Consider the following 54,249-nt stretch of genomic DNA (forward strand, 5'->3'; position numbering starts at 1 on the left):
GCATTGGAATCGTCGATCGACTGGTTCTGGCAGACCATGCAGCGCAGTTCGGCGGAGATCGCCCGGGCGCGCGCCTCGAGCGCCGGATCGGCAAGAACCTCGTCCGGATTGACGGCAAAGGCCGGCGCGGCCGACAGAACTATCGCTATCACCAGGAGCAGACGCCTCATCATTCGGCCGGCTCCATGGCAGGACGCAGCGGCTTTGCCCTGCGGTTCGGCGCCCCGACACGCAGGCGCCGGTCGCTCAGCGACACGAAGCCGCCGATYGCCATGATCACCGCGCCRCCCCAGATGCAGAGAATGAAGGGCTTCCACCAGATSCGYACGACCATGCCCCCGTCGTTCGTCGGATCGCCGAGCGACACATAGAGCTGGCTCAGCCCGAACGTCACGATGCCGGCTTCCGTCGTCGGCATCTGCCGCGCCGTRTAGATCCGCTTGGACGACCAGACATCGGCAACCTCGACGCCGCCGCGGCCGATGGTGAAATGACCGCGCTCTTCGCTGTAGTTCGGTCCGGTCGCCGGCTTCATGCCGTCGAACCGCACGGCGTAGCCGCCGGCTTCGACCGTCTGGCCGGRCTTCATCTCGATGACATGCTCGGTTTCGAAGGTGGTCACCGCGACGATGCCAAGGACGGCAACRCCAAGCCCGGCATGCGCGAGCGCCGTGCCGAAGGCCGAGCGCGGCAGGCCGGCAAGGCGTCTCCAGGCGACGGAGGCAGCCACCTTGCCGACGCCGGCGCGATACCACAGATCGGCGATCGCGCCGAAGATCAGGAACAGCGCCGCAGCAAGGCCAAGCACGGCAAGCACGGGACCGCCGTGCTGGACATAGAAGAAGACCACCGCAACAACAAACGCCAGGATCGCGACCAGATAGAGCCGCTGCAGAACAGCGAGCAGATCGCCGCGCTTCCAGGCGAGCAGMGGGCCAAAGGGAACGATGACCAGCAGCGGCGCCATCAGCAGGCCGAAGGTCATGTTGAAGAAGGGCGGCCCGACCGAGATCTTGTCGCCGGTCAGCGTCTCCAAAAGCAGCGGATAGAGCGTGCCTGTCAGCACCGTGCCGCAGGCGACSGTGAGGATCAGGTTGTTGAGGACAAGCGCCCCTTCGCGCGAGATCGGCGCAAACAAGCCGCCGGCCGAGAGCTGCGGCGCRCGGAAGGCAAAGAGCGACAGCGACCCGCCGATGAAGATCAGSAGAATGAACAGGACGAAGACGCCGCGGGTCGGATCGCTGGCAAAGGCGTGCACCGAGGTCAGRACCCCCGAGCGCACGAGGAACGTGCCCATCARCGACAGCGAGAAGGTCAGGATGGCAAGCAGCACCGTCCAGATCTTCAGCGCCTCGCGCTTTTCCATGACGAGCGCCGAATGCAGCAGCGCGGTCCCGGCAAGCCAGGGCATRAAGGAGGCATTCTCGACCGGATCCCAGAACCACCAGCCGCCCCAGCCGAGCTCGTAATAGGCCCAGTAGGAGCCCATGGCGATGCCRAGCGTCAGGAACGTCCAGGCRGCCAGCGTCCAGGGCCGCACCCAGCGCGCCCAGGCGGCATCGATGCGGCCTTCGAGAAGGGCAGCCACGGCAAAGGAGAAACAGACGGAGAAGCCGACATAGCCGAGATAGAGCAGCGGCGGGTGGATCGCCAGACCGACGTCCTGCAGCACCGGGTTGAGGTCCTTCCCCTCGGCCGGRGCCGGATCCAGCCGCATGAAGGGATTGGAGGTCAGCAGGATGAACAGGATGAAGGCGACCGATATCCAGGCCTGCACGGCGAGCACGTTTGCCCGCAGCGTATCGGGCAAATTCCGTCCGAAGASCGCGACCAGGGCGCTGAACAGCACCAGGATCAGCAGCCAGAGCATCATCGAGCCYTCRTGATTGCCCCAGACGCCTGACAAYTTGAACAGCAGCGGCACAAGCGAATGGGAGTTCTCCCAGACGTTGGCGACMGAGAAGTCGGAGACGACRTGGGCGTAGGTCAGAACTCCGAAGGAGAACGCCACCAGCGCGAACATCGCCAGGGACCCTACAGAGGCCAGATCCATCATCGCACGGTCGAGGCGCCTTGCACCGATCACCGGAACAACCGAAACCACGAGCGCCGTCGCCAGCGCCAGGATCAGGGCATAGTGGCCGATCTCGATGATCATTGCACCGCCTCTCCTTCCTTCCAAAGCCCTTGGGCCTTCAGCTTGTCGGCGACTTCCTTCGGCATGTATTTCTCGTCGTGCTTGGCCAGCACCGTATCGGCGGTGAAGACGTCGCTGCCCGTTTCGAAACGCCCCTCGGTCACCACGCCCTGGCCCTCGCGAAAGAGGTCGGGAAGAATGCCGGTATATCGTACCCTGACCAGATCGCCGGTCGCATCGGTCACCGCAAACTGCACTGTCGATCCCCCCCCGCGCACGATGCTGCCCTCGCCCACCAGGCCACCGAGACGTATGCGCGTTCCAGGCGGCACCGGGTTCTTGGCGATATCCGCAGGCATATAGAAATAGGCCACCGACTGGCTGAAGGCGAACATGACGAGCAGCACCGCCGCAATGATGAAGCTCATGCCGCCACCGATCACCGCCAGGCGCTTCTGCTTGCGCGTCATTCCGTCATTCCTTCTGTCGCAATGTCGAGCTCTCGCGCCAGCGCCAACAGTTGCTTGCCTTGCTCGCCGGTTGCAGGGAATACCGCGAGTCCACGCTGCAACGCGTCGACCGCGTGCGCCTTTTCGTTCAATACGGCATAAGAACGCACAAGCCGCAGCCAGCCTTCCAGATTGTTCGGGTCCTGGGTAAGCTTGGCATCAAGGCTTTCCACCATGCCGCGGATCATCTGTTGCTGGTCACCGGCACTCATGCTCTCGGCTGCGGCAACCTCAGCCTGGGTGGGATTACCGGGCGCGCTCGCGGCGCCGCTCGGCGACACGCCGCCATCCATCGCAATGCCAAGTTCTTGCGCCAGCGCAAGGAGTTGCTTGCCTTGTCCGCTGCTGGCCGGAAACGTTGCCAGTCCGCGCTTCAGAGCCGCAACTGCGCGATCCGTGTCTTTCAATACGACATAAGAGCGGACAAGCCGTAGCCAGCCTTCCAGATTGTTCGGGTCCTGGGTCAGCTTGGCATCAAGGCTCTCCACCATGCCGCGGATCATCTGTTGCTGGTCGCCCGGACTCATGCTCTCCGCAGCGGCAACCTCAGCCTGCGTCGGATTACCCGGCACGCGCGCGGCACCGCTCGGCGGCGCGCCGCCATTCTTCGCAATGTGTTCGCCGACCAGCGGCAACCAGGGCGCGTCGGCCGGCGATTGCTTCGCGAGCGCCTCGAAGGCGACCTTGGCCTCTGCTGCCTGACCAGCCTGCTCCATGCTAAGCGCAATGTAGAACCGGGCCTTCGGATTGTCGGGATCTAGCTGAAGCGACTGCTCCAACACCTTGCGCGCATCTTCGGTGACCACACCGTCCGAGATCGCCATCAGCGTCTCGGCAAGGCCGTCCAGCCGCGCCGGGCTCGGCCCGAGCAGACGGATCGCGCGGCGATAGGCATTCTCGGCATCGGCGACACGCATAGTGTTGAAGTATATCGGTGCCAGGACGTCCCAGCCCTTGCCGTCATCGGGATTTTGCGCCAGGTGCCGCTCGGCCTTGGCGACCAGGATCGCCATATCGTTGCCGGGATTCTCAAGTCTGGCTTGCAGCGGCTGCGACGGCAAATCGGGTCGCCCAACAAAAATGTAAAGACAGAGCCCCACCATCGGCAGGAGCAACAGCACGAACGCCTCGGAAAGACGGTGATGTTTCGAGGCCTTGCGATCGATGACCGGCGCGGCCGAGACAGTGATCAGGCGCCGGCCAATTTCGGCTCGCGCGTAATCGGCCTCATCCTCTGAAATCAGCCCACCAGAGAGATCGCGATCGAGTTCCCGCAACTGATCGCGATAGACGGCAGCCTCCCCGGCATGCGCGTCATCGACCGCTCTCGTGTCACGCAGAAGCGGGTAAAGCAGAACGGCAGCGACGGCGGCCGTCAGAGCGGCCACAAGAATCCAGAAAAGCATAGATGCCAAATACTCGAAGCGAACATCTATTCCAACAAGCAAAGCCGCAATGACGATTATTTGAGGCGTTTGGCCGCAACATGGCCCGAGCAGTTATTCTGCCGTCGCTCAGCCGAGGGGCGACCAACTGCCATTATCGTTTCGGCAGGCGGAACCGCGCGCCACCGTTTCCTTGCCGCCGATCGTCACGCTATGGGTATACTGACGGCAGTTCTGCGAGCCGACCTGGTAGGGTGCAGACGCGACGACCCTGCCGCTGACATTGCGCCCGCTCCAGACAACAGGCTGTCCGACTGCAGCACTTTCCAGCGCGCGATACTCGGCTTCCAGGGCGCGCTGGAGGTCGCTGTCGCTGATATCCACGCCGCTGCGACCGATGATGCCGCCCTGCAACGCCGCGATATAGGTAGCCGAAGCAGGAGGTTTCCTCGAGAAAAGACCGCCGGAGCCACCGCTTTTTGTCGATTGGCACGCTGAAAGCGTGATGGCGACAAGAAGCGAGGAAACGATCATGCCTTGCGAACGTAGCATCATTCAGCCGAACCAGAATTAGGTGTCAATTACGCAGCCACACGCGCACCAAGCCGTGTCGGCAATAAGGCAAAGCATGCTATGCAATCGCCTATGTCTATGTGACATCAAGCAAATGCTCACGCAACATCCTTTGTGATGCCAGGCAAAATAAGCCGGGCCTTCAATCCCTGCCATTCGCCGCGGGACAATTCGAGCCGCCCCTGATACTCGTTGGAAATCTCCGTCACGATCGAAAGTCCAAGGCCGGTGCCCGGTTTGCTTTCGTCCAGCCGCTTGCCGCGCTTCAGCGCCTCGCGAACCTGATCCTGCTCAAGTCCTGGCCCATCGTCCTCGACAACGAGCTCGACCCAGTGGCGACGCCCGCTGCCTTCCGTGCCCTTGACCTCCTCCGGTGCTTCCGCGACGGAAACGCGAACCTTGGTCGCCGCGAAACGGGCAGCGTTCTCCAAAAGGTTACCGACGATCTCTTCTAGGTCCTGCTGTTCCATGGCGACCGCAACATGTGGCTGCGCCGCCGTGAGTTCAAACTGCTTGTCGGGGTTCAAGCGCCGCATCACGCGCACCAGGCGCTCAAGAGCGGGTTCGGCGTCGGTGCGGGCAAGCACGGATTCGCGTTGCGCCGCAATGCGGGCACGGTTCAGATACGACTGCACCTGGCCTTGCATCGCCTCCGCCTGGCCGCGCACGAGATCGCCGTGCGTGCGTTCCAGCACGCGCGCCTCGTTGAGCAGCACGGCAATCGGCGTCTTCAGGGAGTGGGCAAGGTTGCCGACCTGCATGCGCGCCCTCTCGACAATGCGGCGATTGCTGTCGATCAGCGCGTTGACCTCGTTGGCGAGCGGCAGGATTTCGCGCGGAAAATCGCCCTTCAACTGCTCGCTCTCGCCGGCGCGAATTCGCTCGAGCGCGGCGCGCGCCTTGTCGAGCGGCTTGAGGCCGTAGAGAATCGCCAGTGCGTTGACGATCAGGCTGCCGACACCGAAGCCGGCTAGCGCCAGGTAAAGGCTATGGGAGAAATTGCGAACGTCGTTCTCGACAACATCGACGTTGCCGGTCACGCGGAAGCGGGCGGCGCGACCGTCAGTATCCAGCACGACCTCGGTCTCGGCAACCTGGATCCGATTCCCCGCAGCATCCGTCACCTGATAGTAGCGCTCATAATTCTTGTCGAAGGGCGCTTCGAGAACAGAGGGTACAGGGATCGACGCGGAACCCAGCGAGGGCGACACGAGCGGCGGCGCCGTGTAGGTGCCGAGTGGTTCGACGACCCAATACCAGCCCGTCTTCGGCTGCGCAAAACGCAGGTCGCCAAGTTGCGGGCTGCCGCTGAGCGCCCCTTGGTCGCCGATCGTAACGGAATTGACGACGTTATAGAGCTGGGCGCGCAAAAGGTCCTGGAAGCCGCGCTCCGCGCTCTTTCGGTAGAGCGTCGAGATCAGCAACCCGATGACGACAAGCGCGACAGTCGACCAGATCGTGGTCAGCAGCAGGACGCGTGCAGTAAGCGATTTAATTCGCATTGTTCGGCGCTTGGATGCGGTAGCCGAGCCCGCGCACCGTTTCGATCAGATCGACGCCCATCTTCTTGCGAAGGCGCCCGACGAAAACCTCGATCGTATTGGAATCGCGGTCGAAATCCTGATCGTACATATGTTCGACCAGCTCGGTACGCGAAACCACTTCCCCCATGTGATGCATGAGATAGGACAGCAGCCGGTACTCATGCGAGGTCAGCTTCAGCGCCACACCATTGACTGTCGCCTTTGAGCTCTTGGTATCGAGCCGCACGGGGCCGCAGATGATCTCGGACGAGGAATGCCCCGCCGCGCGGCGGATCAGGGCGCGGATGCGTGCCAGCACTTCCTCGACATGGAACGGCTTGGTGACGTAGTCATCCGCGCCGGCGTCGATGCCCGCGACCTTGTCGCTCCAGCGGTCGCGCGCCGTCAGGATCAGCACGGGCATGCCGCGACCTGCGCCACGCCACTTTTCGAGCACCGTGACGCCATCCAGTTCCGGCAGTCCGATATCGAGAATGATCGCGTCATAAGGCTCGGTATCGCCGAGGAAGTGGCCCTCCTCGCCGTCAAAGGCCTGATCGACGACGTAACCGGCTTCCTTCAACGTGTCGCTGAGCTGCCGGTTCAGGTTGACATCGTCTTCGACTACCAGAATGCGCATCGGTCCGCTTTGCTCCGCTTGATCTCTTGGCGTCTAGATAGGGCGATTCTGCCTACATCGGAACCTTGACGGTCACTTTACGCGGGCGCTGTCCGTTGCCTTGGACGAGGACGGTGATGATGCAGCTGTCGCCAGCAGGCTGAACGGAAAGGAGCTGACCTCCCGTTTTTTCCACAACCTCACGCGCGGCCTCGCTGCAATCGCCTGCAACACGCACCGTCAAGGTACGCGGATTATCCGGTGAGGGCGACGTTATCGCCAGCCCGGCGGCTAGCGCTGCGACGCTCAAGGGAGAGGCCATGTGCAATGCTTTCAATGGATACTAACTTGGCCCAGACTATGTACTCAAGAGACCTGAATGGCAAATGAATGCCTTGTAATCCTTGATATTTAGAACAATTCCGAATTCACGCCAGGCGTGTTCAAAAGTCCGGTCGGCGAACGAAGCTTTCCGCTCGCCGCGCCGGATTCAAGAAACGGACTTGATGGTCGCCTTGGCGGTGACACGCCCGTAAGCAGCGAGCAGGCCGCCGAGTGCGCCAGCTATGTTGACGACTGTGTCGACCAACTGGCTCTTGTCCGTCGCACCAAGGTCGATACTGACAAAATGCAACACAGATGCGACGATTGAAATCAGCGCGCCCCAAATGGTCTTCGAACTGTACCAATTCTTCAGATCTATCATTTTCTCTCCTTCAAGATGAAATTCACACAACACATGTCGCGTGCGCCGGAATGCCGAGCGACACACGTTCCCCAAGTTGCCGGACACGCAGGCTGAGGCTGTTTTGCGGATGGCCGAAATCGGCGAGTTCGTCAGCGGTGGGATAAACCCACTCCGCCCTGTCGGATTCGCTTACTCTCAGAACCGCGTCACCGTCCATAATCTCGACGCGGTAGCGTTCAAACGGCTCATCCAGCGGAATTTCGGCGGCGAGCCAGTTGTCGGCGCTGTCGCGCCCGCGCCGGATCCAGGGACCTTCACGCCATCGTCGTTGCGCGCGCATCTGATGTGGACGGGGCAAGCGGCGTCAGTGCCCGCAGGCCTCCCTCGAAGGCAAAGGGGCCGGCCTTCCCAGCCGACGAGGCCGTTTCGGCGATCCAATTCAACCGCAGGTCCATTTCGTCGCTGCCGAGGCCGAGCGGCTTGACCGCTTCGTCGAGCAGCACGACGGCCGAGCCGACTGCTGCCCCGGAAAGCATCGCATCCTCGGTGCCGGCAAGCGCCCGTAACAAGCCATGCAGCGCCCAACGCCCACTCTCTACCTCCTCGGCCTCCCGGAACGCCAGGACTTCCCAGGCACCGTTGACCGACAAGAGCGCCATAAGGTTGGCGCCATTCAGAACTGAGGTCGCCGGTGCCGAAGCCAGGCCGCCATATGGCAGATCAAGTTCGAGCGGCAGTGACCAGTCAAAGCGGCCGACAACCCCTGCCGCGAGCGCGCATGTCAATGAGCCAATGCCGGCCGGCCGATCGAGTAGCACCCTGCCTTTGTAACCCTCGCTCATAGCAGACGACGATAGCCCGATTGTTGTCCACGGTTTTGCAAAGGCTGCGCCTCGGGCGAAGCTCGAAGGATCGCTGCCATCGAATCGCGGCAGGTCCATCAGCTGAACGACGGGAGAAAACAGGTTCGAGCCGCCCTCGCCGCTCGGCTTTGCACCAGTAACCGTCCCTGCACTCCTATCGACCGAGGCCGCAAATTCGCGCGCCTCGACCCGGCGGGCGTCCCCATCTTCGACGCGGGTGATCAGGAAGCGACCGTGGGGTCCGTCTGGGAGTGTAACGATATCGCCAGTCTGGATACGCATCTCATTCGGCGGCAGTGAGAACCGGATGGAGCGCCGGGCAATGCGATTGTCGCGCAACAACGCCTCGTTAGCGGCAAGCGCCGTCTCCTCAGGTACGACGGCTGTGAGATGCTGCTGAATGATCCGGTTCGTCGATGGCGCCACGCGATGGGAACGGGCGCTCGCCTGCTCATAATCGAGGTCGGGGTTGTAGAAGCTCAGCAAGGCTTCGGCGGCAAAATCGCTGTCATGACCACGCGTCTCCTGCCACAGCGGCTCGTCTTCGCGGTCCACAAGAATTTCGACTGGCAGCGCCGGCAGGCTTGTCCGCATGCGGGACCGGAAACGCAAAAGCCCCGCAACTTCGATCGCATCGATCCGAAACGCTTCCTGGAGTGGCTAGATCAGGCTGCGCGCGGAGTCCCCCTGCACATACCCCGACAGATCGCCGCTGACCTCCGATACGTCGAAATCGTCAAAGCCGTGTTCCCGCAGCACCGCGGCCACGACCTCCGCCGGAGTGCCACCACCGAGCCTGCCGTTCAGCCAATGCCCAATCCTCCAGTTGGCGCCGTCACTCCATGTCGATGTATTCAGCGCGGAAAGGCCGGAAAAGGCCGCGCGTCCCACGACCAGACGAAAAGGTGCGCCGGATCGACCATTCCGGCCGGAGGACCACCGCTGGTCCACGACGCGTGATGCGCCTCCAGGAAACGCCGCTGCATGGTGTCGGCTCGGCTTCGGTTGGAAAAATAGGGAGCTGCACTTTCCGACGCCGCCGCGAAGACCGGCGCCGATGATACGGATCATGTCGGCTGCCTTCAGCTGTCCGCGCGAGAAGCGCTCGGCCAGACCGACGAGATTGTCCGCGGAGAACGCTGTCTCCAGTTCCGCCAACGCGTCAAGCATGAGGCAGAGGATCCGCTGTTCACCATCGATGACAGCCTCGATCTCGCCGCGGCGCCGGTTCGCCCTTGCCCTCGCCGCCCGCATCAGAGCGCCTCGAAGCTGATGACGCCGGCCGATTCCAGCGCCAGCTCGAACATCACCTCGCCATTATACTGGCCGGAATATTCGAGCGCGCTCGCCTGGAACGGCCCCGCCACCGTTTTGTAAGCCGTACCGTTGAATATCTTCAGGAGCAGGTCCTTGCCCTTCTGCGCCACCGTTGTCCGATCCCTTCGAGGAAACAGGCGCAGCCGGCGCCCTTGGTGTCATCCACTTGTCACTTTCAACCAGCCGGCGAAGCTGCTACGACCTTGCCCGCCCCTACCCCGTTCGCGTCAAAGCCCTCCATGTCTCGATCCATCCCCCTGCGCTCGGTGCAGACGATTGCCGTGCTTGCCGTCACCCAGCTGATTGGCTGGGGCAGTACCTTCGACATGCTCGGTGTCATGGGGCGCGTCATCGCGCCGGATCTCGGCTTGCCGAATGAGGTGGTTTTCGGCGGGTTGAGCATCATGATGGTCGTCAGCGCCCTTGTCGGCCCTGCGACGGGCCGCCTGCTCGCCCGGCATGGAGCCGCCCGCGTGCTCGCCGCCGCGTCGATTACCTTCACGATCGGCCTGCTGCTGTTGTCAGCCGCGCACGGCCTCGTCCTCTATGGACTTGCCTGGATTGCGATCGGCGCCGGCGGCGCCTTCGGTCTTTCCGCTCCGGCCTATACCGCCGTCGTCGAGCGAGCCGGACCTGACAGCAAACGGGTGATTGCCATCCTCATGCTGTTCACCGGCCTTTCGAGCGCGATCTTCTGGCCGATCCTCAGTCAGCTGAACGCGAGCGTCGGCTGGCGCATGACGTTTCTCATCTGCGCGGCGCTGCAGTTTTTCGTCTGCCTGCCGCTGCATATTTTCGCCCTGCCGAAGCCGATCGCCTTTACTGCGGACAGCAGCGCCGCACAGGAAACGCCGGTGCCGCTTTCGCCTGCGGGACAGCGCAAGGCCTTCCTGCTGATTGCCGCCGCAACGACGATATCGACTTTCGTGACTTTCGGGGTGTCGCCATCGCTGCTCGAAATACTGCGTCAGTCAGGCGCCTCGCCTGCGCTGGCGCTGCAGCTCGGTTCGGCACGCGGCGTGATCGGCATTTCCGCCCGCATCCTGGATATGCTCCTCGGGCGTCGCGGCAATCCGATCCTCAGCGCCGCAATGGGCGTGAGCCTGATGGTCTCAAGCTTCGTGATGATGCTGCTGATCCCGCCCTCGACGCCACTGCTCGTCACCTTCATCCTGCTCTATGGCTTCGGCTGCGGTGTCATGACCGTTGCCCGCACCCTGCTGCCGCTCGCCCTGTTCTCGCCGCTCGAATTCGGGCTGCAATCAGCCCGCCTGTCGCTGCCGCAGAACCTCGCCAATGCCATCGCACCCGTCGTCTTCACGGCGATCCTCGATCGCGCCGGTGCCGGAACCGCAATCGCGACATGCGCCGCGCTCGCCGTCATCTCGCTCGGCTTCGTGCTGACGCTGGCTGCGCAGGTCAAGGCAGCGACCAGGGTATACGAACCGGCCTGAGAGATGCAGGCAGTTGCTGCGATGGGCGGGACATTTCAGGTCACCTTCCCATCTTCTTCATAAGCAGCCCACCGCTTGATCTTGGAGGAGAAACAACATGGACCGGTTCACTGGCGGTTGCCGCTGCGGCAATGTCCGCCTCGTGGCTATTGGACGCCCCTATCGGGTCGGCATTTGTCATTGTCTCGACTGCCGCAAGCATCATGGCGCACTCTTTCACGCATCCGCGATCTTTCCTCAGGATGCGGTGACGGTCGAAGGCGAGACAGGTGAGTACGACGGGCGGTTCTTCTGCCCCCGCTGCGGCTCCCCGGTTTTCGGGCGCTCCGGGGATGAGGTCGAAGTGAACCTCGGATCGCTCGATGCTCCCGACCAGTTACAGCCAACTTACGAACTCTGGACCATCCGCCGCGAGTCGTGGCTGCCGCCGTTTCCGCTGGCGAGACGATACGAAGGCGACCGCGACGCCACGAGCCGCTTCGAGGCCTAGGTTGCGTCGCTATGCAGCGGCGGCTCCGTCACAGCCCGAAAGCGCAACTCGGCGACATAGAGCTTCGTCTTCGGTTCGCGGCGGCTCTGCGTCCTGAGATGCAGCAGGCTGACGAGGTGATACGCTCCAAGATCGAGCGCCACATCCTGCAGCAGGGCGTGGAGACGCGAGGCCACCAGCTGCGCCTGCCTTCGCCCACCCACGTCGAAGCAGATTTCGAGCGACACCAAATGCTCCTCGCCTCTCTCGGTCGAAGTCGAATAGTCGTTGCTGACGAGTTCGCCGATCAGCACGCAAGGAAGCTTTCGCCCGGTCACCAGCCGATCGCGGATACCGTCGTCGCCGATCATGACGAGAAGCTCTGCGTCGCCGGTCAGGCGTGCATGGATAGCCGTCAGCAGTTCATTGGCTGCGCTCATGGCTCTCGCCTCCGTTTGCCGGCGAATTACCTGCGGTATCTCTAGCTAGTCGCGCCAGGATCGCCGCCAGATCGCGGAGCGTGATCGAAAGGGCAGTGCTCATCGTAACTCTTCCTCGCAGAGGCAGCAGAGGTAGCGGCCGGTCTCATCCGGATCGCGCCAGGTGCCGATGGCAAACAGCCGATCGCCCTTGCGCAGCCGCATCCCGGCCCTGATGTCGCTGCGGAACCGCAGCCAGATACGGTGGGTCAGCGTGAAAACATCCGCGCCCGCCCGCTCCTCGCGCACTTCGCTCACCGGCTCGATCCGCGCCCACATGGAAGCAATTGCGGCAAAGGTGACGGTCGCGCCACCCTGCCCGTCCGGCGCTTCTTCCGGCGCCTCCAGGTCGAGCGCGCGGTCATCTGGCCGGGATCGAAGAAGACGGATCGCATCAGAGCCTCCGCATCAGGAACGGCGCCACCAATCGGTCGTAACCAGCGGGTACGTCTGCTGGCTGGTCCTCGACGGCGACGGCGCCCCTGAAGGCGAACATCTGGGCGACATGCATCAGCATCGCCCGCTTCAGTGTGTCGGGCACCTCGGCACGGCTCTCGCCGAAGCCGGCGGAAAAATCGATCTCGATGCCGCTTGCGGCAATGGCAGGGTTCAAATTTCGAGCCAGCACAGACGCGCCGGCCGGGCAGTACCGTCAAGCACATGGCCGGCCGCGGGCAAGACCACTTCCTCGCCCACCTCATCGTAAATGCTCAGGCTTTCAACCGCTTGCACCGGTCCCTTGGCAATCTGAATCACGCGATCTTCAGGTAACGATTCAAGATGGAGGCGCCAGATCTGGGTGATCAGGCAGAGGCCCGTCGTGCGCTCCGGATGTTCGCGGGCGACGCTGATCAGCGAGGCCAGCAGCGCATCTTCGCTGCCGTCATCAAGCCGCAGATGGGCCTTCACTTCCGCAAGCGTCAGCGCTTCCGCCGAAGGTGGGGTAATCAGTGCAAAAGTCATGGACGATCTTGGATTGGTTTGATGCAGGCATATTCGGCAGGCGGATACGGATAGTGGCCGCACCCGCCTTGCCCCGATCAACTCACGGCGAACTTGATGAGCTTGATCGCCTCGAAATTCTGCACTCCGCCGCCGACTCGCTTGGTTGTGTAGAAGAGCACGTAAGGCCTGGCGGAATAGGGATCGCGCAGCACGCACGCCGGTGCGGTCGACGACGAGATAGCCGGCGCGGAAGTCCCCGAAGGCGATCGACAGCGCGTTGGCCGCGATATCGGGCATGTCCTCGGCCTCGACAACAGGGAAGCCGACGAGCGAAGCCGCCTTTGGTGCACCTCGCGCGCCCGGGCCACACCCTCGGCAAGCATGCCCTCGACAAAGAGACCGCGGCTATCCTCGCGGATGGTCTTCCAGGCGCCGATCGGCTCTGCCGGGTCATGCTGGAAGAGCATGCGCACGCCGCACGCCCCGCGTTCAGCCAGCGACTTGCGGAAGGCGCCGCGCTCGATGGCATCCTTGCCGAGATCGACTTCGCCAAAGACGCTGGCATAGCCGGAGAAGCTGCCGTCGCGCTTCAGCCCCCTCAGCTCCAGATTGGCGAACTTGCGCGTATCCGCGCCCATGGGTGATCGCACCAGCGCGCGGCTTGCGGTCATGATATTCTCCTCGTTGTAAACTGTTATTCCGGCTAGCGCCCGCGCGCCGTATCGTCCGGCGAGGCGCGACAGGATGCCGAGACCCCACCAGGCACAGATGCCTGCCGCCGCCGACCCGACAGCACGACCTCAGAGGCCGAGAGGCGATCCGCCAGCGCCAGCCTTTCGGCAATCCAGATACCCGTCGGGCCGCCGAAGATCGTCCCGCAGGCAAGGCCGGTGAAGAAACGGCTCGCAGCCTCCCGTCGGCTTTTCGGCAGGAGATAGACGAGCGACACCGCTGCCCCCGCCGACGCGCCGAGCGCCCTGGTCGCCCAGAGCCCGGCATCGTTGGAAAGGTCTGTCATCGCAGGGATCCTTGGTTGGCGAAGAACGGCAGCCGACCGGCGGTCACGACTTCGCGCCGCCGTATTCGGGGTGCCGTCCTCGCACTTCAGCGAATCTTTTGAATCGCTTGGGTGCGTTTGCTCGAACATTGAGTCCAGGCGCTCAGAGTTTGATTCATGCGCCGGCGCAGGCTTTCAATACCCCACCGCCTGGCGCTTCTCCTCGTCCGTGAAGAACGCCGCGCTTCCCAACCTTGTCCATAGTTGATCGCGTTCCGCCGCAAGCCCGGCCACCTTGTCGAAATCGGACTCAAGCCGCAGGCGGTCTTCGTAATGTCCGGAGAGCCAGGCGGAAAGCGAGGCCGCGGTGCGGGTCAGCATCGGCAGCACGGTCAGCCGATAGAAGGCGCGGTTCGCCTCCTGGTAATAGGCATAGGTGTTGTCGCCGGGAATGCCGAGCAGCATCGGCGGCACGCCGAAGGCAAGCGCGATGTCGCGGGCAGCGCGCCTCGACGAAATCCATGTCCTTCGGCGACAGCCCCATCGACTTCCAGTCGAGCCCGCCCTCGAGGAGTAGCGGGCGTCCGGCGCGCATCGGGCCGGAATAGCCTTCGTCGAGTTCCTGTTTCAGCCGCTCGTACTGGTCGGGCGAGAGATTGCCGCCCTCCTTCGGCTGGTAGACCAGCGCGCCTGACAGGCGGGCCGAATTGTCGAGCAGCGCCTTGTTAAAGGTCGCCGCCGCATTGGAGAGATCGAGCGCCACCTGGGCGGCCGCAAGCGGCGGGAAACCGAGATGATGTCGAGTGGATGGAAGAGCTTCAGATGCATTAGCCCCAGCCCCTCCGTCTCCGCCGGAAAGCGGCGCACGGAACCGCCGGCGCGATAGTCGTAAGCCTCGGGCTACCCATCCCTGCCCTCGACGATACCGATGCGATCAGGCCGCAGCAGGTGCAGCTCACGCACATTTCCGCCGACCATCAGCGGCTCGACATAGGCATTGCCCGACAGCAGCAGGTGCCCATAGAGCGCCTCGAAGAAATCGGCGACCCATGCGTCCGTTTGGCTGGCCGAGCAGCTAGAGGATGGCATGATCCGGCCGCTCATGATCGCCCTCGTAGAGCAGCCACGGCACCGAGACTGCGGCTTCCGCCACTAGCCTGACACTGCGGTGTGCGACCGGGTTCTTCATGAAGCCCTCGCGCGACAGTGCCGCATAGGAGCGCCCCGTCCAACTCGCCCGCCCCCCTGCGGCAAGCGACATGAAGCCACCTGCGGCCTTCTTCTCGGGCACGGTCCTGCGACCCGCCGCGGAGCTCCACGGCAGCAATGATCTCAATCTCATGGTTGGTATCCCGGAGTTAGGCGGACTCTCAAGCCTGCGGCGTGGCGACAGCCAATCGCAGGTGGAGCCCGATCAGGCCTTGAAGGCGACTTCTATGGTTTGCCGGTCCTGCGCCACGATCCGGCACTTGGTCTCGAAACCCTCGCCCTTGATGATCAGGACGAATTCCGCAGGTATGCCAGCGGAATTGGAGACGGAGAGCCCGGCGCTGTCGGTACCGAGCGAGCGTATGGTGCAGTCGATCGTCGAGCGGCGGTCGTTGAACATGATGGACCCCGCTTTCAGGACGCGACGGCGCGAACCAGTCGGACCATCAGCGCCGATAGAGTTCCACGACACGCATCGGTTTCGACCGTTGTGCTTGGCGTGGTACATTGCGGCATCGGCCTGAGCCAACAGCGTCTCGATATCCCTGGTGATGATCGAAAGCGCCGAAATGCCGAAACTTGCTGTCACGTTCAAGTCGCCGAAAGCTCCTCGGATCGGCCGGGACGCGATCGCCATCCTTACCTTTTCGGCGACCGCGAACGCCTCTTCGCGATTGATATGCGGAAGGAGAATGGCAAATTCCTCTCCCCCGAGCCGGCCGAACAGATCTCCCGCCCGCAGGCTCGCCTTGCAGGTTTCGGTGACCGCATGGAGCACCTGATCCCCCGCGGCGTGGCCATGGGTGTCGTTGACGCTCTTGAAGCGGTCGATGTCCAGAACAATGCAGGACAGGTCATGCTGATGTCTCAGGGCAAGCGACAGAAGTTGATCGGCCTCCTGCCGGAAGGCACGGCGGGTAAGCGTGCCCGTCAGGCTATCGGTCGCGGCCGACTGCAGCAGCTCGATCCGGTCCATCGCCACGCCCGCCAGTTCGTGGAGAACAGAAAGATCCCTGGACCCGAACGATCTGGGGCGGCGATCGATCGCACATACCGTTCCGATAACGTGGCCACTCTTGGTTTTCAAAGGCACCCCGGCGTAAAACCGCACGTGGCTTTCTCCCGTTACGGCCGGGTTGTGCGCGAACCGCGGATCGCGGGTCGCATCCTGTACGAAAATTGGTTCCTCATGGTCGACCACGTAACGGCAGAACGTATCTTCGAGCGGAACCTCGTCCGCCGCCAGCCCAGAACATGCCTTGTACCATTGCCGATGCGCGTCGATGAGGGACACAAGGCCGATCTCGACCGCGAAGATCTCCTTGATCAGCCGCACGATGCGCTCGAAACCTTCGTCCTTCGGGGTATCGAGGAGGTCAAGCTGCTCCAGCGCCGCGAGACGCTCGATTTCCCGCTTTTTCGGGTCCAAGCACGACGTCCCGAAAGCCCTCACAACCACCATGCAGCATCGCTCCTAGCCCAGCTGAGATAGCATGCGTCTCATACATTCGTGAAGAAATTCAATACCGCTTTCCCCATCACATTATCGATGGCTTGTCAGAGTGGGACGGGAGATGCAGGCCTCCCTGCTTGCCGTCTGGGGGCGCCATAGCCTAGCCAGATTTACGCGAGACGCCCGGGTCCTTTCACGCTATGAAGGGGACCCTAGATCCCGCCTGTCAGATACCGAGGTTTCCAGATGGCTTTGAAAGTCCTTTTCATTGGCGGCACCGGCCAAATCTCTTACCCATGCGTCGAGCGCGCCGTTGCTGAGGGTCATGATGTCAGCGTTTTCAACCGCCGCCTGAGACAAGACCCTTTGCCTGCAGGCGTGACCTCGATCGTGGGTGAACTTGGATCGACCGCCTACGCGGATCTCGCCAGGGCCAACTTTGACGTCGTATGCCAGTTCATCGCCTTCACGCCCGACCAGATTGCGCGCGACATCGAGGTGTTTACGGGGCAATGCGGTCAGTACATTTTCATCTCCTCGGCCTCGGTCTATGAGAAGCCGCCACGTCACTATGTGATTACCGAGAAGACACCGGCGATCAATCCGTACTGGCCCTACAGCCAGGCCAAGATTGCCTGCGAGGAACTGCTCAAGAAATCCGAGAACCTGGCCTGGACGATCGTCCGCCCCAGCCACACGGTACGCACCGGTGTGCCGATGATGTTGGGCGATAGCGACATCATGGCAAGGCGCATGCTGGACGGCGAGCCCACCATCGTGGCAGGCGACGGCCACACGCCCTGGACACTGACCCGCTCGGTCGATTTCGCAGTGCCTTTCGTCAGGCTTTTCGGCAAGAAGGCGGCGCTTCGCGATGTTTTCCACATCACCTCCGACCGCGCGCATATCTGGAACGATATCCAAAGGGCGATCGGCAGATTGCTCGGCGTCGAGGCCAAGATCGTTCACGTGCCGACCGACACCCTGATCAAGTATAATCCGGCCTGGGAAGGTCCCTTGATCGGCGACAAGGCCTGGACTGCGATCTTCGACAATTCGAAGGTCAAGCAGGTCGCAGGTGACTTCACCTGTGCTGAAAGCCTGGATGAGATCCTCGCCGAGCCCATCATGCACCTGAAGCAGCGCCTCGCCAAAAATCGTCCACCGAAGGGTGAACTCGATGCTCTGGTCGACAGGATCTGCGCCGCGCAGAGCGCTCTCGGCTAGGCCTGCCGTCCAACCGCATCCCTAACTGGCGCGCTGGAGGGCAGGCTGCAGCATCAGCGCAGCGGCCGCTTCACCGCCGTGTTGCTCTCGTAATCCGCCGCCATCCGCATTTCGCGGATCGGGCGCACGAGGTCGATGGAGCGCTGGTAGTCTGGATGCGCCTTGTAGGCGGCAAGAGCAGCTTCGTCCTCGAATTCACCGTAGACAACGAGGTCGACATCGGTGCCTAGCTGGTCGGTCTTGATGTTGGTGCCGATCTCCAGCAGGCGGGCGTGCGGGATCGCCGTCAGGATCGACAGGCCGGCGCGCACCTTTTCCAGTTGGTCCGCGGGCGCTGTGAAGAAGACGATGTGGCGGATCACGCGGAACTCCTGTGAGCGTCTAGCCGAAGACCCGCGCGATAGCACGCAGGAGCCAGGCCTTCAACCGCGCAAGCGCACCTGCCGGCCGTTCGCGACGGATGGCCGCAAGGAAGGTCTTGCCGTAGCCGGCGAGCTTTTCCGCCCGGTCCGTACCGTTGACGATGCGGCGCGCATTGACCCAGTCCTCCGTCGTCTCGTTCAGGTGGTCGGCGAGCTTATGAGTGGCGAAAGAGCCCTGGACCATACCTTCGATCAGGATCGAAACGGCGGCGTCCATCTCCATCGCCCGGTCGGGCTCGGCCACGAGATCAATGCCGGTCAGCAAGCTCATCGCCTCGTAATTGCGCTTGTGGGTGAGCTGCACCAGGCCGCGGCCGAGCCAGCACTTGCCGTCCTCGTCTGGCCGCCAGTAAGGCGTCTTCACCCAGGAGAGCTTGCCTGACGCATAGGCATTTTCCAGGATCTCAATCGCCCTTGCGTCGGTCGTCGCCAGCGTCTCGCGCACCGGCTGCATCGTATAGGCCGTCTCGTGGTAGGCGGTCGCCATGATGTAGGCGAGCCAGCGCGGATCGGCCTCAGCCATTCGCGCTTCCCAGAAATCGAGAATCGCGGTCATGCCCTCCACCTGCGGCTGATTAAGCGCTCCCTTAAAGAGCGCATGGCGCACAGTGTTGAAAAAGAAGGGCCTGTCGATGTGGATAACCATAATACCAGCCTCAAAAAGTGGTACGGCGTTCTACGTCTCAATCGATTAAAATTAATTCAATCGTTTAAAGTGTTTAAGCGCCTGATTTACACGTAGTTTAAGCCGTGCCAGTGATTAACTCACCGTTAAATCCAGCCTCGGAGGAGAGCATGCAGCAGCCGGCCAACAGCAATCAGCCGACCATTCCCCAGCATGTCGTCGACCAGCTCGAAAACGAGTGGCGTCAAGTTCGCCCGGAGCCGCAGTCGCCACGCCCAGCACAACAGCAACCTCAACGCTAGTCCTCAGACACCCCTCACCCGGGGTTCTCCGTATCCCTCCAGCATCGGTGCCGTCAGCGCCCAGACCAGCGCATCCAGCCGGTCGGGCGAACGGCCGGATGAAAGCCCGTCCGGGCCGAAGTCGCACATCTGGTCTTCCAGCGCGACGAAGCGCCCGGCATGGGCAACGCGCCCCTGTTCGTAGAGTGCGGCAACCGGTTCGGCCCTGAGGTACTTACCGCGCGTCGCGCGCACGGTCGAGACCGGCAGGCTCTCGTCGATGCTTTTCAGCATCGATGGCGGCCAGAAACACAAAAGCCGGGTCGAACGCCCGGCTTTCAGATCCGAAAAGCTTTGCCTCGGCACTCCGCCGCGCCCGCAACTTTCCGACTATGCCATGACCCTATCAAACGACCGTCACGCCGTCAAGGATTATTTTCCTATCAAGTGAAAATTTTCCAAAGCCACCGGACTGCTTGAGTTTTTCTGATTGGTCCACATCCATCAGCATGTGCTAATTTTATCGCCATGAACCAGGAAGAGCTCATTTCCTTTGCGCAAAGCCTGCCGGAGGCGGTCGAGAGCGCGCATCATGGCACGCGCGATTTTCGCGTGCGCAGCAAGATATTCCTGACGGTGCCGGAACAAGACTATTGCGTCGTCCGCCTGACGCCCGACCAGCAACACATGACGCTGGCGGTGGCGCCCGACGACACGGCCGCGGTGCCGGGCGGCTGGGGACTGCGCGGCTCGACCCGGCTTTTCTACGGCAAGGCGAGCGACGAACTCGTGCATGGCCTCGTGCGCAAGTCATGGCAGAACGCCGCGCCAAAAACCCTGCAAAGACAATTCGTTGTCATTCCATCCGGCTAGATCGAATCAACGATAGCCGGTAGCGTCGGCGGCTTTGCCTGCGTCCATGACCTCGTCCATATACCGCCAGCAGTCCGGCCGCGAGCCGTCCACATCGTCAAAGCCGTAGATCTTGGCGAGCCCGCCGCTCGACAGCGACTGGCCGCTCCAGCGGACGCGTTCTGGATCGGCGGCAACGGCTGCCACCGCCCGGCCCGTGAAGCGCGGTGTCTCGGAGATGATGAAATGCGGCTGCACGGACGTCGCGTCGCGCCAGTTCTCCTCTCGCACATTGAAGATATCGAGCATCATTTCCGAGCGCATCCAGCCGGGCGTCAGCGCCACAGCCGTCGCGTCATGCGGCGCAAGATCCTTGGCATGCGCCCAGGCCATGCGGATGGCGCCCGTCTTGACGAGGTCGTAATATGGGCAGAGGCGGTAATGCGTGGCGTTGTATTCGGCCGTGCCGTCGGTCAGTTCGACCAGCAGCCCGCCGGGGTGCTCGACCATCAGCGCCAGCGCGAAATGCGCGGTGATCAGATGGGTGTCGATCGCCAGCCGCAGCATGTGCAGCCCCTTGTCGAGCGAGTGCTCCCAGACCGGCTTGTTCCATTCCGTCAGATGTTCGCCGCCCCAGATATCGTTGACCAGGATATCGAGCCGGCCCTGTTCGCGGCGGATCCTTTCGACCAGCACCTCGACTTCCGAAGGCATGGTATGATCGACGCGAACCGCGATCCCCTCGCCGCCCGCAGCGGTTACCATCTCCGCGGTCTCCTCGATCGTCTCCGGGCGGCCATACTCCGATTGCTTCTCCCGCGTCGTGCGRCCGGTAACGTAGACCGTTGCCCCGGCGGCCCCGAGTTCCAAGGCGATCCCGCGACCTGCGCCGCGCGTGCCTCCGGCCACAAGGGCGATCTTTCCTGAAAGCGCTGCTGTCACGTGCTTGTCCTCCACGCTGGACCAGGCGCAATGGGTGTTCGCCATTGCACTTGAATATAAACGAACGTTCGTTCATATTCGTCGCGAACACAAGAGGAATTTTCATGCCGCGACCCCGTACGCTTTCCGACGAACAGCTTCTCGACATGGTGCTCGGCCTCGTCCATTCGGAAGGTCCTGACGCGGCAAGCTTCGGCGCGGTGGCGAAGATCAGCGGCCTTTCCGGCTCGACGCTGGTACAGCGCTTCGGCACCAAGGCTGCAATGCTGCGGGCCTGCCTGCTGCGCGCCTGGGACCGGCTGGACATGGAGACGACCCGGCAGATCCAGTCTCTTCCCGAGACACCCGAAGGCGCCATCAACTTGCTCGCCGGCCTTTCCAGGGATTACGGCGACGATGCCGCGTCCTACGCTGAAGGCCTGCTGGTACTGCGGGAAGATCTGCGCGACCCGGCCTTGCGTGCTCGTGGGGCTGCCTGGGGAAAGACACTGGCGGCAGCGCTCGACCGATCCCTCGGCGCCCAAGGCAAAACGCCGCTCGGACGGCTGATTCTGTCGCAGTGGCAGGGCTGCCTGCTCTGGTGGGGCTTCGAGCCGCAAGGCTCGATCGAAGACTATGTTCGCGCTGAGCTGAGAGAATTCCTTGAGACGGTCGCTCAGCCAGCGACTACTTAGCCGCCTCCGGCTGCTGGGCCTGCGCCTCGTCGCCCACTGTCAGCGGCCAATCCACCACATAATCCTCAAAGTCGTCGACCTTGACCTCGGTTTCGTCGATCGTCCGGCCGCGCGCCGAAATGCCGGCGGCATGCACAGTCTCGGGATCGCCAGAAACCAGGGGATGCCACCAGTAAAGATCGCGCCCCTCGTTGATCAGCCGGTAGCCGCAGGTCGGCGGCAGCCAAGCGATCTCGTCAACGTTTTCCTTGGAGAGCTGGACGCAATCGGGCACGAAATCCCAGCGGTTCTCGTAGGAGGAACAGCGACAGCTGTGGTCGTCGAGCAGCTTGCAGCGGATCGAGGTGAAGTAGATGTCGCCGCTATCCCACTCCTCGAGCTTGTTGAGACAACAGAGGCCGCAGCCGTCGCATACGCTCTCCCATTCGGTCGTCGTCATCTCGGCGAGCGTCTTCGTCTTCCAGAAGGGTACTTCTTCCATCATTCCGTTCTTGCAACAGCTCCGCGCAAAATCGCGTGAGAGCTTCCATTTCTCTTGTTCTTGTCAGCCAAATCAACCAATGATTCACCAAGCTCCGGTTACTCCGGGGCACTGTCGGCAGATTTGCCATAGTCCGGCGTCAGGTTCCTCCGACGTCGAAGTGACTGATCGGGCGGGAATATAAGACGTGACGGATCCGGACAATCCAGAAAAACGACCGCGCAAGCAACGCCACCTGCTTTTGAAGATCGACTCGTGGATCGATTCGACCATCTGGAATGCCGGTTTTCGCTCGGCCGAAATCTGGGAAGACATCACCATCTTCTTCCGCCGCTTCCGCGTTCGCGGCTGGAAGCGCATTGTCTTCGAACTGGCCGGCGAAGGCCTGACATGGGGTTCCGTCGGCGCCGTCCTGATGCTCGCCCTCGCCCAGCCTGCCTTTGAAGCTACCAAGGAAGATTGGCGCAATCGCGGCGACTACGCCGTCACCTTCCTGGATCGCTATGGCAACGTCATCGGCCATCGCGGCGTCATCCACCAGAACTCCGTGCCTATCGACGAACTGCCCGACGCGCTGATCAAATCAGTGCTTGCGACCGAGGACCGGCGCTTCTTCGATCACTTCGGCATCGACGTCATCGGTCTCTTCCGCGCGCTTGTTACCAACGCCCAGGCCGGCGAAGTTGTACAGGGCGGCTCGACATTGACGCAGCAGCTCGCCAAGAACCTGTTCCTATCCAACGAACGCTCGATCGACCGAAAAATTACGGAAGCCTTCCTGGCGCTGTGGCTCGAAGCCAACCTCTCCAAGAAGGAAATCCTCTCCACCTATCTCGACCGCGCCTACATGGGCGGTGGCACCTTCGGCGCTGCCGCAGCGGCGCAGTTCTACTTCGGCAAGAGCATCACCGACGTCAATCTGGCTGAATCCGCAATGCTCGCCGGCCTGTTCAAGGCGCCGGCGAAATATGCGCCGCACGTCAACCTGCCGGCGGCGCGCGGTCGCGCCAACGAGGTGCTGACCAACCTTGTGCAAAGCGGCCTGATGACCGAGGGCCAGGTGATCGCCGCCCGGCGTAATCCGGCGACGGTCGTCGACCGCAACCAGGTGGAATCACCCGATTTCTTCCTCGACTGGGCTTTTGACGAGGTCATGCGCCTGTCGCCGCGCTTCCCCCAGCATTCGCTCGTCGTCAGGACCACGATCGACATGGGGCTGCAGAGCGCGGCCGACGATTCAGTGGAAACGTCGCTGCGCGAATATGGCGAGCGCTATCACGCCAAACAGGGCGCGATGGTGGTGATCGAAAACGGCGGCGCGGTGCGGGCCATGGTCGGCGGCCGGGATTACGGCGAAAGCCAGTTCAACCGTGCCACCAAGGCGCTGCGGCAGCCGGGTTCATCCTTCAAGGTCTACACCTATTCGGTGGCGATGGAGAGCGGCATGACGCCCGATACCATCGTCGTCGACGCGCCGATCTACTGGGGCAACTGGGCCCCTCGCAACTACGCCAATAAGTACGCCGGCCGCGTCACCATTGCGACTGCCATCGCCCAGTCGATCAACACCATTCCAGTGCGCCTTGCCAAGGAAAAGCTCGGCATCCAGCCGATCCGGGCCATGGCGAAGAACCTCGGCGTCGAGTCGCCCGTGCGCGACGACGTGACGATCCCGATCGGCACCTCCGAGGTGACGGTGCTCGACCAGGCGACCGCCTATGCCGTCTTCCCGGCAGGTGGCTACCAGTCGCGCCGTCACGGCATCACGCAGGTCCTCGATTACGGCGGCGACGTCCTCTACGACTTCGACCGTGACGAGCCGCCCGCCAAGCGGGTGCTCTCCGAGAAGGCCGACACCTACATGAACCAGATGCTGTCCCGCGTCCCCTATGTCGGAACGGCGCGAAAGGCAGCGCTCGACAACGGCATTCTGACAGCCGGCAAGACGGGCACGACGCAGGCGTACCGCGACGCCTGGTTCATCGGCTACACCGGCAACTACACGTGCGCCGTCTGGTTTGGCAACGACGACTATACCTCGACCAACGAGATGACCGGCGGCTCGCTGCCGGCCATGACCTTCAAGCGTGCCATGGACTATGCGCACCAGGGCATCACGCTTCGACAGATCCCCGGCACGCAGCCGCTGCCGCCCGACAAGACGGCAAAAACGGTCGCCGCCGCCAAGCCGGCGGAGGGCAGCCCGCCGCCCCTCGTCCGCCCCCGGATGCTCTCGGTCGAGTCCACGCACATTCTCAAGGACCTTGGCCAGGCGCTGAAGGCGGCGCCCCCGCTTGCCGCGCAAAAGGTGGCGAGCGCCGACTAAGGGCATCAGCAGTAACTGCTTCGTAGAGCGAGGGAGGCCGATCATGTCACGCATCGTCATCATCGGAGGGAGTGGCCACGTCGGAAGCTATCTGGTGCCAGCGCTTGTCGAGCGAGGCCATCAGGTCGTCAATGTGAGCCGTGGCACAGCAAAACCCTATCGCCCCCACTACGCATGGGGTGAGATCGAGAACGTCGCGCTCGATCGCGCGGCCGAGGAGAAAGCCGGCCGGTTCGGCGCCAAGATCGCAGATCTAAGGCCTGATATCGTCGTCGATATGATATCGTTCGACCTATCCAGTACACGGCACGTGGTGGAGGCCCTCCGAGGAAAGGTTGGCCATTACCTGTTCTGTAGCTCGATCTGGGTCTATGGCCGCCTTTTTGCGATCCCCTCGACCGAGACCGATCCGCCCAATCCGATGGACGCCTACGGGAGGGGCAAGGCCGAGTGCGAAGCCTGGCTGACGCGGGAGGCGCACGTCACCGGCTTTCCCGCGACCTGTTTCCGTCCTGGCCATATCGTCGGCGAAGGCTGGAATCCGATCAACCCGATCGGAAACGCGGATCCGGAAGTCTTTTCGCTGATTGCCCGTGGCGATGAACTCGTTTTGCCGAACCTCGGACTTGAAATGGTCCATCACGTCCATGCTGATGACGTGGCTCGCTGGATCATGTGTGCGATCGAGAACCGGTCGGCTTCAATCGGCGAAGTCTTCAACACGGTATCGGAACAAGCGGTGACCCTGCGGGGCTACGCGGAAACGGCATATCGCTGGTTCGGAAAGGAGCCGCGCATCGCTTACAAGCCCTTTGAAGAATGGCTTGCCGATCTCGGCGAGTATGCCGAAAGCAGTCGTGGGCACGTGATCCGAAGCTCGTGCCACTCAATTGAAAAGAGCCGAAACCGCCTGGGCTACAAACCGCGGTACACGAGCTTGGAGGCAGTGCACGAATCTGTGCGGGCGCTGATAGCTTCCGGAAAAGTCGTCGCGGCGGGCGCCGATCTTTGAAAATCGCTTGATGCCAAAAGTCTGGACGCTGATCCAGCTATCGAAAATCGACAATTAGTCGGCCTTTCGAATGGTCCAGCGTTGATCCGTTTTGGCCGGGATATGCCGCCGATACCGCCCTGCACCATTCCGCCTAGCTAGAATCAGTGGTAACCCTTTCAACTGATTTGTTTCTCAAGGGCGCATAGTGTTTCGGTTTCCTCTCTTCATAGCGATGACTCTGATTATCGCCTTTGGTGGCGGGATCATGATTTCGCTCTACGCGCTGGATGCGACGGCCGGCTTCGGCGCGATCAAGCTCGGCGCCTGGGAAGCCTTCCCCGAGCTACAAACCGAAAGCGCCGACCCCTATGCGAAATCGCACCGGGCGCGTGCCGGACGCCTGCTTTACGGAAACGCCGAAGGCCTGATGTTTACCGCCAAGGTCGATGACGCCGGCGACCGGCTGAATGCCGGCTGCAGCTACCGTATCACGGGGCAGACGCCGCCCGCCCGCATCTGGACGCTGTTTACCGCAGACAATAGCGGCAATCCTGCCTCGCTGCGACCGGGGCTTCCCGGCGCGCTGAATTCCTGGACGGTGCTGCGGCAGCCCGACAGCAGCTTCACGATCGACATTTCCGCGCACGCCCGACCGGGAAACTGGCTAGCGCTGCCGGCGGCGGGTACCTTCCAACTCGTCCTGACCCTCTTCGATACCCCGACAGCCGGCAGCTCCGGCGTTATCGACCTTGCGATGCCGAAGCTTCAGAAAACCGGATGCGGCAATGCTTAGGATCCTGTTTGCCATCCTCGCGGGACTTTTCGGGGCGGCACTCTTGCACCTCGTCATCATTCTTTCGCTGCCGCACTTTACCGGCAAGGACGCCGCCACCCGCGTCGCCTCCGAGGGCGATCTCGACAAGTTCTACCTGCTTGGGTCGACGGACGATGCCGCGGGACTTTCCAACGATGACCCTTTTGTCCGCACTGCTGTCTGCTCGTTCGACATTGAGGAAAATCCAATCCGCCTGACGGCCAAGGGCAATGTGCCGTTCTGGTCTGTCGCGCTCTATGACGAGGCTTCGAACGAGGTCTTCAGCATGAACGACAGAACGTCTGTGGGGGGAGCGCTCGACATTCTGGTCGGAACGCCGATCCAGTTGACAGAGCTTCGCAAGGCTTTGCCGCCTGACCTGCAGAAAACCATTCTCGTGGAAAGTACGCGTTCGGAAGGCTATGTGGTGTTGAGGACATTGGCGCCCCAGGCGAGCTTCGACGCAGCCGCGCGGAACTTCCTCGCGGAGGCCGGCTGCGACGAATATGCCGGCCCCTCGGATTGAAGCAATAAGTCTATTTCTTTGCCCGCGAAATGCGAGGCGCCGGGGAACGCTTCGAGCTTTCCGTCAGGCGCTCGTAACGCACGCCCGTGAAAAGGAGGATCTGTGCCTCGACTGGTTTCCTGCCCTTGCGGCGTTGCGTCTGAGACAGACGGTCCGCCAATGCGACGACTATTGCCATTCTCGTCTCCATGCACGGCCCGAGACGGATGAACTGCGGAATCTCACCCTGCCCGCCTATGCGAGCCAGCGCGTCCTGTAGAACCCGAAACCGGGCTCCGAGGCATTCGCGCCTTTCTCACGGCACCTGTTTGAAATACCGTGATGTGAAACCGGACGACCGAAGCACTCGATCGCCGTTCATACCCGAATTGAGACATATGACAGTTAACAGATCGTTAATTTCATGCCTGGACGTTAGCTATTTGCACGACGTCTTATAAACGCGCTGAGTCCCCATTTGGTTTCAAACTTCTCATAAGAAGTTTCAATCGACAATGTCGCAACGATATTAGCATTAATTCATATACTTAACGGAGGTTGTGTCGGCGATGGCGGCCCCATCACAGCTCCGTGGTTTCTCGTCACAAAAATATCAATTGCGATCCTCACCAATACCGGTAAAGTTGTGTCATCGGCCACGGGTCCGTGGCCAGGCGGCGGGGCGCCGTCTTCCGCTTATTGCGGACAGGGAGGGGTTAAAATGTCTTTGTTTATCGGTTCGACATTCTCTCCCGAGGACCTTGACGTGCTGCGCGATGCCCTCGATGCGTGGTGTGCGGAAAAGCGGATCGACATCAAGAGCGCCGAAGCCCAGATGGCAGCGTCCGCTGCGCTTGACCTCTATCAGTCCGGGAACAATAGCGCCGAGAGGCTTTTGGCGGCGCTGCGCGGACACAAAGGGCTTTAGTCACTCCGTCCCGCGGTCGTCATACGGTGAAGCCTTTCGGTACAAATTGAATAAAGTCTTTAGCAAGCGTTAACCCTGCCCATGTAGGATTTGTTCATAACCTATGTGGGGTAAGGGGCGTCCCTTCGCGTCCAGTCCTGCGACATCCCTTTTTGCGTTTCCAGGGTGTGTTCTTGTGCGTGACCGGTTCCGAGACCTAGAGGCCCCATCCGCCAGCCGGAAGAAGGACGTGGTTCTCATGGCGACCGTCAGCAGCTTCGAGGGATTGCAGCCGCCAACCCGCTCCGAACTGCGCCAATTCGCCGAACTCTTCACGCCGCTGTTCCAGGCCTCCTCTCTCGAGGCAAAGCGTCAGGCCGTGGCAGCCCTTTCCCAATGCCCGCAGATTCCACCCGCCGTCGCGCTTTTCGTCGGCTGCCAGTCGATCGACATTGCAGCGCCGTTCCTCACATCCTCGCCGGCGATCGACGACGAGACCTTGATCACCATTGCGCGCACCCAGGGCAGCGCACACATGAAGGCGATCGTCAGCCGGGATGCGCTTTCCCCGCGGGTCATCGACGCGCTGGTCGGCCTGCGTCAGGCGGAACAGCGGCTGGCAGCTCCGGCTGCGGTCGAAACCGGCATCGTACCATCCGAACCGCCGGTTCCGGCTTCCCTCGAGGAAGCCGAGGCTGCAGCGCGCCTCGCGAGTGAAGAGGAGATACGCAATAGAATCAGGGAGTTGGCACGTCATGTCAGCCGCCCGGAAGGCGATCGCCTCGGGCTGCGTAACCTGTCGCCGATCCAGGCCGCACTCCTCGTCCGCTTTGCCCGCAATCGCGAAGCGGCGCTCTTTGCAAAGGCGCTTGCCAGCGGGCTTTCGGCAAGCCGCTGGCTTGCAGAGCGCATTATGCTCGATATCTCCGGTCAGCAACTGGCGACCACGCTCATCAGTCTCGGCCTGGACTTCCGCGACGCCGTCTTTGTGCTCGAAAAGCTCTACCCGCACCTCGCGGAACCGCAGCATGGCGTCACGCGCGCATGGATGGTGCTGGACAGTCTCGATCTGGAAGAGTGCAACGCCCGCGTCGACGCCTGGCGACGCGCCGACAGCTATACCTACCTGCCCGAAAAAACAGAAACGGCGCAAGCCGCCCATGAGGAACCGCCCGCCCAGGACAGGCGCATCATCCGTACACGCTGACTTTGACTAGAGCGGGTTCTCGCGCCCGTCGCCAAGCGGAACGATATCCCCGAGCTCATCGGCTTCAAGCTCGACGATCCAGAGGTCCGGGTCGAACTTCCGCTCACGCTCGAGCATTTCCCTGACCCGATCAGGCTCTTCGCGCGTCAGCCGTTGCTCGAATAGGCGCTCCCCGCTCGTCTCGTCGTCGAAGAGGCTTTGCGGCGCTGGGCCGTAGAGCGTCTCAAGACCATCGCGGAAGTGCTGGCGAATGAAGATGGCGCCCGCCTCGTCGGCACCCTTTGCCTCGACAGCGGCAAAGTCACCTTTGGCAAAAACCCGGCGCAGGAGGGCGGAGACGAAAATATCGGTGCGTAATCTCATCGGCGAGCTATAGCAGACAAACGGCAAGCGGCAATGCTTGGCATTGCCGGGCTTCAGAGCGCGCCGATCTCCTTGAGCTTCTTCAAGACCGCTTCGCTCGGCTCGCCATTCTCGGGAAGGTTGTAGTGCTTCTGGAAGTGGCGAATGGCGGTGCGGGTCTGTTCTCCCGGCACACCGTCAACGCCGACATTGGCGTAGGCCATGTTGCTGAGGCCCTTCTGGATCTTCAGGACGAGATCCACAGTCGACAACTCCGCGGATGGTGCGGCTTTCTTTGCAAGTGTCGGCGCGGTCTTCACACTCTTTTCGGCGCTGCGGATGGCGGCGGCGACAGGATCCTCGGCGGATGCCTTCGAGGTGATGTCTTCGCGCGGCTTTTCCAGCGGGATCGCCGAGGGGCCGACCGAGTCGGTTCTGAGCGCTACCAGCACATCTGGCGTTGCGTCGCCCGTCTGCGGCATGCCCACGGTTTCTTCGAAGAAGAGGATCGCCGCACTGGTGCGCGGGCCGATGACCCCATCCGGAGTGCCGTTGTAAAGGCCACGCCGGACCAGTTCGGTCTGGATGTCCATGACGATCTGGCTCGGCTGCTGCCCGCCGGGAGCGACTGGCGGCGTCGCATTGGTCTGCGTGACGTCGGCCTCGTCCTGCCGCTGGATCTTGAAGGTGGTGACATTCCCGCTTTGCTCCTCGATGACCGGGCGACCGCCGAGCACGTTCGGAAAGAGCGGATCGCGGGTGCGCAGGAACGGGTGCGGATGCGCCCCTGGCTGATACCAGAGCGCGTTTGCGGCGACGAAGCTGAAGATGACAAGGAAGGCTGCCGTACCGCCGGCAACCGACGGGTTGCGGCCGATCACGCCGCCGAGCACGCTTGCGCCCTGCAGCCCGATACCGCCGACCATGGTTGCCCCTGTGAGAAGGAGGCTCGGCCGTTTCTGTCGGCCTCTCCGTCCCTTAGGCGATTTTCGCTTGCTCGCGGCCATCGAAAAGCCCCTCTTCCAAAACGCCCGCTCGCGCCGGCACAGCCTTCAGTCGCGGCGGAAACTCGACAAGATCGTTGCGGGCAGTACCCACAGCCGGAATGCCAGAGCCATCCGCTGCAATGGAAATCGTAATGATCGTACCGGCGCCCGGCGTGCTGGCGATTGCGAAGTCGCCGCCATGCAGCGCCACCAAGCCCTTCACCAACGACAGGCCGAGTCCCGTTCCTTCGAATCGGCGGCTATAGTCGTTCTGGATCTGGACAAAAGGTTGGCCGAGCGTTTCCAGCTTGTCGCCGGGAATGCCGATGCCGGTGTCGCTCACGCAGAGGTTCAGAACGCCGTCGCGCATCGACGCGTCGATCGAGATCGCACCGCCCGCATCGGTGAATTTCACGGCATTGCCAACCAGATTGATCAGGATCTGCTGGATCGCGCGCTGATCGGCCACGACCTCGTCGAGACCGCGCTGCACTCGGCTTGTCAGCGATACACCCTTGGACTTCGCCTGCAGCGCCAGCATGGCCTCGCAGGAACGAACGACGGATGCAATGTCGAAGGGTTCGAGGCAAAGCTCGTAGCGCCCCGCTTCGATCTTGCTCATGTCGAGCATGGTGTTGACGACGGAGAGCAGGTGCGCGCCGGATTCCCTGACAAGGCCGACATATTCCCGCTGGCGGTCGTTTTCGAGCTTGCCGAAATACTCGCCGAGCAGGATGTCGGAGAAGCCGAGGATGGCGTTGAGCGGCGTGCGCAATTCGTGGCTGACGGCGGCAAGGAACCGCGATTTTGCATCGTTTGCCGAGCGGGCGTCGGCGGCGCGGTTCTGCGCCTCCTGCCGTAACTGCTGCTCCACCGAGACATCGCGTAGCTGGGCAATCACGCTGAAGAGCGTGCCGTCGCCGTCCTGCCGCGCGGTCATATCCATACGCAGGTAGGCGAACTGCCTGTTGTCACGCGAAACCGAAGGGCGCTCCAGCCGCAGATCGACCGCGGCAGTCGCCTCACCCTGGCGAAGCTGATCCAGCGCCTGCAGGAAAAGGATGCGGTCAGAGACATGTATCTGATCGACAAAGCCCTTGCCGATCGGATCACGCATCCAGGCGAGATATTCGCGCTTGTCACGACCGCCGACGGCAGTGACGTTGCCCTGCGGATCCAGGAAGAAGGCGAGACCGGCGGTTGCTTCCATGAAAAAGTCTTCGGCGACAGGCGCGGCAATCGGCGCTGTTGCCGTACCCTGACGCGACAGGGCAATGCTGCCCACCGCAGAAAACAGGAAGGCCGCGCAGACGGTTGCGACACCGACGGGTAGCGCAATGGCAGGACTGGTCACAGAAGAGAGCCCAACGGGGACCGCGACGAGAGCCGCCGACGAAAGCAGCGCCAAGCGGCGCAGGATCATCAATTCACGCTGGCGCACCGCTGTGCCCCCTCCTGTCCGGGAGAGCCAGCTTTCCACCGCCCGGTCCACGAGGGCTGCCGCCCGCTCTGCGATCTTACTCATTACACGCACGCAATACCCGCCCAAAAAAGGCTTTTTACCAGGGCCGACAATAGGCCTTGGGCGCTTAAGGAAAGGATAAGGGAAAAGCCGCCTCCACACCGCAGAAGAGCGAAATGTCCCGTTTTTGGACATATGGAAGCGGCTTTGTTTTTTACGGTTAACGGGCGGTAAGCGACGGATTTCGCTCACATTTCAGCTTGCTGTTAACCTTTGTGGCAGCTCTGCCGCAAGGTTTGCCTGCAATTACAGGAGGAGGCCGATGACATGCTTAACAGCGGTCGCTACAATTTGACCGAAATGCGGTGCAAATCCCGTTCATTAAAATTCGAACTAAATTTGAGGCAAATGCCGACGAGTTTTGAAAACTGGCATTCGCAACTCTGCTCTAAGGTCAAAGCACACCGGAAGACCGGACCGATTCGGCGGTAAGACCGAACGGGAAAACAGGATGGCAACGACGATGTGGTTTCTGATCAAAGGATCATTCTGGTTCGGGCTTGTGCTCGTGTTGCTGTCGTTCTTCAGCGGCGAGAGCTCGACCAGCTCGCAGCCGACATTGCAGTTTTCCGACGCCTTTGTCGCGGCGACAGGCGCCTATGACTACGTGACAGGCATGTGCGGCGAGAAGCCGGAGGTCTGCGTCAAGGGTGCGGAGACCATGGCCGCGCTCGGCCACCGGGCCCGCGAAGGCGCCCGTGTCGCCTATGAGCTGCTGGACAGCCGTTTCGGTGACGACAACGCCGCCAAGCCTGCTGTCGCACCCAATGCGCCGATCGCTCCCGTCGCGGCACTTGCGCCCTCCCATGCCGAGGCTCAGGCCGAGGCACAGGAGCGCACCGCAGCGCTGAACCAGCCGATGCCCTATCGCCCGCCGGTTGACGACGGCGATGAAAGCCTTTCCGACACCGTGACGACGGGCACCATTCCGCTGCCGACGCCGCGTCCGGCCACCTGAGAATTCCGCGGGATTTCCCGCAACCAAGCTTGCATCGGCGATCCGCAAGCCGCGGAATATCCCATGCCTGACGTGCCTGCCCTGTTTATTTCCAGCTTTTGCTGCGCCGCGAGGATGCCCATCCTCCGCGGCGTTTCTTTTTAATGGTTCAAATCTGGCCGCGTTTCACCTATATGAAACCTGATAACGAAAGGCCACAATACATGACGTCCCTCGAGCAGATCATTGACGACTTCTCCTTCCTCGACGACTGGGAAGATCGCTATCGCTATGTGATCGAGCTCGGAAAGGCGCTTCCGGACCTTCCCGACGACAAGAAGACATCGGCCAACAAGGTGATGGGCTGCGCCAGCCAGGTCTGGCTCGTAACGCACACCGCGGGGGATCCGGACAATCCCGTCATGACCTTCGAGGGCGACTCCGACGCGCATATCGTGCGCGGGCTCGTGGCCATCGTTCTTGCAACCTATTCCGGCAAGACGGCATCGGAGATCGCGGCCCTCGACGCCTTTGACGTATTCTCGAAGATCGGCCTCGTCGAGCATCTCTCCTCGCAGCGCGCCAACGGCCTGCGCTCGATGGTCAACCGCATCCGCGAGGAAGCCCGCGTACGCGCGGTGGCCTAAGCAACCACCCGCCTCATCACGAATAGAGTTCGGGCCTGTAGCCCTGCGCACCCCAATGCTCCACGCGCGATCGGCGCGCGGGCGCCGGCGGATTGTAATGCCGGGAGAGCGCCATCAGGGCCGCGCGCAGCATCAGTTTGGCCGCTTCCCCCTTTCTTCCCCGGCCAAAAACACAAAAGCCGGGCTTCCGCCCGGCTCTACAGGATCAAATCCTTGGCAACGATCAGCCGCGTCCGCGCTTGCGACGCTGGCCGAGCCCCATTTCCTTTGCGAGGCGCGAGCGCGCTTCGGCATAGGCCGGCGCTACCATCGGGTAGTCGACGGGGAGCTCCCATTTCTCGCGGTATTCTTCCGGCGAGAGATTGTGGTGGGTCATCAGGTGACGCTTGAGCGACTTGAAGTTGCCGCCGCACTCCAGGCATGTGATCTGTTCATCCTGAACGGATTTACGCACCGATACAGCCGGCTTCTGCTTCTCGACAACCGCCGTTGCAGCTTGCGGCGTCGACGTATTGCTAAGTGCCGAATGCACGTCAGAAATCAGGTTAGCGAGATCGCCAACCGGGACCACGTGGTTGCTGACATAGGCGGCAACAATATCTGCGGTGAGCTCGACCAGCAACTCCGGCCCGCTACCGGCTGCAGTATCCGTCATAATACGTTTCTCCTGTTTCAATGCTCCAAAGGTCTAAGCCTCGTCAGCCAAGACCGTCATCGTAGAGCCAACAGCAAAAAACCCAGGCTACGGCAACCTGTTTCGAAAAACTGAAATCCACCCCTAGATTCCTGAGGCCGAAACCCGTTCTTATACTGCCCGATTTCGAATTAGTACGCTACCACGCAGCTTACTTCCTCAATTAAACACTGAAATCCAAAGCCAACGAGGAAATAAGCAACGTGATTCTAATTCAATATCAGAACTCTACTTGATCACCAATTATCACCGTTTTACGAAAACGCCAATTATTATTTCATATATATCTACCGAAAAATGTCTATTTCGCAAGAATTGCCTGCCATAAACCCAAACATTAACCATTAAGAAATCTGCAAAAGGGTGCAAAAATCAACTTAAAATACTGAATCGGAAGCGCTCTCATCTTTTGGCGAGGTCATCGCGCACCGATTGGGGGCCGAGGCGATATCCAGACTGGTGCGCGGCCTTGGCAAGGAGGTGCGCCGCGACCGGCGCCGTCAGCAGGAAGAAGACGAAACCGGCGAGCGCCCGCGCAAAGACCGAAACCTCGCCCGCGGCGACACCGGCGGCAAAAAGCAGCATGCCGGAACCGACCGTTCCAGCCTTGGAAGCGGCGTGCATGCGCGTGTAGAGATCCGGCAACCGCACGACGCCGAGTGCGGCAACGAGCGCAAACAACGAACCGGCCAGCAAAAGGAAAGCGACGGCGAGCGCTGTCGCATAGTCCATCATTTCTTGCCCTTCCTGCCATTCTTGTCGCTGCGTTTGGCCGCGACTTTGGGCTTTTTCGGGGCACGCGCCTTTTTTTCGCTGTGCCGTTCCGCGACAGGAGCGCGCGACATCACGAAACGCGCGAAGGCGACCGTTGCCAGAAAGGCGACAAGTCCCAGCGAAATGGCGATGTCGATATAGAGGCTGAAGCCCGTCTTGACCGCCAATACGGCGATGAAGCCGATTGCCGTGCCTGACAGTGTATCGAGCGCCAGGATCCTGTCGGGCAGCGTCGGCCCGACGAGGACCCGCCATCCCGCCAGGAGAAAGGCAATCCCAAGGATGACCAGGGCAACCGCGGCGGCCGTGGACATGATGGCAAGCGGGGAGATCATCGAAATGCCTCCATGATCCGGCGCTCGAAACCGTTGGCGATATCGCGCTTGGTCGCCTCGGGATCGGCGCAATCCAGCGCATGCACGTAAAGCGTCTTGCGATCGTCGGAGACATCGACCGACAGTGTGCCCGGCGTCAGGGTGATCATGTTGGCTAGAAGCGTGATCTCGAAATCGCGGTCGACGGTCAGCGGAAAGGCGAAGATGCCGGGTTGCAGCCGCATGTTGGGCGTCAGCACCGTGACGGCGACCTTCCAGGCCGAGATCGCCAACTCCTTGAGAAACAGAAGGGCAAGCCGCACGATCGCGAAGGACCGGCGAAGATATCCCCGGCTGCCATAGGGTTCGCGGATGATGGACAAGCACAGGGCGCCGATCGCAAAGCCGAAGAGGAGGTTGTGCGGCGACGCGCTGCCGGTAACGGTCGCCCAGGCAATGGCGAGCAGCACGTTCAGCAGCAGGGCGATCATGGCATCCCTCCATCCGGGAAGACCGACTGCAGATAAGCTGTCGGATCGATGAGGCCGGTCGCCGCAGCTTGCGCCATGTCCAGCAGCTGTTCGGGCAGGATGCCGAAAGCAACGACAAGAGCTGTCAGGATGAAAAGCGGCAGCCCCGCCTGCCAGCTGATTGACACTGCCGCCTGCGGTGCCGTTGCCGGTCGCCAGTAGGCGAGCAGGAAGACGCGTCCGAATACGACCGTCAGCAGGAAGCCGCCGATCAGGATCGCGGCGGCCAGCCACCAGGCGCCGACGTCGATCGATGCTCTGACCAAAATCACCTTCGGCCAGAAGCCGGAAAAGGGCGGCAACCCACACGCGGCGACGAAGAGGATGAAAGAGAACGCGGCAAAACCGCCGCTCTTGCGATAGAGGCCGCCGAGCGCGGTCAGCGAGAAACCGCCGGCAAGGGCGGCAGCCTGCCCGGCGAGAAGATAGAGCGCCGTCATCAGCACCATCGAATGCAGCGCGTAGAAGATCGCGCCGGACAGGCCGCCGGGCGTGCCTAGCGCTATGCCGACCAGCATGTTGCCGATGCCCGAGATCACGACATAGCCGAGGAGCTTGCGGATATCGTCCTGCGCCAGCGCCCCAAGCGCGCCGACGACGATGGTCGCTGCCCCCACCGCCGCAATCAGAAGGCTCAATTGTTCGCGCTCGATCGGCAGCAGCATGACCATGACGCGAATGAGGGCGTAGACGCCGACCTTGGTCAGCAGACCGGCAAACAATGCCGACACGACGATGCGCGGCGTATGATAGGAGGCCGGCAGCCAGAAATTGACAGGAAAGGCAGCGGCCTTCATGGCAAAGGCCAGCAGCAAGAGGGCGGACAGGGTCATCAGCGGCGCGGTGTCGCGCACACTCTCCACCTTGCCAGCGATATCGGCCATGTTGAGCGTGCCGAAGACAGCGTAGACGATGCCGACCGAGATCAGGAACAGCGTCGTGCCGATCAGGTTCAGCACCGCATATTTCATGGCCCCGTCGATCTGCCCGCGCTCGGAGCCGAGGATCAACATCCCGAAGGACGAAATGAGAAGCACCTCGAACCAGACATAGAGGTTGAAGACGTCGCCTGTCAGGAACGCGCCGGAAACGCCTGCCATCAGAAGCAAAAGGAAGGGAAAGAAACCGTATCGGCGGCCGCTTTCGGTGACGTCCTTCAACGCATAAAGGCCGCCGGCGAGCGCTGCGATGGCAGCGGTCAGGGCCATCAGCGCGCCGAAGAGATCGACGGTGAAGGCGATGCCGAACGGCGGAAGCCAGCGCCCCATGACCATGGTCAGCGGGCCATGCGCCACCACCTTCGCCAACAGCGCGGCATCCAGCAGGACCAGACCGGCAAGGCCCGGAATGGCGACCTGCGCCTGCAGTCGCAGCGAGCCGCGCATCATCAAGAGCACGGCGCCGAGCGTGATGCAGAGCGCCACGGGTGCGATGACGAGCCAGTTGGCGAGCGGCACAGACGCCGTGACCATCGCAGCCGAGAGATCGGTGATCGTGCTTACCGGAGCCGCCATCTAGTACCCCATCGGCGGCAGCGGTGGATCGACGGGCTCGGCGACACGCATTTCGTCGGTGTTGTCGGTGCCGATGTCCTGATAGGCGCGATAGGTCAGCACCAGCAGGAAGGCGAGGAAGGAAAAGGAGATGACGATCGCCGTCAGGATCAGCGCCTGCGGCAGCGGATTGGCGGCGCCGTTAGGGAGCGTATCGAGGTTTGCCGCGATGATCGGCGGCACCTCGCGCGTCAAACGTCCTGCGGTAAACAGCAACAGGTTCACCGCGTTGCCGAGGACGGCGATCCCGAGCATGATCCGGATCGAGAATTTCGACAGCATCAGATAGATCGCGGCGGCGAAGAACAGGCCGACGAGGATCGCAAACAGCGGCTCCATCACTCGATCTCCCTTTCCTCAAGCGCCAGCGCGATCGAGGTGATGGCACCGACGACCACCAGGTAGACCCCGATATCGAAGAGCATGACGGTCGAGAGCGGCACCTCGACACTGGCTATCTCAGGATAGATCCACAGCCCGGTCATGAACGGCACGGCAAAGACGACCGACAGCAGACCGGCGGAGCAGGACATCAACAGTCCGGCCCCTGATATCGCCAGGGGATGGAAGACGATGGCGCGGCGCACGGCGCCGACGCCGCGGGCAATGCCGAAGATCGCCAGCGCCGAGGCGGCAATCAACCCGCCGATGAAGCCGCCGCCCGGCTCGTTGTGGCCGCGCAGGAGCACAAAGACGGAAAAGAGCAGCATCAGAGCCGTCAACACCGGCGTGATCGTGCGGAAGATCAGTGTGTTCATGGGCGCTCGATCCCCAGATCCTCAGGCGCGTCAGGATCGTTTTCGGCAAGCTTGCGCTCGGTCTGCGCGCGGATTCGAATGAGGGCGAGGATCGCAAGGCCGGTGATGGCGACGACCGCGATCTCACCCAGCGTGTCGGTGCCGCGGAAATCGACGATGATGACGTTCACGACGTTGGCGCCGTGCGCGATGGTCTTTGAGTAAGTGTTGAAGAACTCCGTCAGCGCATTGTTGAACGGCCCCTGCGTGGCCTTCATCAGAAGCAGCGCGAAGCCAGAGCCGCAGGCGATCGCGATGCAGCCGTCGAATATCTTCTGGCTGAGCGGCCGCCGATCGGTCGGCGACAATTGAAGGCGGGTCATGACAAGCGCCAGGATGACGACCGACAGGGTCTCCACCATGAACTGTGTGAAGGACAGGTCGGGCGCGCCGAACAGCAGGAATATGATGGCGACGGAGAAGCCCTGGATGCCGAGCGAGACGATCGCCGTCAGCCGGTCGCGCGCGATGACAACGCTCAACAGACCAAGAACGGCGAGCAGGAAGATCGCCCATTCGTGGACCTGGACCTGCCGTGGCCAGACAGGCAGCATCGGCATTTCGCCATAGAGCCAGAGGGGGACGAGCAGGATTGCGGCAAGGCAGAGGAAGGTGCAGGTGATGTAGAGTTCAAGTCGCCCCGGCTGGACGAACCGCGTTACGCGCATCGATAATCTAATCAGACCTACGATGAAGTAATCGAAGCCACGATCCGGTCCGGGTCCTAGCTTGCACAGTACCGTCGCCATGGCCAGACGCGCCTGGTCTATCCGCCAATAAACGAGCGTGCCGAGCGCGATCGTAAGACCAGACAGAAGCAGCGGCACGCCGACATGCGGGATAAGGGAAATCTCGATCACGCTCGCCGATCCACGGATGGCGGATGCCGTTGGAGACGAGATGTAATGGTGCGCCGTTGCGGAGAAAACCGCAGTCATCAGGCCCAATAGCGCCAGCAAGACAGGACCGACCCAAAGCAATGGCGGTGCCTCGTGTGGGTGCTTGGGCGTTGCACGGACCGGCCCGAGAAACGGCTTCAGCGCCACGGCGAAGCCAATCGCGAACATCAACGCGTTGCCCGCGACCGCAACCATTGTGAAGACGATCGATCGTGGGTCCGCATGTGCCAGCGCGGCGTAAATCTCTTCCTTGGCGAGGAATCCGAAGAACGGCGGCAGACCGCCCATGGAAATAGCCGCGGCGAGTGCTGCCGCAAAGGTCAGCGGCATCGCCGCTTTCAAGCCGCGCAGACTGGTGATGTCGCGCGTGCCGGTCTCATGGTCGATGATGCCCGCAACCATGAACAGCGCACCCTTGAAGAGCGAATGCGCCATGAGGTAGAGCGCCGCGGCCTCGGTGGCATAGGGCGCGCCGAAGCCGGTCAACAGCACGAGAAGGCCAAGCGAGGAAACGGTCGTATAGGCGAGTTGCAGCTTGAGATCGGTCTGGCGGATCGCAAGCAGCGTGCCGACGATCAGCGTCACGCTACCGAAGAGCGGCAGCAAGGTCTCCCAGGCCGGTGTCCCGCCCATGACGGGATTGAGGCGCATCAGGAGATAGACGCCCGCCTTCACCATCGTTGCCGAATGCAGGTAGGCCGAGACCGGCGTCGGCGCCTCCATCGCGTTCGGCAGCCAGAAGTGAAACGGAAACTGCGCCGATTTGGTAAAGGCGCCACAGAGGATGAGGATCAGGATCGCCAGATAATATGGATTGCCACGCAGCAGATCGCCGGATTGCAGCAGCGTCGACAAATCAGTCGCGTTTGTCGTGCTCCAGATCAGGAGCAGGCCCGCCAGCAGCAGCAGGCCGCCACCGCCGGTAACGACGAGCGCCTGCAGGGCGGCGCGACGCGCTGCCTCGCGCTCGTGGTCGAACCCGATCAAGAGGAAGGAGGTAATCGACGTCAGTTCCCAGAAGATGAAGAGCATCAGCAGGCTGTCCGAGACGACGAGGCCGAGCATGGCGCCCATGAACAGGAAAATAAAGGAGAAGAAGCGCCCCTGATCCAGATGCCCCTTCAGGTATCCGCCCGAATAGAGGACGATCAGCGTGCCGATCCCGGTAATCAGCAGCGCGAAGGTCAGCGAAAGACCGTCAAGCAGCCAGGAAAAGCGGAGGTCGAAGCTCGGCACCCAGGCATAGCCGCCTGTTATCACCTCGCCGCCCGCTATGACCGGCAGCAGGCTGGCGAAGTGCGCAAAGGCCAAAAGCGGCGCAAGCGCCAAGAGCCAAGCGGCGTTCGCCCCAAGGACGCGAACGAGAAAGGGAGCGAGAACTGCGCCGAGAAGTGGCAGACACAAGGCCGCAAATGTCAAAGCCGTGACACCGGCCATGTGCCCTCCTCTGCTGGCAGTGCTTCGTGGAGCCGGCGAAAAGCCGGAAGTCCGTCAGGTTTACGAGAACAGGAGCGCGGTCACAAGTCTTGTTCGACCGGGAGCAACCGGCAGCGGCAGGATACTCACAGGGAACGGATCTTCTCGGGTCGGTCAGCCCCTTGCAGTATCTTCGAAGCGTCTATTGAAGCGATAGTCACAGACTCTGTCCAGGGCGCCTCAAACCTCCGGGGCGATCGGTTTATCGACGAAATATCAACGGCATCGCCGTTTTCGCCGGAACGGGATGACGCTTTGACGAGCTCGGCATCCCTTGATCCATGCGACCTTTCGCACCACATTGCTGTCGAAAATCAAAGCCGCCCCCCGGCGCGAAAGGAACAAGCCATGGCCGATACGACAATCGCCAAAGTTCACAAGACCGACGCGGAGTGGAAGGAACAGCTGACTCCCGAGCAATACCGGATCACCCGCCAGCATGGCACCGAGCGTGCCTTTACCGGCCCCTATTGGGATTCGTTCGAAACCGGGCTCTATCGTTGCGTCGGCTGCAATGCACCGCTGTTCCGCTCAGACACGAAGTTTGATGCCGGTTGCGGATGGCCGAGCTATTTCGAAGCTGTCTCACCCGACGCGGTGACCGAACTCCGCGATACGACCTACGGCATGGTCCGCACGGAGATCCGCTGCGGCACTTGCGATGCCCATCTGGGGCATGTCTTCCCCGATGGTCCGCCGCCGACCGGCCTGCGCTACTGCATCAACGGCCACGCGATGGTGTTCGAGCCGGAGAAATAAAAGCTCGCGTCCGAGCTGCTTAGAAGCGTTCGACGACCGCCTGGACGCTTTCATCCAGCGACAAGCGGGACGTATCCAATATCGCGCATTTCTTTGCCACGGCCTCGCGGCGGAGGAAGGATGCCCAGATCATCATTTCGGTGTTGGCAAGCTCTGGCTGCCGGCGTTCGACCGCCAGGCGATGCGTTCGTGTTTCGTCATCGCAGTCGGCCAGCAGCGGCAAATAGGCAATGCCTGTTGCTGTTGCCGCTTCTTCTAGAAATGCAAGGCGCATCTGGCCTTCGAGCAACTGATTTCGGCCGGAGTGCTGTGCCTCCGCGAGGCTCTCAAACCACTTGAAGGTCATGGCCCGCTGCCATCCGGCTGGCGAGCCGTAGTCCGCCGCCATCCGCGAGAGCGGGGGAACGCCGATGTCATCGAAATGGTAGACGTCGATTTCACCAGCGAACCGAGCGGCGATCGCCTTGGAAATCGCCGTCTTGCCCGATCCGGAAGCGCCAGTGAGAACGATGAGGCTCACTTCGTGACCCTAAGCTCCATGCAAGTCAGATCGAGCCAGCGGCCGAACTTCGTGCCGACCTCCGAGAAGGTGCCGGCAACACGGAAACCCAGCTTTTCGTGCAGTTTGATGGACGCAGCGTTTGCCGCCTCGATGCCGGCGATCATCACGTGGATGTTGGCCTCGGCCGCACGCTCGATCAGCGCCCGCATCAGCAATTCGCCGATCCCCGCGCCGCGGCAATCCTTGTCGACATAGACTGAGTGTTCGACCGTGTGGCGGTAGCCGTCGAAGGCTCGCCAGTCACCATAGGAGGCATAGCCTGTGACCTTGCCATCCTTCTCCGCAACGATGACCGGGAAGCCCTTTGCCTTGCGGGCCTTGAACCACTCGATGCGGTTGTCGAGATCAACCAGCGTTTCGTTCCAGATGGCGGTCGTATGCTCGACAGCGTGATTATAAATATCGCGGATTGCCGGGAGGTCGGCTTCGGTGGCATCGCGCACGAGAACGGCGTGGTTCATATCAAGTCCAATTTCAGTTCGGTTCCGGCAAGCGGCATACGCCCGGCATTCAGCGTTGTAAACCAACGAAATGACGGGACGAAAGCGATCATTCGCGATAGCAGAGAATTGATCGAAATGGACACGCAGGCCGGCTGATCAGACCCCGGAGCCTGCCATGCTGAAGCAGGTGAGCACCGCCGAGTAGTGCACGGCCGCCGCGGCGACCACGAAGCCGTGCCAGATGGCGTTCTGGAAGCGCAGCTTCTCCCAGACGTGGAAGATGACACCGAGGGAATAGATGATCCCGCCGATGAGGATCAGGAGCATCGATACAAAGGGGATGCGCTCCGCCACCGGCCCGGCCACGAAGATGCCGCTCCACCCCATGCCGAGGTAGAGAAGGATGGCAACCTTGTCGAAGCGGCCTGGAAGGGCGCACTTCAGGAAGATGCCGAGCCCCGCGATCGCCCAGATGCCGATGAGCATCCCGAACAGCAGCGGACTGTCGGCGCCACGCTCCAGGAAGGGTGTGTAGGTGGCGGCGATCAGGATGAAAATCGAGGAATGATCGAGCCGGCGAAGGAACCACTTCGTCCGCGAAACCGGCCAGGCGTTATAGGAGAAGGAGATGCCGATCGTCAGCACGAGGCCTACGCTGTAGATCCATGCCGCCGCGAGTTCGCCATTGGAACTCCAGAGAGTGGCGTAAAAGATCAGAACGGTCGCGCCGATGAGCGCGAAAGCAAGCCCAATGCCATGGACGACCCCATCGGCGATCAGCTCATATTTGTCGTAAGCCCAGCGGATGCCGTTGAACTCTGTCATGCCGGGAAACCCCTCACCTTTCCAACCGATCGTCGCACCGAAACGGTGTGCAGGCAACACAACAGCGATGGCACGCCGTTACATCTTCGTGAGCCTTGGACGCTCTGGCTTCGGCGTGGAGATACACAGGTGGAAGGCAGAAGGGTAGCCTGAAAATGGGCCACCCTTGATGACATGCCACCTTAATGACTTAGAGCCTTTCAGCTCATGCAGTCTTCGCAGAGCGGGGCATAGGGTACGGCGCCGAGACGCTTCTTCGAAATCGGCTCGCCGCAGCGGACGCAGGTGCCATACGTGCCTTTCGTGATCCGATCGAGGGCTGCGTCGATGGCGCGCAGCTCTTCCTGGCCGGCCTGGCCAAGCCCCTCCAGCACTTCGTCGTTCTCGCTCTCGATCGCGCGGTCGTCGCTGTCCTGCTCCTTGGTGCGCCCGAGATCAACGTCGATGCGACTCAGCCGCGATAGAAGCTCGCGCTGGCGGTTGCGTAGGATCTGCTCGTAGGTCTGCGTGTCGGTCATGGATATTCCTCCATCGGTCTTTTGCCGTTGTTTTCTTCTCAGCGCTGCCTATCGACCAGCACCGAGCATTTGGCATGCCTGACGACGCGGTCGGCGGTGGCACCGATGAAGTAGTTGCTGAAGTCGGGAATGTGCGAGGCGACGATGATCAGATCCGCATCATGCGCTTCGGCGGCAGCGAGGATACTGTGGGCGGGGCGGCCGTGACCGATCTCGATCATTGCCGGTATGCCGCTCGTGCGGATCAGCATGCCGAGTTTCTGTTCGGCATCGTCGATCGCGTTTTGCCGCAGCTCGGGCGGCAGATCGATCGCGACATAGGTGGGAACGTCCTCGACAACATTGAGCAAAATGATCTCGCCACCTTTTTCAAGGAGCGTGGATGCCTTGCGGAGCGCCTTTTCGCCCCTGTCCAACCCGCCTATTTCTATCGGAACGATGATTCTCTTGTACATTCAGGCCCTCCAGCGCTGCCGTTTCTTACGGCCACATCCTCTCAAGAGATAAATAAGGCGCTTTGATCAAGATCAAGATCAGGATGGATTCTTGTCAACAAGCATCGAACGCTGAATCGTCAAAATCGGATCTTCTGTGAACAATCAGAATGCGCCATATAGGGATCAAGTACAGCGACCAAGGGAACCTCTGAGGCACATGAACCGGCGCAAATTCCTTGGTATTGCTACGGGCGGCGCTTTCGCCGCTACCGCCGGTATGCCTCCCCATCCAAGGCAGGAGATACACCCATGACCACTGAAACGTCCTACGCCCTGACGCGTCCTGCTTATGTCGATCAGTCGCATCTCGTCGTCACCGACCTGCCGCTGGTTTCCAATTTCTATCAATCGATGCTTGGCCTTAATGTCATCGAGAAAAGCGCGAGCGGCGAAATCCTCGGTGTCGACGGCACGCCGCTTCTGACGCTGACGACAGGCAAGGATGTGCGTGTCGCACCGCGCAACGCAGCCGGCCTTTTCCATACGGCCTTCCTGATGCCCAGCCGCACCGAGCTCGCCCGCTGGCTGCGCCACGCGGCGCACAACAATGTCGTCCTGGACGGCGCATCCGATCACCTTGTCAGCGAGGCCATCTATCTCTCCGATCCGGAAGGCAACGGCATCGAGATTTATGCCGACCGTTCCCACGACCAATGGAAATTCCAGCCGGACGGTCAGGTGGAAATGGCGACGCTTCGCCTTGATCTGCAACCGCTCTACAACAGCGCACCCAACGATGCCTGGAACGGAATGGCCGACGGAACGGCAATCGGCCACATCCACCTGCAGGTCGGCAACATTCCGGAAGCAGACACCTTCTACCGCGATATTCTTGGCCTGAAGCTGATGGCGCGCTATCCCGGCGCCAGCTTCTTTGCGACCGGCGACTACCATCACCATGTCGCCGCCAACATCTGGAACAGCCGCGGCGCCGGCACCCGCGCCGAGGGCATGACGGGCCTTTCCGACTACACGCTACGCTTCAACGACAAGGAAGCGCTCAAAAAAGCTGTCACCAAGCTCGACGAACTGGAGATCAAGAGTGAAACGCGAAATGGCGGTGTCTTCCTGCATGATCCCTGGGGCATCGGCCTGACCCTGTCTGCCTGACCTTAGGAACCTGAAGGGGTTCCGCGCGTTTCCGTCGCGAAGCAACTGGGCTTCCGGGGATCGTCTATCGATGGGAATTGCCAACGGCATCCGCAAGCAGGCCAGCAAAATGACAGTGGGCACGACTCCCGTCAGCGCCTGGGCAGAAAAACTGACCCAGGACACGGAGGAGATGCCACAAGCGCCGATGCGTCGCCTGGAGAAGGACGGGCTTGATGTCAGCATGGCCTGGGCCATCATCGGTATCTTTGGAGTGCTTGCACTATCGGCCATCTACATGATGTCGTTGATCCTCATTCCGGTGACGCTCGCCGTCGTCGTCGGCATGATCCTTGGGCTGCTGGCGGAAAAGCTCAGCAAGCTCGGCGTGCCGCGCATCACCAATGCGGTCATCCTGTCTACTGCGGTTGCGCTTGTGATCGCGCTTCTCGCCAATTCGCTTGCCGGACCGGTGACAAGGCTCGTCAACGAGGGCCCGGCCTTCGTCGAGAAGACCTTCAACCGCCTCATGCCCTATCTCGAGCGCATCAAGTGGCTGCACATTACGCCGGAGACTTTCCAGACCGGGCCAATGTCGAGTGAGAAGCTTCTGGAGAACACTGGCAACGTCGTGCATCTCGTCAGCACCAACCTCACCCCTGCCCTCGTGCAGGCGTTGATCTTCTTCGCCGCGTTGCTGCTTTTCCTTGCCGGACGGGTGACGTTGCGCAAATCCATCATTATGGTGTTCCGGTCGCGCTCGCAGCGGCTTGCCGCCATCCGCGTGATCAACGGCGTGGAACAGGTTCTCGGATTTTATTTTGCGACGGCGTCGCTGATCTACGTCTGCCTTGGCCTCGTGATGATGGTGATCGCCTATGTAGGGGGCCTGTCGGCGCCGGTGCTCTGGGGCTTCTTCGCGTTCCTGTCGAGCTTCATCCCCTATCTCGGCATTACGATGATGACGCTGGCGGTCGCCATCGCGGGGATCATCACGCATGACGGCATCGTGGTGGGCCTTATGCCAGCGGCGGCATTCTTCATCGTCCACCTCGTCATGGAAAACCTGATCTTCCCGGCGGTCATGGGAAAGCGCCTGGAAATCAATCCCTTCGTGGTGTTTCTGGCGATCTTGTTCTGGACTTGGATGTGGGGCGCAGTTGGTGCTATGCTGGCACTACCACTATCGCTGATTGTCATGACCATCGTCGATGAACTTTTCATCGAAGAGAGACTGCAACCGCAATTGCCGAAATAATTGAGGTAAGAAGCGTCAGATGGCAGAAATCGATCTTGCAGATTCCAGCCAGAACCGGCTGAAGAGCGGCACCTCCCCTTGGAGCCACGCAGGAACAAAGCCCAATTACCAGCCACTTCAGGACAATCTCAAAGTCGACGCCATGGTGATCGGCGGCGGGATTACCGGCGCGCTGATGGGCCAGCACCTCGCGGAACGAGGTCTTTCCGTGGTCATCGTCGATCGCGAGACGCCGGGTCTCGGCAGCACGGCAGTGAGCACCGCCATGCTGCAGTGGGAGATAGACCGAACGCTGAGCGAACTCGAGCGTTTCCATGGCTTCGAACGCGCCGCCGGCATCTACAGGCGGAGCGCAGCCTCGGTCGCCGGTCTCTCCAAGCTGATCGTCGCCCACCGGATCGCCTGCAACCTGCGTCCCCGGCAATCGCTGTTCCTCGCCAATAACCAGGAGGGCGCGGGCGATCTTCGCAGGGAGGTCGAGCTGCGTCGTCGTGCCGGACTGCCAAGCCGGTATCTGGAACATTGCGATCTCTTTACCGAGTTCGAAATCGACCGCGATGGGGGCATCCTGTCGCGCGGCTCGGCGGAGGCCGATCCGCTGCTCCTGACCTGGGCCCTGCTGGACATTGCCGTGAAGCAAGGCGCGCGCCTGGTCAGCGCCTCGGTCACCAAGCTACATAGCGAAGGCGGGCGGGTCAGCTCCGAAACAGACGGTGCGTTCGTCATCGAGGCGAAAACGGCGGTGCTCGCCACCGGCTACGCCATGCCGGGCATCGATATGCCGAAACAGCACCGGATGACATCGAGCTGGGCGCTGGCGACGATACCGCAGGATCCGGCAGCGCTCTGGCGCGATCAGGTGCTGATCTGGGAAGACAGCCACCCCTATCTCTACATGCGCACGACGCCTGATGGGCGGATCATCGCTGGCGGCGAGGATGACGACACCGTCGACCCCGCGGCCCGCGACGCCAAGCTGGCCGAAAAGATCATGACGATCCGGGAGAAGATGAAGCGGCTCTGGTCCAGCGCCGACACCCGCGTCGCGACGGCATGGTGCGGCACGTTCGGGGCGACGTCGGACGGGCTACCGCTGATCGGTCCGGTTCCCTCGATGCCACAAGTCTATGCCGCCTATGGCTATGGCGGCAACGGCATCACCTTCTCCTATCTTGCGACACAGGTTATCGGCGCACTGATCGGCGGAGGGTACCGCGACTGGTTTGATGATTTCGCACTGGATCGCGACGCGCCCGACGTGCCCCGACCCTCGAACGTGAGTGAGGAAACGCTACAGAGCGCCCTTGGCTAGCTCACTGCGTCGTCCGGTCGTCGCCGGTGTCCTCGACATCCTGCAGCCGGACGAATTCGACACCCTTGGCCATGAGATCGACGATCGCCTTGGCGACGCCCTCGCCGGCGGCGTGGGTCGGCTGGTTGATGTGGGAGATCACGACGTCGCCGTCTTTGGCCGATGCAATGCGCTTTTCCGTGACAACGGCGCCGAGCAGCGAGCCGCCGTCTCCATTCACCGAGTAACCGGCGATGCGGTACCCCATGTCGCGAATCTGGGCGATGGCGGAGAGGTCGTATTTGGCGGTCGAGCCGCGGAACCAGTGCGGCGGGGCAATACCGGCTGCGAGCATCGCATCGGCACCGCCCTGCACTTCCTGCCGCACGGCCTCGGGCGAGCCCGCGGACGCGATGCCATAGATCGAGACCGGCTTGTCGACGGCTGGAACGTGATTCTTACCGTGGTTCTCGAGTTCGAACAGATCGGGATTCTCAAGGAAGACCTGCAGCGCCTGCGGATTATGCTTCAGCCAGCGCGCAGTGACAAAAATGGTCGCGGGAATGCGCTCCTGGACCAGCACCGAGAGGATGCGGTCGTCGGCCTGACCCATGCAAGCGTCAAAGGTCAGCGCCACCCGCGCGTGACCCTTGATGCCCGACCGGGCAATGCGCAGATGCGGCTCAACCAGCTTGGGCCCTGCTGCCATCTTGGGGGCCTGCACGACCTTCGAGGGCGCGGTGACGACCGGCGCTTCCTCCGGCGGAGGAGCGGCAGCGGACACAATCGAGGCGGATGCGATCAGCAACGCCGAAACGAGAAGAATGCGATTCATGCCAAAGAGAAGCCGTTCGTGGTTCAAGCGCTGCATAATGCACATCGCGGTCAGGCGCCATGTGGTTTGATGCCGCCTGCGGTCGCTGCTGCGATTCGCCGCCGGCTTCAGCGGCAATTCTGATGCCTGAGGACTAAGGCTTCAGAAAGGCAACTCACGGCGCGCGCCGCGATCAATCATAGAGGTAATATTTTTCCCACTTCTCGCGCGGGACCTTTTCGCCAATCTTGTATTGCAGATCGCGGACATTGATGTGCTGCGGGCCGGTGATGCAGGTGTAGGAGAGATGATACCAGTCGCCCTTGCTGCGGAAGACCGCGCCTGGCGCCTCCAGCCTGTCGTCGCTCGGAACGGGATCCTTGAACGTGTAGGCGATGACCTTGTCGGGCTTGTAGCCGGTCTCGTCCTTGTTGATTCGGCTCATCGCCTCCGTGTCACAGCTCTGTTCGAGGCGGGTCGCGGGATCGAGCTTTTCGAGTTGCTTCTTGATGGCGGGATCGACTGCGAAGGCTGGAAAAGCAAGGCTAAATGCGGACAGAAGCAACACGAGACGTTTTGGCATTACGGTGGGATTCCTTTGCATTCTCATTCCGGAATCGCCTGTGGAGAACCGTGGTTTTGACGGTCGTACGAGGGGCGAATTCCGGGTGGCATAGCGGACTTTCTTAAACAATGTGGTGACATCAAGGCAACGTGAGCATTCCTTCGGTTTTGCCACAGGTCCGTCTTGGGCGCTTGATCCCAGGCATCCGCCTCTCTATCTCTTGCCCACCTGACATCACGTTTCCGGAGCTTTCCTTGACCGTCTTCAAGAACCTGCCGAACCCACCCGTCGCCGCCAAGAAACCGATCTCCGATACGCGCCACGGCATCACCCGCACCGACGACTATGCCTGGCTGCGCGCCGACAACTGGCAGGCGATGTTCAAGGATCCCGCGATCCTCGATCCCGCGATCCGCCAACATCTGGAAGCCGAAAACGTCTACATGAACGCGGCCATGGAAGACACAAAGGTGCTGCAGAAGACGCTGTTTTCGGAGATGCGCGGCCGCATCAAGGAAGACGACAGCTCCGTGCCGATGAAGGACGGCGACTACGCCTACGGTACCTTCTTTGTGACCGGCGGCGAACAGCCTCGCTATTTCCGGATTCCGCGTAACGGCGCCGTCAAGGACGAGGCTATCCGCACCGTTCTGCTCGACGGCGACAAGGAGGCCGCGGGCAAGGCCTATTTCAGGCTCGCCGGCCTCGATCACTCGACCGACCACAGCCGCGGCATCTGGGGTTACGACGACAAGGGTTCTGAGTTCTATACGCTGCGCGTGCGTGACCTTGCGACTGGCGAGGACCTGGCCGACGTGATCGGGAACACCGGCGGCGGCGGCGTCTGGGTGCCCGATGGCAAGAGCTTCTTCTATTCTGCGCTCGATGAGAACCACCGCCCGTCGAAGGTGTTTCACCACATTCTTGGCACGCCTCAATCTGAAGACCGGCTGGTTTATGAGGAAAAGGATGCGGGTTTTTTCATGGGCGTCGGCGGTTCGCTGCTCGACGACTTCATCTACATCGACATCCACGATCACGAGACCTCGGAATACCGCCTGCTGTCCACCAAGGACCTGACGGCCGAGCCGAAGCTGGTCGCCGAGCGCGAGGAAGGCATCGAATATTCGATGACGGAAGGCGGCGACGTCTTCTACATCCTGACCAATGACGGCGACGCCAAGGATTTCAAGATCATGGAAGCGCCGGTTGAAAACCCGGGCAAGGCGAACTGGCGCGAGGTCGTGCCGCACAAGCCGGGAACCTTGATCATCAGCCACATGGCCTATGCCCGCCACCTGCTCTGGCTGGAGCGCAAGGATGGCCTGCCGCAGATAATCATCCGTGACCGTCGCACCGGCGAGGAACACGCGATCGCCTTTGCCGAAGAGGCCTATTCGCTCGGGCTGCAGGGGGCCGCGGAATACGACACAGACGTCATCCGCTTCTCCTATTCCTCGATGACGACGCCGTCGCAGCTATACGACTACAACATGGTGACGCGCGAGCGCACGCTGTTGAAGACCCAGGAGGTGCCCTCGGGCCACAATCCGGACGATTACGTCACCCGCCGCGTGTTCGCGCCCGCCTGGGATGGCGAACAGGTGCCCGTCACCCTGCTCTATCGCAAGGACACGCCGCTCGACGGTTCGGCACCCTGCCTGCTCTACGGCTACGGCGCCTACGGCATCACCATTCCGGCCGGCTTCAACACCAACTGCCTGTCGCTCGCCGATCGCGGCTTCGTCTATGCCATCGCCCATATCCGCGGCGGCAAGGACAAGGGCTTTGCCTGGTACGAAGACGGCAAGATGGAAAAGAAGACCAACACCTTCAAGGACTTCATTGCCGCCGCAGACTATCTGAATCAGGAGAAGTTCACCTCCTATGCCAACATCATCGCCGAGGGCGGCTCGGCCGGTGGCATGCTGATGGGCGCCGTTGCCAACATGGCGCCGGAAAAGTTCGCCGGCCTGATCGCCGCCGTTCCCTTCGTCGACGTGCTGAACACCATGCTCGACGACACGCTACCGCTGACCCCGCCGGAATGGCCGGAATGGGGCAACCCGATCGAGAGCAAGGAAGACTACGAGCAGATCGCCGCCTATTCGCCCTACGACAATGTCGGCGCCAAGGCCTATCCGCCGATCCTGGCGCTCGGCGGCCTCACCGATCCGCGCGTCACCTATTGGGAGCCGGCAAAGTGGGCGGCGCGGCTGCGCGAAAAGACCACCGGCTCGGCACCGATCCTGTTGAAGACCAACATGGATGCCGGCCATGGCGGCGCTTCGGGACGCTTCCAGCGCCTCGAGGAGATCGCCTTCGAATATGCTTTCGCGATCAAGGTCGCGGGCAAGATATAATCGGCTGGAGGAGCCCGTGACGGTCTATGTGGCGCTCCTGAGGGCGATCAATGTCGGCGGCACGGGCAAGCTGCCCATGGCGGAGCTGAAGGCGGTCTGCGAAGAGCTCGGCTTCAGCGACGTGAAGACCTACATCCAGAGCGGCAACGTGCTGTTTCGCGCCGATGCAGCAGAGGTCGAGGTCGAGCAGAAGTTGGACGACGCGCTGGGAAAGCTGCTCGGCAAGAAGCCCGGCGTGATGCTGCGCAGCCGCAAGGAGTTGGAAGCGATTGCCGCCAACGCGCCCTTCCCAGATGCCAAGCCCAACTATCTCCTGGTAAGCTTCCTACCGGAAGCGGCGCCTGATGATGCGCTGGACAAGATGGTGGCCCCCGATGGCGAAGAGGCCGTTCTCGCCGGGCGCGAAATCTATGTCCACTTCCCTGTTGGCTCCGGCAAATCGAAGCTCAAGCTGCCGGCCTTGAAACCAGGAACGGCGCGCAATCTCAATACCGTGCGCAAGCTCGCCGAGATGGCGGCTGCCATGGAAGACGACCGCTAGGCCGGATCACTGGCGAACGATCTGCGGCTGAAACAGCAGCTTCACGAAGCTGCGCAGCACGAGAACCTGGTCGGCGAGCCCCTGCGGTTCCTTCAAGGCCTTCGACAGGACGATGCCGCCCTCGAGCACCGTCGAAACCATGTCGGCCAGTTGGTCGATCTCGATCGGTTCGCGCGGCGTGTAGACTACCATGATCTCCTCGAACATGCCGCGGAACCGCCGTCGCCAGGCGAGCACCGCCTGCTTGTTGGTTTCCTGGATGTCGCGGTCGAACAGGCGTTCATAGTAGCAGACCGTGGCCACGAGGCAGCCCGGATGGCCGTTCGGCAGGTCGGACAGCAGTTCGGCAAGCAGCTTCAGACCGAGCATGAAGGATTGCAGCGGATCTTCGGTCAGCTCGCGGGCGCGGGTGAATATCTCGTCGTAGATTCGTTCGTCGTTTTCGATGTACCGCTCGAGCAGCGCCTTGGCGAGCGCGTTCTTGTCCCGGAAGTGGTAGAAGAAGCCGCTCTTGGTGATGCCGGTCTCGGCGATCAGCTCTTCGATCGAGGTGCCGCCGAAGCCCTTCTGCAGGACGGCAGTTTCGGCCACATCCAGGATGCGGGTTCTGGTCTCCTCGCCCTTGCGCATCAAATTCCCTGTACCGCCGGTACGGTTTTTGCCCGCCAGCTCTGGTCTATATGGAGGCCTTTTGTCATCCGCCCCGCGGAAGCGGCTGAAATCAAAGGCAAACATCATGCGATGCCCAACTATACCGCAAGTCGTCTAGTTTCGCAGCCCGGAAGCGGAGAACTTGTTCGTGAGAATTGCTTGCACATAGAGGGATTGTCATGGCCAAGTACAGACACAGCCTGCCGCAACTCAAGGGCGGCGCATTCGTCACCGACGGCGGCATGGAAACGACCTTCATCTTTCATGACGGGCTGCAGCTGCCGCACTTCGCATCCTTCGTGATGATGGCTTCAGAAGAAGGCCGCGACCGGCTGCGCGCCTACTACCGCCGTTACCTCGACATCGCCCGCAAGCATGGCGCCGGCTTCATTCTCGACAGCCCGACATGGAGGGCGAGCCCCGATTGGGCGGAAAAGCTGGGTTACACGTCGGAGGCGCTGCATGACGCAAACGTTCAAAGCATTGCCCTGCTTGCGGGATTGCGCGAGCGGCGCGAGGAGCCGGGGCGGCCGATCGTGCTCAGCGGCGCGATGGGGCCACGCGGCGATGGGTACAAGGCCGGCCGGATGAACGCGGCCGAGGCCGAGGATTATCACAGCGTCCAGATCGGCAGCTTTGCCGAGAGCGATGCGGACATGATCTCTGCCGTCACGCTGAACAACATCGACGAGGCAATCGGTATCGCCCGGGCGGCCTCGGCCCGGGATATGCCCTGCGTTATCTCCTTCACGGTCGAGACCGACGGCAAGCTGGTGACCGGGCGCAGCATGCAGGAGGTAATCGAGACGACGGATGCGGCGACGGGCGGTTCGGTGGCCTATTACATGATCAATTGCGCGCATCCGACGCATTTTGCCGAGGCGCTGGATCATCGCGCGGGATGGACAAAACGCATTCATGGGCTGCGGGCAAATGCCTCGCGCATGAGCCATGCCGAACTGGACGACAGCGAAACGCTGGATGCCGGCGATCCGGTCGATCTCGGGCAGCGGTACAGGGAGCTGATGCAGAGAATGCCGCAAATCAGGATCGTCGGCGGCTGCTGCGGCACCGATCACCGGCATGTTGCCGCGATCTGCGAGGCTTGCCTGCCGGCGCTTCCGAGTGCCGCGTGACGGTCAGTTCTCTGCCGCGTCGCGGTCAGTGTTCTGCGGTGTGCGCAGCCTTGCCCGCGTTATGACCGCTGATGTCGGCGCCGGCGCTGCGCGAAAAGCGCAGGTTCCAGAAGGTCGCCGTGATCGAGATCGCGGTGACGAAAAGGAAGGCGGCGGAGAAATCGTGGAGCTCCGGCGTCTCGCTGCCGTTGACCGTCATCGACGTGTGGAGCGCCAGCGCGCCGACGCAGATGCCGAGCGACAGCATCAGCTGCTGGAACGTCGTGTAGAAGCTGGTGGCCGAGCTCATGCGATCGCGGTCGATCTCATCGTAGGCCACCGTGTTGTAGGCCGTGAACTGGAACGACATGAAGAAGCCGCACATGACGAGGATCGCGAAGATCAGCCCCAGCGGCCAGTCGGGCCGGAAGGCGGCGCAGAGGGCATAGCCGCAGGTGGCAATGATGCCGTTCGCGACCAGGCTGTTGCGGAAGCCGAAACGGCGCAGTACGCTGGGTGCGACGGCCTTCATCGCCATCGAGCCGAGGGCCGCTGCGGTGACGAGCTGGCCGGCCTTGGCCGCCGACAGTCCGAAACCGAGCTGGAAATA

Annotated in this window: 57 protein-coding genes and 10 pseudogenes (1 of these 67 only partly in view); 20 read left to right on the top strand and 47 right to left on the bottom strand. The window is 61.8% G+C overall.

From position 1 onward, the window contains the following. The 13 genes and pseudogenes from AC1DE4_RS16550 to AC1DE4_RS16610 all read right to left on the bottom strand — a co-directional run. The coding region (locus tag AC1DE4_RS16550) for a cytochrome c-type biogenesis protein (RefSeq protein WP_477882160.1) at positions 1–173 on the bottom strand (173 nt) is incomplete at its 3' end. Then, positions 170–2,158, bottom strand: a complete 1,989-nt coding sequence (locus AC1DE4_RS16555; RefSeq protein WP_477882050.1) for a heme lyase CcmF/NrfE family subunit — start codon at positions 2,156–2,158, stop codon at positions 170–172. The genes AC1DE4_RS16555 and AC1DE4_RS16550, both read right to left, overlap by 4 nt. After that, positions 2,155–2,607: a cytochrome c maturation protein CcmE gene (gene ccmE / locus AC1DE4_RS16560; RefSeq protein ID WP_025661001.1), complete on the bottom strand. Its 453-nt coding sequence runs from the start codon at positions 2,605–2,607 to the stop codon at positions 2,155–2,157. Before ccmE ends, AC1DE4_RS16555 begins: the two co-directional genes overlap by 4 nt. Before the next feature lie 323 nt (positions 2,608–2,930). Beyond that, positions 2,931–4,052: pseudogene (gene ccmI, locus AC1DE4_RS16565) on the bottom strand (c-type cytochrome biogenesis protein CcmI); the annotation flags it as partial. A gap of 108 nt (positions 4,053–4,160) precedes the next feature. Continuing rightward, positions 4,161–4,586: a membrane protein gene (locus tag AC1DE4_RS16570; RefSeq protein WP_025661003.1), complete on the bottom strand. Its 426-nt coding sequence runs from the start codon at positions 4,584–4,586 to the stop codon at positions 4,161–4,163. A 116-nt stretch (positions 4,587–4,702) separates the two neighbouring features. Further along, on the bottom strand, positions 4,703–6,106 hold the full coding sequence (locus tag AC1DE4_RS16575) for a sensor histidine kinase (protein WP_018860061.1): 1,404 nt from the start codon (positions 6,104–6,106) through the stop codon (positions 4,703–4,705). Continuing rightward, complete coding sequence (locus AC1DE4_RS16580; RefSeq protein WP_018860060.1) at positions 6,096–6,767, bottom strand: response regulator transcription factor; 672 nt, start codon at positions 6,765–6,767, stop codon at positions 6,096–6,098. Before AC1DE4_RS16580 ends, AC1DE4_RS16575 begins: the two co-directional genes overlap by 11 nt. Before the next feature lie 52 nt (positions 6,768–6,819). Further along, positions 6,820–7,068 carry a hypothetical protein gene (locus tag AC1DE4_RS16585; protein ID WP_018860059.1) on the bottom strand — a complete coding sequence of 83 codons (249 nt, stop codon included), beginning with the start codon at positions 7,066–7,068 and terminating at the stop codon, positions 6,820–6,822. 168 nt (positions 7,069–7,236) lie between these two features. Further along, positions 7,237–7,452, bottom strand: a complete 216-nt coding sequence (locus AC1DE4_RS16590; protein WP_018860058.1) for a hypothetical protein — start codon at positions 7,450–7,452, stop codon at positions 7,237–7,239. Positions 7,453–7,474: 22 nt separating this feature from the next. Next, positions 7,475–7,774: a hypothetical protein gene (locus tag AC1DE4_RS16595; protein WP_477882052.1), complete on the bottom strand. Its 300-nt coding sequence runs from the start codon at positions 7,772–7,774 to the stop codon at positions 7,475–7,477. Further along, positions 7,749–8,909 carry a phage tail protein gene (locus tag AC1DE4_RS16600; protein ID WP_477882054.1) on the bottom strand — a complete coding sequence of 387 codons (1,161 nt, stop codon included), beginning with the start codon at positions 8,907–8,909 and terminating at the stop codon, positions 7,749–7,751. The genes AC1DE4_RS16595 and AC1DE4_RS16600 overlap by 26 nt, the downstream gene beginning before the upstream one ends. A gap of 426 nt (positions 8,910–9,335) precedes the next feature. Further along, positions 9,336–9,551 (bottom strand): annotated as a pseudogene (locus tag AC1DE4_RS16605) (gene transfer agent family protein); the annotation flags it as partial. Further along, a pseudogene (locus AC1DE4_RS16610) lies at positions 9,551–9,673 on the bottom strand (phage tail tube protein); the annotation flags it as partial. The pseudogenes AC1DE4_RS16610 and AC1DE4_RS16605, both read right to left, overlap by 1 nt. A 180-nt stretch (positions 9,674–9,853) precedes the next feature. Between AC1DE4_RS16610 and AC1DE4_RS16615 the strand changes: the two are divergent. Both AC1DE4_RS16615 and AC1DE4_RS16620 read left to right on the top strand, forming a co-directional pair. After that, positions 9,854–11,068, top strand: coding sequence for an MFS transporter (locus AC1DE4_RS16615; RefSeq protein ID WP_477882056.1), 1,215 nt, complete (start codon positions 9,854–9,856; stop codon positions 11,066–11,068). A gap of 97 nt (positions 11,069–11,165) precedes the next feature. After that, positions 11,166–11,558 (top strand): GFA family protein, encoded by a 393-nt coding sequence (locus AC1DE4_RS16620; RefSeq protein ID WP_018860054.1) that lies wholly within the window; start codon positions 11,166–11,168, stop codon positions 11,556–11,558. Here the strand turns inward: AC1DE4_RS16620 and AC1DE4_RS16625 are convergent. From AC1DE4_RS16625 to AC1DE4_RS16660, 8 genes and pseudogenes are all read right to left on the bottom strand, one after another. Next, positions 11,555–11,977: a DUF3168 domain-containing protein gene (locus AC1DE4_RS16625; RefSeq protein WP_477882058.1), complete on the bottom strand. Its 423-nt coding sequence runs from the start codon at positions 11,975–11,977 to the stop codon at positions 11,555–11,557. The two genes, AC1DE4_RS16620 and AC1DE4_RS16625, sit on opposite strands and share 4 nt — an antisense overlap. A 99-nt stretch (positions 11,978–12,076) precedes the next feature. Beyond that, positions 12,077–12,411: pseudogene (locus AC1DE4_RS16630) on the bottom strand (phage head closure protein). Next, positions 12,411–12,979: pseudogene (locus AC1DE4_RS16635) on the bottom strand (head-tail connector protein). Before AC1DE4_RS16635 ends, AC1DE4_RS16630 begins: the two co-directional pseudogenes overlap by 1 nt. 77 nt (positions 12,980–13,056) lie before the next feature. Further along, a pseudogene (locus AC1DE4_RS16640) lies at positions 13,057–13,324 on the bottom strand (phage major capsid protein); the annotation flags it as partial. Continuing rightward, positions 13,306–13,632, bottom strand: a pseudogene (locus tag AC1DE4_RS16645) (HK97 family phage prohead protease); the annotation flags it as partial. The pseudogenes AC1DE4_RS16640 and AC1DE4_RS16645, both read right to left, overlap by 19 nt. A 30-nt stretch (positions 13,633–13,662) precedes the next feature. Further along, a pseudogene (locus AC1DE4_RS16650) lies at positions 13,663–13,979 on the bottom strand (DUF6107 family protein); the annotation flags it as partial. Positions 13,980–14,153: 174 nt separating this feature from the next. Next, positions 14,154–15,300, bottom strand: a pseudogene (locus AC1DE4_RS16655) (phage portal protein). Positions 15,301–15,372: 72 nt separating this feature from the next. Beyond that, positions 15,373–16,629, bottom strand: coding sequence for a sensor domain-containing diguanylate cyclase (locus tag AC1DE4_RS16660; protein WP_113471196.1), 1,257 nt, complete (start codon positions 16,627–16,629; stop codon positions 15,373–15,375). A gap of 237 nt (positions 16,630–16,866) precedes the next feature. Between AC1DE4_RS16660 and AC1DE4_RS16665 the strand changes: the two genes are divergently transcribed. Then, positions 16,867–17,847, top strand: coding sequence for an SDR family oxidoreductase (locus AC1DE4_RS16665; protein ID WP_477882060.1), 981 nt, complete (start codon positions 16,867–16,869; stop codon positions 17,845–17,847). A 53-nt stretch (positions 17,848–17,900) separates the two neighbouring features. Here AC1DE4_RS16665 and AC1DE4_RS16670 read toward each other — a convergent pair whose 3' ends face one another. From AC1DE4_RS16670 to AC1DE4_RS16680, 3 genes and pseudogenes are all read right to left on the bottom strand, one after another. Further along, positions 17,901–18,209, bottom strand: coding sequence for a Dabb family protein (locus AC1DE4_RS16670; protein WP_018860049.1), 309 nt, complete (start codon positions 18,207–18,209; stop codon positions 17,901–17,903). 19 nt (positions 18,210–18,228) lie between these two features. Then, positions 18,229–18,915 carry a hypothetical protein gene (locus AC1DE4_RS16675; protein WP_192241193.1) on the bottom strand — a complete coding sequence of 229 codons (687 nt, stop codon included), beginning with the start codon at positions 18,913–18,915 and terminating at the stop codon, positions 18,229–18,231. 284 nt (positions 18,916–19,199) lie between these two features. Then, positions 19,200–19,472 (bottom strand): annotated as a pseudogene (locus AC1DE4_RS16680) (phage terminase large subunit family protein); the annotation flags it as partial. A gap of 231 nt (positions 19,473–19,703) precedes the next feature. Between AC1DE4_RS16680 and AC1DE4_RS16685 the strand changes: the two are divergent. Next, a complete protein-coding gene (locus AC1DE4_RS16685) occupies positions 19,704–20,048 on the top strand; it encodes an MmcQ/YjbR family DNA-binding protein (RefSeq protein ID WP_477882062.1) in 345 nt (114 codons plus the stop codon). Positions 20,049–20,054: 6 nt separating this feature from the next. Here AC1DE4_RS16685 and AC1DE4_RS16690 read toward each other — a convergent pair whose 3' ends face one another. After that, positions 20,055–20,969, bottom strand: coding sequence for an SDR family oxidoreductase (locus tag AC1DE4_RS16690; protein WP_113471203.1), 915 nt, complete (start codon positions 20,967–20,969; stop codon positions 20,055–20,057). A 104-nt stretch (positions 20,970–21,073) separates the two neighbouring features. Between AC1DE4_RS16690 and AC1DE4_RS16695 the strand changes: the two genes are divergently transcribed. Next, positions 21,074–21,643 carry a TetR/AcrR family transcriptional regulator gene (locus tag AC1DE4_RS16695; RefSeq protein ID WP_113471199.1) on the top strand — a complete coding sequence of 190 codons (570 nt, stop codon included), beginning with the start codon at positions 21,074–21,076 and terminating at the stop codon, positions 21,641–21,643. On the opposite strand, the gene AC1DE4_RS16700 is transcribed toward AC1DE4_RS16695, so the two are convergent. Continuing rightward, on the bottom strand, positions 21,636–22,124 hold the full coding sequence (locus AC1DE4_RS16700; protein ID WP_169682928.1) for a YcgN family cysteine cluster protein: 489 nt from the start codon (positions 22,122–22,124) through the stop codon (positions 21,636–21,638). The genes AC1DE4_RS16695 and AC1DE4_RS16700 overlap by 8 nt on opposite strands. Positions 22,125–22,311: 187 nt before the next feature. Here AC1DE4_RS16700 and AC1DE4_RS16705 point away from each other — a divergent pair, with 187 nt between their 5' ends. From AC1DE4_RS16705 to AC1DE4_RS16720, 4 genes are all read left to right on the top strand, one after another. Continuing rightward, positions 22,312–24,450 carry a transglycosylase domain-containing protein gene (locus tag AC1DE4_RS16705; RefSeq protein ID WP_018860040.1) on the top strand — a complete coding sequence of 713 codons (2,139 nt, stop codon included), beginning with the start codon at positions 22,312–22,314 and terminating at the stop codon, positions 24,448–24,450. 43 nt (positions 24,451–24,493) lie between these two features. Then, positions 24,494–25,462: an NAD-dependent epimerase/dehydratase family protein gene (locus AC1DE4_RS16710; RefSeq protein ID WP_477882065.1), complete on the top strand. Its 969-nt coding sequence runs from the start codon at positions 24,494–24,496 to the stop codon at positions 25,460–25,462. A gap of 187 nt (positions 25,463–25,649) precedes the next feature. After that, positions 25,650–26,237 carry a DUF1214 domain-containing protein gene (locus tag AC1DE4_RS16715; RefSeq protein ID WP_025661024.1) on the top strand — a complete coding sequence of 196 codons (588 nt, stop codon included), beginning with the start codon at positions 25,650–25,652 and terminating at the stop codon, positions 26,235–26,237. Beyond that, positions 26,230–26,784, top strand: coding sequence for a DUF1254 domain-containing protein (locus tag AC1DE4_RS16720; protein ID WP_018860036.1), 555 nt, complete (start codon positions 26,230–26,232; stop codon positions 26,782–26,784). The genes AC1DE4_RS16715 and AC1DE4_RS16720 overlap by 8 nt, the downstream gene beginning before the upstream one ends. A gap of 10 nt (positions 26,785–26,794) precedes the next feature. Here the strand turns inward: AC1DE4_RS16720 and AC1DE4_RS16725 are convergent, their stop codons facing one another. Further along, positions 26,795–26,962, bottom strand: a complete 168-nt coding sequence (locus tag AC1DE4_RS16725) for a hypothetical protein (protein ID WP_018860035.1) — start codon at positions 26,960–26,962, stop codon at positions 26,795–26,797. A gap of 522 nt (positions 26,963–27,484) precedes the next feature. Between AC1DE4_RS16725 and AC1DE4_RS16730 the strand changes: the two genes are divergently transcribed. Both AC1DE4_RS16730 and AC1DE4_RS16735 read left to right on the top strand, forming a co-directional pair. Next, positions 27,485–27,691 carry a hypothetical protein gene (locus tag AC1DE4_RS16730; RefSeq protein ID WP_113164334.1) on the top strand — a complete coding sequence of 69 codons (207 nt, stop codon included), beginning with the start codon at positions 27,485–27,487 and terminating at the stop codon, positions 27,689–27,691. 175 nt (positions 27,692–27,866) lie between these two features. Next, positions 27,867–28,877, top strand: a complete 1,011-nt coding sequence (locus AC1DE4_RS16735) for a DUF2336 domain-containing protein (RefSeq protein WP_477882067.1) — start codon at positions 27,867–27,869, stop codon at positions 28,875–28,877. Between the two features lie 6 nt (positions 28,878–28,883). Here the strand turns inward: AC1DE4_RS16735 and AC1DE4_RS16740 are convergent, their stop codons facing one another. From AC1DE4_RS16740 to AC1DE4_RS16750, 3 genes are read right to left on the bottom strand one after another with little or no spacing between them, the layout of a single operon-like run. Beyond that, on the bottom strand, positions 28,884–29,240 hold the full coding sequence (locus AC1DE4_RS16740) for a DUF1491 family protein (RefSeq protein WP_026372176.1): 357 nt from the start codon (positions 29,238–29,240) through the stop codon (positions 28,884–28,886). A 53-nt stretch (positions 29,241–29,293) separates the two neighbouring features. Next, complete coding sequence (locus AC1DE4_RS16745; protein ID WP_477882069.1) at positions 29,294–30,226, bottom strand: peptidoglycan-binding domain-containing protein; 933 nt, start codon at positions 30,224–30,226, stop codon at positions 29,294–29,296. Beyond that, positions 30,198–31,730, bottom strand: a complete 1,533-nt coding sequence (locus tag AC1DE4_RS16750) for a sensor histidine kinase (protein ID WP_477882071.1) — start codon at positions 31,728–31,730, stop codon at positions 30,198–30,200. Before AC1DE4_RS16750 ends, AC1DE4_RS16745 begins: the two co-directional genes overlap by 29 nt. Positions 31,731–32,190: 460 nt before the next feature. Between AC1DE4_RS16750 and AC1DE4_RS16755 the strand changes: the two genes are divergently transcribed. Next, complete coding sequence (locus AC1DE4_RS16755) at positions 32,191–32,685, top strand: DUF5330 domain-containing protein (RefSeq protein ID WP_112824466.1); 495 nt, start codon at positions 32,191–32,193, stop codon at positions 32,683–32,685. Positions 32,686–32,888: 203 nt separating this feature from the next. Further along, positions 32,889–33,311, top strand: coding sequence for a SufE family protein (locus AC1DE4_RS16760; protein WP_026372173.1), 423 nt, complete (start codon positions 32,889–32,891; stop codon positions 33,309–33,311). A gap of 223 nt (positions 33,312–33,534) precedes the next feature. On the opposite strand, the gene AC1DE4_RS16765 is transcribed toward AC1DE4_RS16760, so the two are convergent. From AC1DE4_RS16765 to AC1DE4_RS16800, 8 genes are all read right to left on the bottom strand, one after another. Continuing rightward, entirely contained in the window at positions 33,535–33,966 is a 432-nt protein-coding gene (locus tag AC1DE4_RS16765; RefSeq protein WP_018859452.1) for a Ros/MucR family transcriptional regulator, read from the bottom strand. A gap of 441 nt (positions 33,967–34,407) precedes the next feature. Next, positions 34,408–34,740 (bottom strand): monovalent cation/H(+) antiporter subunit G, encoded by a 333-nt coding sequence (gene mnhG / locus AC1DE4_RS16770; protein WP_477882073.1) that lies wholly within the window; start codon positions 34,738–34,740, stop codon positions 34,408–34,410. Beyond that, positions 34,737–35,114 (bottom strand): cation:proton antiporter, encoded by a 378-nt coding sequence (locus tag AC1DE4_RS16775; protein ID WP_113471757.1) that lies wholly within the window; start codon positions 35,112–35,114, stop codon positions 34,737–34,739. The genes mnhG and AC1DE4_RS16775 overlap by 4 nt, the downstream gene beginning before the upstream one ends. Then, complete coding sequence (locus tag AC1DE4_RS16780; protein ID WP_025661036.1) at positions 35,111–35,584, bottom strand: Na+/H+ antiporter subunit E; 474 nt, start codon at positions 35,582–35,584, stop codon at positions 35,111–35,113. Before AC1DE4_RS16780 ends, AC1DE4_RS16775 begins: the two co-directional genes overlap by 4 nt. Then, positions 35,581–37,137, bottom strand: a complete 1,557-nt coding sequence (locus tag AC1DE4_RS16785) for a Na+/H+ antiporter subunit D (RefSeq protein WP_477882075.1) — start codon at positions 37,135–37,137, stop codon at positions 35,581–35,583. The genes AC1DE4_RS16780 and AC1DE4_RS16785 overlap by 4 nt, the downstream gene beginning before the upstream one ends. Then, complete coding sequence (locus AC1DE4_RS16790; RefSeq protein ID WP_018859457.1) at positions 37,138–37,515, bottom strand: Na+/H+ antiporter subunit C; 378 nt, start codon at positions 37,513–37,515, stop codon at positions 37,138–37,140. It abuts the gene before it with no gap. Continuing rightward, a complete protein-coding gene (locus tag AC1DE4_RS16795) occupies positions 37,515–37,934 on the bottom strand; it encodes a Na(+)/H(+) antiporter subunit B (RefSeq protein WP_018859458.1) in 420 nt (139 codons plus the stop codon). The genes AC1DE4_RS16790 and AC1DE4_RS16795 overlap by 1 nt, the downstream gene beginning before the upstream one ends. After that, positions 37,931–40,309, bottom strand: coding sequence for a putative monovalent cation/H+ antiporter subunit A (locus AC1DE4_RS16800; protein WP_477882077.1), 2,379 nt, complete (start codon positions 40,307–40,309; stop codon positions 37,931–37,933). Before AC1DE4_RS16800 ends, AC1DE4_RS16795 begins: the two co-directional genes overlap by 4 nt. Before the next feature lie 387 nt (positions 40,310–40,696). Here AC1DE4_RS16800 and msrB point away from each other — a divergent pair, with 387 nt between their 5' ends. After that, positions 40,697–41,107, top strand: a complete 411-nt coding sequence (gene msrB, locus AC1DE4_RS16805; protein ID WP_018116550.1) for a peptide-methionine (R)-S-oxide reductase MsrB — start codon at positions 40,697–40,699, stop codon at positions 41,105–41,107. Between the two features lie 19 nt (positions 41,108–41,126). Here msrB and AC1DE4_RS16810 read toward each other — a convergent pair whose 3' ends face one another. From AC1DE4_RS16810 to AC1DE4_RS16830, 5 genes are all read right to left on the bottom strand, one after another. Further along, entirely contained in the window at positions 41,127–41,627 is a 501-nt protein-coding gene (locus AC1DE4_RS16810; RefSeq protein WP_018116551.1) for a hypothetical protein, read from the bottom strand. Then, complete coding sequence (locus AC1DE4_RS16815) at positions 41,624–42,130, bottom strand: GNAT family N-acetyltransferase (protein ID WP_018116552.1); 507 nt, start codon at positions 42,128–42,130, stop codon at positions 41,624–41,626. Before AC1DE4_RS16815 ends, AC1DE4_RS16810 begins: the two co-directional genes overlap by 4 nt. Positions 42,131–42,268: 138 nt before the next feature. Then, complete coding sequence (gene trhA / locus AC1DE4_RS16820; protein WP_018859461.1) at positions 42,269–42,937, bottom strand: PAQR family membrane homeostasis protein TrhA; 669 nt, start codon at positions 42,935–42,937, stop codon at positions 42,269–42,271. Positions 42,938–43,137: 200 nt separating this feature from the next. Further along, on the bottom strand, positions 43,138–43,455 hold the full coding sequence (locus tag AC1DE4_RS16825; protein ID WP_018116554.1) for a TraR/DksA family transcriptional regulator: 318 nt from the start codon (positions 43,453–43,455) through the stop codon (positions 43,138–43,140). A gap of 38 nt (positions 43,456–43,493) precedes the next feature. Continuing rightward, on the bottom strand, positions 43,494–43,910 hold the full coding sequence (locus tag AC1DE4_RS16830; RefSeq protein WP_018116555.1) for a universal stress protein: 417 nt from the start codon (positions 43,908–43,910) through the stop codon (positions 43,494–43,496). A gap of 291 nt (positions 43,911–44,201) precedes the next feature. Here AC1DE4_RS16830 and AC1DE4_RS16835 point away from each other — a divergent pair, with 291 nt between their 5' ends. The 3 genes from AC1DE4_RS16835 to AC1DE4_RS16845 all read left to right on the top strand — a co-directional run bounded on the left by AC1DE4_RS16835 (position 44,202) and on the right by AC1DE4_RS16845 (position 47,611). Beyond that, a complete protein-coding gene (locus AC1DE4_RS16835; protein WP_018859462.1) occupies positions 44,202–45,062 on the top strand; it encodes a VOC family protein in 861 nt (286 codons plus the stop codon). 70 nt (positions 45,063–45,132) lie between these two features. After that, positions 45,133–46,299, top strand: coding sequence for an AI-2E family transporter (locus tag AC1DE4_RS16840; RefSeq protein ID WP_018859463.1), 1,167 nt, complete (start codon positions 45,133–45,135; stop codon positions 46,297–46,299). A gap of 19 nt (positions 46,300–46,318) precedes the next feature. Further along, a complete protein-coding gene (locus tag AC1DE4_RS16845) occupies positions 46,319–47,611 on the top strand; it encodes an NAD(P)/FAD-dependent oxidoreductase (RefSeq protein ID WP_477882080.1) in 1,293 nt (430 codons plus the stop codon). Between the two features lies 1 nt (position 47,612). Here AC1DE4_RS16845 and AC1DE4_RS16850 read toward each other — a convergent pair whose 3' ends face one another. Together AC1DE4_RS16850 and AC1DE4_RS16855 are read right to left on the bottom strand one after the other, a co-directional pair. Beyond that, positions 47,613–48,425, bottom strand: coding sequence for a polysaccharide deacetylase family protein (locus AC1DE4_RS16850; protein ID WP_477882082.1), 813 nt, complete (start codon positions 48,423–48,425; stop codon positions 47,613–47,615). Positions 48,426–48,597: 172 nt separating this feature from the next. Then, positions 48,598–48,987, bottom strand: coding sequence for a DUF930 domain-containing protein (locus AC1DE4_RS16855; protein ID WP_018116560.1), 390 nt, complete (start codon positions 48,985–48,987; stop codon positions 48,598–48,600). A gap of 236 nt (positions 48,988–49,223) precedes the next feature. Here AC1DE4_RS16855 and AC1DE4_RS16860 point away from each other — a divergent pair, with 236 nt between their 5' ends. Together AC1DE4_RS16860 and AC1DE4_RS16865 are read left to right on the top strand one after the other, a co-directional pair. After that, positions 49,224–51,332, top strand: a complete 2,109-nt coding sequence (locus AC1DE4_RS16860; RefSeq protein ID WP_018859466.1) for a S9 family peptidase — start codon at positions 49,224–49,226, stop codon at positions 51,330–51,332. A 16-nt stretch (positions 51,333–51,348) separates the two neighbouring features. Next, complete coding sequence (locus AC1DE4_RS16865; RefSeq protein ID WP_018116562.1) at positions 51,349–51,873, top strand: DUF1697 domain-containing protein; 525 nt, start codon at positions 51,349–51,351, stop codon at positions 51,871–51,873. Between the two features lie 6 nt (positions 51,874–51,879). Here AC1DE4_RS16865 and AC1DE4_RS16870 read toward each other — a convergent pair whose 3' ends face one another. Beyond that, entirely contained in the window at positions 51,880–52,503 is a 624-nt protein-coding gene (locus AC1DE4_RS16870) for a TetR/AcrR family transcriptional regulator (protein ID WP_026372089.1), read from the bottom strand. Between the two features lie 200 nt (positions 52,504–52,703). On the opposite strand from AC1DE4_RS16870, the gene AC1DE4_RS16875 reads away from it, so the two are divergent. Then, positions 52,704–53,660, top strand: a complete 957-nt coding sequence (locus AC1DE4_RS16875; RefSeq protein ID WP_477882085.1) for a homocysteine S-methyltransferase family protein — start codon at positions 52,704–52,706, stop codon at positions 53,658–53,660. 25 nt (positions 53,661–53,685) lie between these two features. Here AC1DE4_RS16875 and AC1DE4_RS16880 read toward each other — a convergent pair whose 3' ends face one another. Next, a protein-coding gene (locus AC1DE4_RS16880) for a DHA2 family efflux MFS transporter permease subunit (RefSeq protein WP_113471766.1) crosses the window boundary here: on the bottom strand, positions 53,686–54,249 show its final stretch. Its footprint extends 888 nt past the window's final position; 564 of the gene's 1,452 nt are visible here — the last part of the coding sequence; its start codon lies off the right edge, out of view; its stop codon occupies positions 53,686–53,688.

This window comes from Rhizobium sp. 10N414 (genome assembly GCF_056394785.1).

What these genes read in the sequence shown, in the direction of transcription:
- AC1DE4_RS16660 (WP_113471196.1), bottom strand. Translation starts at nt 16,629, where the DNA reads ATGGTGGTTGTGAGGGCTTTCGGGACGTCGTGCTTGGACCCGAAAAAG.
- AC1DE4_RS16850 (WP_477882082.1), bottom strand. Translation starts at nt 48,425, where the DNA reads ATGAATCGCATTCTTCTCGTTTCGGCGTTGCTGATCGCATCCGCCTCG.
- AC1DE4_RS16775 (WP_113471757.1), bottom strand. Translation starts at nt 35,114, where the DNA reads ATGATCTCCCCGCTTGCCATCATGTCCACGGCCGCCGCGGTTGCCCTG.
- AC1DE4_RS16615 (WP_477882056.1), top strand. Translation starts at nt 9,854, where the DNA reads ATGTCTCGATCCATCCCCCTGCGCTCGGTGCAGACGATTGCCGTGCTT.
- AC1DE4_RS16795 (WP_018859458.1), bottom strand. Translation starts at nt 37,934, where the DNA reads ATGAACACACTGATCTTCCGCACGATCACGCCGGTGTTGACGGCTCTG.
- AC1DE4_RS16870 (WP_026372089.1), bottom strand. Translation starts at nt 52,503, where the DNA reads ATGCGCAAGGGCGAGGAGACCAGAACCCGCATCCTGGATGTGGCCGAA.
- AC1DE4_RS16620 (WP_018860054.1), top strand. Translation starts at nt 11,166, where the DNA reads ATGGACCGGTTCACTGGCGGTTGCCGCTGCGGCAATGTCCGCCTCGTG.
- AC1DE4_RS16730 (WP_113164334.1), top strand. Translation starts at nt 27,485, where the DNA reads ATGTCTTTGTTTATCGGTTCGACATTCTCTCCCGAGGACCTTGACGTG.
- AC1DE4_RS16575 (WP_018860061.1), bottom strand. Translation starts at nt 6,106, where the DNA reads ATGCGAATTAAATCGCTTACTGCACGCGTCCTGCTGCTGACCACGATC.
- AC1DE4_RS16760 (WP_026372173.1), top strand. Translation starts at nt 32,889, where the DNA reads ATGACGTCCCTCGAGCAGATCATTGACGACTTCTCCTTCCTCGACGAC.
- ccmE (WP_025661001.1), bottom strand. Translation starts at nt 2,607, where the DNA reads ATGACGCGCAAGCAGAAGCGCCTGGCGGTGATCGGTGGCGGCATGAGC.
- AC1DE4_RS16830 (WP_018116555.1), bottom strand. Translation starts at nt 43,910, where the DNA reads ATGTACAAGAGAATCATCGTTCCGATAGAAATAGGCGGGTTGGACAGG.
- AC1DE4_RS16835 (WP_018859462.1), top strand. Translation starts at nt 44,202, where the DNA reads ATGACCACTGAAACGTCCTACGCCCTGACGCGTCCTGCTTATGTCGAT.
- AC1DE4_RS16585 (WP_018860059.1), bottom strand. Translation starts at nt 7,068, where the DNA reads ATGGCCTCTCCCTTGAGCGTCGCAGCGCTAGCCGCCGGGCTGGCGATA.
- AC1DE4_RS16875 (WP_477882085.1), top strand. Translation starts at nt 52,704, where the DNA reads ATGGCCAAGTACAGACACAGCCTGCCGCAACTCAAGGGCGGCGCATTC.
- msrB (WP_018116550.1), top strand. Translation starts at nt 40,697, where the DNA reads ATGGCCGATACGACAATCGCCAAAGTTCACAAGACCGACGCGGAGTGG.
- trhA (WP_018859461.1), bottom strand. Translation starts at nt 42,937, where the DNA reads ATGACAGAGTTCAACGGCATCCGCTGGGCTTACGACAAATATGAGCTG.
- AC1DE4_RS16695 (WP_113471199.1), top strand. Translation starts at nt 21,074, where the DNA reads ATGCCGCGACCCCGTACGCTTTCCGACGAACAGCTTCTCGACATGGTG.
- AC1DE4_RS16790 (WP_018859457.1), bottom strand. Translation starts at nt 37,515, where the DNA reads ATGGAGCCGCTGTTTGCGATCCTCGTCGGCCTGTTCTTCGCCGCCGCG.
- AC1DE4_RS16780 (WP_025661036.1), bottom strand. Translation starts at nt 35,584, where the DNA reads ATGATCGCCCTGCTGCTGAACGTGCTGCTCGCCATTGCCTGGGCGACC.
- AC1DE4_RS16755 (WP_112824466.1), top strand. Translation starts at nt 32,191, where the DNA reads ATGTGGTTTCTGATCAAAGGATCATTCTGGTTCGGGCTTGTGCTCGTG.
- AC1DE4_RS16740 (WP_026372176.1), bottom strand. Translation starts at nt 29,240, where the DNA reads ATGAGATTACGCACCGATATTTTCGTCTCCGCCCTCCTGCGCCGGGTT.
- mnhG (WP_477882073.1), bottom strand. Translation starts at nt 34,740, where the DNA reads ATGATGGACTATGCGACAGCGCTCGCCGTCGCTTTCCTTTTGCTGGCC.
- AC1DE4_RS16750 (WP_477882071.1), bottom strand. Translation starts at nt 31,730, where the DNA reads ATGAGTAAGATCGCAGAGCGGGCGGCAGCCCTCGTGGACCGGGCGGTG.
- AC1DE4_RS16720 (WP_018860036.1), top strand. Translation starts at nt 26,230, where the DNA reads ATGCTTAGGATCCTGTTTGCCATCCTCGCGGGACTTTTCGGGGCGGCA.
- AC1DE4_RS16710 (WP_477882065.1), top strand. Translation starts at nt 24,494, where the DNA reads ATGTCACGCATCGTCATCATCGGAGGGAGTGGCCACGTCGGAAGCTAT.
- AC1DE4_RS16675 (WP_192241193.1), bottom strand. Translation starts at nt 18,915, where the DNA reads ATGGTTATCCACATCGACAGGCCCTTCTTTTTCAACACTGTGCGCCAT.
- AC1DE4_RS16845 (WP_477882080.1), top strand. Translation starts at nt 46,319, where the DNA reads ATGGCAGAAATCGATCTTGCAGATTCCAGCCAGAACCGGCTGAAGAGC.
- AC1DE4_RS16685 (WP_477882062.1), top strand. Translation starts at nt 19,704, where the DNA reads ATGAACCAGGAAGAGCTCATTTCCTTTGCGCAAAGCCTGCCGGAGGCG.
- AC1DE4_RS16590 (WP_018860058.1), bottom strand. Translation starts at nt 7,452, where the DNA reads ATGATAGATCTGAAGAATTGGTACAGTTCGAAGACCATTTGGGGCGCG.
- AC1DE4_RS16665 (WP_477882060.1), top strand. Translation starts at nt 16,867, where the DNA reads ATGGCTTTGAAAGTCCTTTTCATTGGCGGCACCGGCCAAATCTCTTAC.
- AC1DE4_RS16700 (WP_169682928.1), bottom strand. Translation starts at nt 22,124, where the DNA reads ATGGAAGAAGTACCCTTCTGGAAGACGAAGACGCTCGCCGAGATGACG.
- AC1DE4_RS16595 (WP_477882052.1), bottom strand. Translation starts at nt 7,774, where the DNA reads ATGCGCGCGCAACGACGATGGCGTGAAGGTCCCTGGATCCGGCGCGGG.
- AC1DE4_RS16745 (WP_477882069.1), bottom strand. Translation starts at nt 30,226, where the DNA reads ATGGCCGCGAGCAAGCGAAAATCGCCTAAGGGACGGAGAGGCCGACAG.
- AC1DE4_RS16580 (WP_018860060.1), bottom strand. Translation starts at nt 6,767, where the DNA reads ATGCGCATTCTGGTAGTCGAAGACGATGTCAACCTGAACCGGCAGCTC.
- AC1DE4_RS16825 (WP_018116554.1), bottom strand. Translation starts at nt 43,455, where the DNA reads ATGACCGACACGCAGACCTACGAGCAGATCCTACGCAACCGCCAGCGC.
- AC1DE4_RS16855 (WP_018116560.1), bottom strand. Translation starts at nt 48,987, where the DNA reads ATGCCAAAACGTCTCGTGTTGCTTCTGTCCGCATTTAGCCTTGCTTTT.
- AC1DE4_RS16840 (WP_018859463.1), top strand. Translation starts at nt 45,133, where the DNA reads ATGGGAATTGCCAACGGCATCCGCAAGCAGGCCAGCAAAATGACAGTG.
- AC1DE4_RS16785 (WP_477882075.1), bottom strand. Translation starts at nt 37,137, where the DNA reads ATGGCGGCTCCGGTAAGCACGATCACCGATCTCTCGGCTGCGATGGTC.
- AC1DE4_RS16725 (WP_018860035.1), bottom strand. Translation starts at nt 26,962, where the DNA reads ATGGCAATAGTCGTCGCATTGGCGGACCGTCTGTCTCAGACGCAACGC.
- AC1DE4_RS16625 (WP_477882058.1), bottom strand. Translation starts at nt 11,977, where the DNA reads ATGAGCGCAGCCAATGAACTGCTGACGGCTATCCATGCACGCCTGACC.
- AC1DE4_RS16815 (WP_018116552.1), bottom strand. Translation starts at nt 42,130, where the DNA reads ATGAACCACGCCGTTCTCGTGCGCGATGCCACCGAAGCCGACCTCCCG.
- AC1DE4_RS16570 (WP_025661003.1), bottom strand. Translation starts at nt 4,586, where the DNA reads ATGATGCTACGTTCGCAAGGCATGATCGTTTCCTCGCTTCTTGTCGCC.
- AC1DE4_RS16765 (WP_018859452.1), bottom strand. Translation starts at nt 33,966, where the DNA reads ATGACGGATACTGCAGCCGGTAGCGGGCCGGAGTTGCTGGTCGAGCTC.
- AC1DE4_RS16800 (WP_477882077.1), bottom strand. Translation starts at nt 40,309, where the DNA reads ATGGCCGGTGTCACGGCTTTGACATTTGCGGCCTTGTGTCTGCCACTT.